The sequence below is a fragment of the Oceaniferula flava genome, from assembly GCF_016811075.1.
GTDB classification, from domain to species: domain Bacteria; phylum Verrucomicrobiota; class Verrucomicrobiia; order Verrucomicrobiales; family Akkermansiaceae; genus Oceaniferula; species Oceaniferula flava.
This window is the reverse complement of record NZ_JAFBGL010000005.1, coordinates 173,014-230,684: the sequence shown is the minus strand read 5'-3', so window position 1 is coordinate 230,684 and position 57,671 is coordinate 173,014. Positions and strand designations below refer to the sequence as shown.

Genomic DNA, 57,671 nt, shown 5'->3' with positions numbered 1-57,671 from the left:
CGATCTGGTCATCCACGTAGAGGTCGTGAGCGACTTTCCCTCCGCCAATCCTACCGGCACCTTTGCCCTCCATCGTTTTGACGTAATTTTTACCACCGGCTTTGATGGGGTCTTTGGCATCCAGTCCGACGACCCGATGGTTCTCAACATAGACAAAGGGTGGCACGCTGTTGGCGCAGGGGATGCCATAGAAGTAATCGAAACCAACCTCCAGCGGACCAGGTTTCAGGTCGCCATTCCAATTGGGAGCTTTCTCCCCGAAGCCTAGGTGCCACTTGCCGAAAAAGGCAGTCTGATAGCCGGCTTTCTTGAGCAGCGACGAGATCGTTTCCCTGTCGGTCTCGATGGTCAACTCCGTGTTGTTCAAACATGGGCCCCAGAAATTCTTCCGATGCGGATAGCGGCCGGTCATCAGGCCGTATCGCGAGGGCGAGCAAACCGCCGAAGCCGAATGGGCATCGGTGAAACGCCTGCCGTCGGCGGCAAGTTGATCGATGTTCGGTGTCTGGATCATCTTCGCGCCATAACAGCCGAGGTCGCCGTAACCCAGGTCGTCGGCGAGAATGAGCACGATGTTAGGGCGTTCTGCAGCGGCGACGAGAGAGCTGGCCGCCGTGCAGAAGCAAGCGAGCAAGTGAACGGTAAGTTTTTTCATGATGAACTATTAGCAGGGGCAATCTAGCGGCGGGAGTTCTCACCGATCACGTCGTGGTAGCCGATGTCTTTTTTGGCGAAGTCCAGCTGCTTGAGCAGTCGCGCAACGATTTCCGGATGGCGCTTGGCGACATTGGTCGTTTCGCCGATGTCTTTCGATAGGTTATACAGCGTGAGCTCTTCGATGTAGCCTCGATCTTCGGGCGGCACATGCGATTGCCAAAGCTCGCCTTCTTTCGTCCGATCCAGTTTCGTGTGTGGCAGGTGCAGTTTCCAGTCGCCCTGGCGCACGGCACGCAGCGACTGGTGCTGGTAGAAAAAGAACGGCCGATCGAGCTTCGTTTGTTTGCCGTGGAAAACGTCCGAGATATCGATGCCATCGATCACCCGATCGTCCGGGACTTTGGCTCCGGCTATGTTGACAATACTGGGTAGAAGATCGATGGTGGAGGTCACTAGGTCCGAAGTCGTGTCCGCCGGAACTTTCCCGGGCGCGCGGATGATGAATGGCACGCGCAGGCCGCCGTCGTAGGTGCTGGTTTTGGCGCTGCGCAGAGGTTCGCAGTGGCCGGCATGTTTCCCCTCCCGCCACCACGGGCCGTTATCGCTGGCGAAAATGATGTAGGTGTTGTCGTCCAAACCCAGCTCTTTGACCTTATCTAACAATCGTCCAGTATGGAAATCGAGTTCCTCGATCACATCGCCATAGAGGCCAGCCTTGGACTTCCCCTTGAATGCTTTGGAAGCACCAATCGGAGTGTGCGGCATGGGATGAGCGAGATAGAAGAAAAAGGGATCGTCTTTGTTCGCCTCGATGAACTCAATCGCCTTGTCGGTGAACAGTTTGGTGAGAGAAGACTTGGCAGGTTTTTTAAGCACCGTTTTTTCCCCTTCGCGGATCAGCTTGCAGGCACTGGTCTCGGCCCAGAAGGTGGAATCGAAGCCCTGATTGGCCGGACCGAGCTCGATCTTGAACGTAGGACGACCTCGGGTTCTCCTGCCGGAAAGGTCCCACTTGCCGGCCATGCCCGTCTTGTATCCCAGCGGATGAAGCAGCTCGGGAATAGTCACTTCACTGAGCGCCATGGCTGGGTGTGGAATCAAGCCGTCGTCATGCTCTGCCCTGGCGGTGCGCATCGGGTATGACCCAGTGAGCAGCGAGGTGCGGGCCGGGCCGCAAACTGTTTGAGCGTAGAAGCTGGTGAACCTCATCCCCTCCTTCGCCATCTGATCGATGCGCGGGGTCTTGATATCCGGCGAACCATAACAGCCAAGGTCCTGGTAGCCCTGGTCATCGGTGAGGATGATGATGAAATTGGGTTTCGCGGCCGATGCCCAGAGCGGCACGAACAAAAATGCCAGCGTGAGAGAGTAAAGTGAGTGCCAAGTGCGTTTCATAATATGCTCCAACTATTTGTTCATGGTCAAAGGCACCGGGTTTTCGACTGTGCCGGCGGGGCGCTCGTTGGCATCCATATCTTTGACGAAGCCTTGCATCGCGGCCTTGAGCTGCTGCACGATTTCCGGGTGGCTCGCGGCCACGTTTTTCTTCTCGCTGATATCTTCTTCCAGATTGTACAGCGCCTCCTTGCCATTGATGATCCGGAGTTTCCAATCTTTCCAGCGCACCGCCTCGAGCACACCCCAGTGCGCGTAGAAGAAATATTCGTGCGGACTTGCGGCACCATTCACGATCGCGGGCATGATGTCTTTGCCATCGATCACAAGGTCCTCCGGCAGCTTTGCACCACTGAGTTTGGCGAAGGTGGGCAACACGTCCATGGCGGTGAGGATCTTGTTATTTTCGATGCCGGCAGGAATCCCCTTCGGCCACCGGATGACGGTGGGCACACGCTGACCTCCTTCCAGGGTGCTGCCTTTCCGACCACTCAGTGGCTTGGCGGAACCACTGGCCGGGCCGTTATCGGTGGTGAACAGCACGATGGTATTGTCATCGATCCCCTGCTCTTTCAGGGTCTTGAGAATCTCACCCACGGACCAATCGATTTCGCAAATCACACTGCCGAAGATGCCTTTTTTCGATCCACGCACTTTATTCCGGTGCTTGGCGAACTCCTTCTTGGCTTGGGGCGATGCGGCCAGCGGTCCGTGCGGCAGCGGGTGCGCGACGTAGAGGAAGAAGTTCTCGTCCTTGTTGCGTTTGATAAAGTCGACAGCGCGCTCGGTGATGCGGCGAGTCAGCAGGTCGGCATTCGGCTCCATTTCGAGCACCTTCTCTCCTTCTAACAATGGTAGCGGAGGAAACTTGAAGAACTTCTGGTTTTTGTGCTTCGGGTGGATGTCGTGGCTGTAGGGAATGCCGAAGTATTCTTCAAAGCCTTGTCGGGTCGGCAAGAACTCGGGCTGATCGCCCAGGTGCCACTTGCCGAACATGCCGGTCTTGTAGCCTGCGGATTGGGCCACCTCCGCGATGGTGAGTTCTTTTGGATTCAGTCCACGACCATCACTGGCCAGACAGACAGGAAACTTTCTCCCCTTTGTGTGTTTCATGTTCACCTCAATGGACGACGGCACATCCATGTCCACCCGTGCCGGATAACAACCGGTCATCAGGGCGGCGCGCGAGGGGGTGCACAGTGGGGCAGCGACATAAAAGCTGGTCAACCGCGCGCCCTCCTTGGCCATCTGGTCAATGTTCGGCGTGTAGACGTGTTTGCCACCGAAACAACTGAGGTCGGCATAACCCTGGTCATCCGTTAGGATCAGGATGAAGTTCGGTTTTGAGCTCTCGGCGGAAAGCCACATCGGGAGACAGAGGAGAGCGAGAAGCAGGCGTTGCATGATGGCCATCGGTGGTTTCATAGGTTTATGGTTGGGGACTTACTTTTTGCGGCGCTTCTTGATGAAATGCGGTTGGTTGAGATTTCCTGGGTAAGCATTGGCGGGTCGGTCGCTGCCGTCCTGATCCCAATCGCCCAATTCCTTACGCGCCTGTGCCGCCATTTTTTGCAGGGCATCGGTCTGCTCGGGATGCTCTTGCGTTACGTCCTTCTTTTCCGCCAAGTCATCGGGCAGATGGTTCAACACCGGGTGGGTCAGGTTCTTGTAGCCACCCTTGCCCAGAGCCCAGTAAACCGCGTTGTCATTCTTGCGCGGCAGGTGAAGTTTCCATGGCCCGCGGCGCACCGCCTCCAGACTCAGTCCGTTGTAGTAGAAAAATTCCTGACGAGGGCTCTGCTTTTTGTTCTGACTGAGCAAGGGCAACAAATCATAACCGTCGTAGCGGCGATCCTCAGGGAGAGAGGAACCTGTTGCGGCTGCAATTGTCGGCATGAGATCCAGTGCCGACACCATCTCATCGCTCACCTGCCCGGCGGGGAAATGGCCGGGCCAGCGGATCATCGCAGGCACGCGGTGGCCACCTTCCATGGTGCTGTATTTTCCCTCTGAAAATGGCTCCGCCGAACCGGCGGGAAGCCACGGTCCGTTGTCCGAAGCAAAGATCACGATGGTATCGTCCTCGATGCCCAAGGACTTGAGTGCAGCCATCACCTGACCGACGTGATGATCCAGTTCACGCACCATGGCAGGAAGCACCTTGGGGTTCATGCGGCCTTTCTTTTTCTGATACGACGCCCACTCGGCATCGGTGCAGAATTGCTTGTTAGGCGACCAAGGACCGTGCACCAGGTAGTGCGCGAGGTAGATGAAAAACGGTTTCTTGGCCTGCTGTTGTTCGTTCATAAAGGAAATCGTCGCATCGGTGAGCTTCTGATGCGCCTGCGAGAACATGATCTTCCCCTGTGGCTCATCGTTGTGCAGCCACACGTTCGGTTTTCCGACTGGGAAGTTATACAGGCTGCCCACGTATCGATCGAATCCCTGCTTGAGAGGACCGTAAAGTTCCGGCTCGCCCAGGTGCCATTTGCCAAATGCGGCTGTGGCGTATCCCTGCGGCTTCAGCACTTCGGCCAAGGTCACCTCACTCAGTGGCAGGCCGACGTGTTCATTCCACAGCGGGTCTTTGCCGTTGGGACAAACCGGCAATCCGACACGCTGCGGGTAGTGACCGGTCAACACCGCCGCCCGGCTCGGAGAACAGACGTTGCTGGCCGAGAGGTAGTTAGTGAAGCAAATGCCCTCGGCAGCAAGCTTGTCGATCTGTGGCGTCTCAGTTTTCGAACCATAACAAGCAAGATCGCCGTAGCCCATGTCATCGACATAGATCAGCAGGATGTTGGGTTGGCCACTGGTTTTCGCATGAACCGGTCCCATGCTCAGCACTGACAGCAGCAGTGTAATCGATAACTTAAATTTCATTTTCATTGGATTAACAGAACGATGAGTATTTCTTCGTATGAGAAAGAAAAAGCACCTATCTGAACGGCTGCAAATTGTCGATTTCCTTAGACCAGAAACGCCTCCAACCATGAGGGGTTGAAGGCGTTCGAGGGATCAAAAAGAATGCTTATTTCCGGCGACGCAGGATAAGAGCGAGTCCACCGAGGCCGAGAAGGGCTGTGGTCGATGGCTCTGGGACCGCTTCTAGTGTGAGACCACCTACAGTAACGTGGTTGGTTCGAGTCACTTGAATGACAAGGTTTCCACTTCCGTCTGTTTGTAGTCCATCGGCAGATTTATAGCCATCGGTGCTGGTAGCCACGAAAGACGAGATACTATCATTCTGATTCGTTGAAATACCTGTGCTACCACTATCAAAAGACCAAGTTGCATTGAAGTTAGCGTTAGGGCCTTCAAAGCCACCGGTCAGATTGTAAGTTAAGCTATCATCGAGACCTGTGAAAGTAAGTAGAAGGTATCCACCAGCATCCAGACCACCTGTGCTACCAGATTGATTTGAGATCAGACCGTCAACGTAGATTGAGGACTCATCAAAAGGAGTGGGGCCTGCACTGCCATTGGAAATAAGTGCGTCGGCAGTGTTATCTCCACTCTGGTTCTCAACCGAGAAACCCACACCAGTAACATTACCACCATCAAGGTTGATGAGAGTTCCTGCAAATGTTGATATTGCACCATCGGCAATATTTGGGTGACCAAAGTCATTAAAGTTTCCTGATCCGGCATAGGGCGTTGACCCAAAGTCGATGCCGATGGTCGTACCCGCAGTGATGGCAGCATTAGCTGCTCCTGTCATGCCCACAGCAAGGGCTAGTCCAGTGAGTATTGTCTGTTTTTTCATGGTGAGTTTTTTTTGTACTGATTGCGCTGTTCGCAATCGTTTGATGTGCACCATGAGCATGCACCATCTCCCCCGTCTGGTAAGCTAGGTATTTCCCTAGTTCTTCGCCAGTTATGACATACAAGCTTTTTGGCTAGCCCATGGACATCTGTCGGACTGCGTGATAATTTTCCACTTACCGATGCCCCTGTTCCCCCTCCTCTTTCTACTGAGCCTTGTCTCAGGTCTTGCTATGGCAGAGACAGATCTCTCCAAGCTCAGTACAGATGAGCTTGAGGACCGGCAGCAGGAAATGGAAGCCGAACTGGATAGCCTCGCGCGACTCACCCTGCGCAGCGGTGTGGGCAATGTCGGGTGGATCTCATCAGCACAAAAAAATCCCGAGCAGCCGGAGTGGGCAGAAGTTCGAATCCCCAAGGAGAGCCGCTTTGATCGCATCGTGCTGGCTCCAGTGCTTTGGCTCGATGCCCAGAAAGGCCCCCAGGCAGATGGCCTCCCCACCGCCTTCCAAATCATCGCTGGCCAAGATGGCGACACCGAGGGACAGGTGATCGCCGAGATGGGTCCGGCCGACCAGTATCTGCCACGCATCGCCCCCTTAGTGATCGATGTGCCCCCGACCCGAGCCTCATGGCTTCGCATCGTCGCCACCGAGCTGCCGCCCCACAGTCGGAACGAGAACCGGGTTTTCAAGCTCTCCGAGATCATGATTTTTTCCGGTGAACACAACATCGCCCTGCACCAGCCAGTCCGTGTCTCATCGACAGTGGCAGGCTGGCGACAAGCGGCCATCTATAAGAAAACCCTCGTCGATGGCCTAACCCCCTTCCTGATCGATGCCGCCACGGAAGAAAAAGGAGACCCTTTCCTCGCGACCACCATTCGCACCACGCCCTTCGTCATGACCATTGACCTGGGCACCAGCCATCGCATCGATGGCATCCGGCTGCACAGCGCGCTCATCGATGAATACGTGCCCCAGATGAATGCCACCGACTTTGGTCTGCCCAAACAATTCACCCTTGTCGGAGCCAATCAGCCGGATTTTTCCGACTCCACGATGCTGGCCCATTACCGACTCCAATCGGTCTATCAGGCGGGCAACATCCAGGAAATCAGGTTTGCAAAAACAGCCTGCCGATATGTCAGACTCACCGTGCCCCAGGACGGCTGGTCGATCGATACCAAACAGATCCGCAGCATCATCAGCCTGGACGAGATCGAAGTGCTCGCGGCTGGAGTGAACGTGGCACAAGGGGCACCGGTGAAGTTTCCCAAGCGACTAACAGCAGTCCATGGCAACAAGGACCGCGTCTTTCACGTGCTCTTCACCAAGGACAGGTTGACCGACGGCAAAAACCACTTTGGAAACCTGCTCACCATGCGCGAGTGGACAGAGCAATTGGCCCGACGTCACGATCTGGAAATCCTCCAGCCCAAGATTGCCGAGGCATTGGATCGGAAATACAGCCAGCAGAGAACGAACCTGAGAAGGATGTATTGGCTGGTCGCCATCCTCATCGCGAGCATCATTATCGGCTTCCTCATTGCCCGAATCCTGCAGATGCGTGCCGTGCTCAAGGTCCGTGAACGCATCGCCGCCAACCTCCACGACGAGCTCTCAGCCAGCCTGCACGCCATGGTGCTCTTGGGCGATATGGCGAAGAAGCATATCCAGTCACCTGACAAGCTGCACGAAGTCGTCGAGCGGATGCAAAAAGTGTCGCGCCGCAGCCGCATTGCCGCCCGCCACTGTGCGAACATGCTGCAGTCTGACACGCTCTGCCAGGATCTGGTGAAGGAGGTGAAATTCTCGGCAGACCGACTGCTGGCCGACATCCCCCACGAAGTAAGCATCGAAGGAGAAGCCTTTCTTCACCAGCTTCCCAGGCGTCAACGCAACGACCTCTTTCTTTTCTACCAAGAGTGCCTGACCAATATTGCACGCCACGCCGAAGCCACCGCCTGCACGGTGGAGCTCCGCGGCTCTGCCACGGGCGTGGAGCTGGTGGTCACCGATAACGGCAATGGTATGAGCGCCACCCCGCCCTCGCTGGTGAAACGTGCTCGCTTGCTGAAAGCCCGGGTCGTGATAGAAACTCCAGATCACGGGGGCAGCCGCATCACCCTCAAATACCATCCCCGGAACGGTCTCACCGCCACGCGCACGGAAGCCTCAAACAGCGATCCATCACTTGCCCCTGAACCTAACACTAAGCCATGAAAAAGATTCGAATCACATTGGTCGAAGACAGTCCAGACTACCAACAGGTCATCGCCTTTGGGCTGGAAGATGAAAGCGACATCGAAGTCATTGGCACCTTCAACACCGCCGATGCCGCCCTGCGTGCGTTGAAAAAATCTACCGAGGCAGACATGCCCGACCTCATCTTGTTAGACCTCAATTTGCCGGGCATCTCCGGTCTTGAAGCCATCGCCCAAATCAAGAAACTCGCGCCCGCCACTGAAATCATCATTCTCACAGAGTCTGAACGCGAGGCCGATGTGCTCACCGCCATATCATCCGGAGCTGTGGGCTACCTTTTGAAAGAGTCCTCTCTGGAACAAATTACGCAGGGTATTCGCACCGTGATGTCAGGTGGGGCCTCGCTCGACCCCGGCATGGCCCGATACCTGTTAGGAAATCAGCAGAGCCATTTGGCAGCCGATGGCTCGTCCGCATTATCCCCACGTGAACTGGAAATCCTACACCTCATCGCCGAAGGCCAGGTGCAGAAAAAAATCGCCGCCGAGCTCAACATCAGCCCCAAGACCGTGGACTTTCATATCGGCCACATTTACAAAAAACTCAACGCGCCCAACGCACCGTCAGCGGTCGCCAAAGCCTATCAAAGTGGTATTTTACGCCGCGAACCATAATCAGCGCCCCCAAGCGATCATCGCAGCCGCTGTGGAAAGCCGGTGATCGCAAGAGTCAGCCCCAGCCCCTGCATATTGACAAACAACACGGAGCCGTCAGGGGAAAAGCAACACCCTGCGAACTCGCTCCGGTCTTTCGCATTGCGAGCCAAGGTGCTGATCTGACCACTCGGGCTAATGATCCGTAAATGCGGGACTTTTTCAGCATGCTCCGCGACCAGATCCTCGCAGATCACCAAGTCACCCCACGGCGCCACACAGAGGTTGTCGCCGTTTGTGAGCAGGTCGCTTTCTGTCGGCTCGAGAAACAACTCCAGCCTGTCCTGCCCGCTCTCCGAGCTCGGCGCGCTGGGGGTGAGTTTGAAAATTTGGCCCTGCTTGTTCGGCCCGCCATCCGTGCAGCAGATCGCCAGCTGGCCATCGGTGAAAATAATCCCCTCGCCCCGCGCCATCCGTGCCGCACCAGCGCGGTGACCACGATGCCGGAGGTCGTCGTCGGGCGTGTCCACATCACGGAGATCGATCCACTCCACCGCCAGTTCCTCGCCGGCACGCAGCTGACGCTTCGCCTCCTCATAATTCCGCAAGTCCGCCGAGGGTTTCCCGACCACTGCCATCGCCTGAAGTTTCCCTCGACTGAAGTCCTTGGATTTCTCCGGGATAAACCGATACAGCAAGCCATCGCTGATATCCTCGGTGAGATAGAGGATACCGCTTCGAGGGTCGAGCGCCACGGCTTCGTGACAGAATCGGCCCAGTGCCTTCAGCGGTGTGGCTTTCTGCAAGCCCACGTTCTCGGTCGCCTTGACCTCAAAGCAATACCCATGCTTGCGCCCGATCTCACTGGTCATATCCTCCGGCTCTTCGCAGGTGATCCAGCTGCCCCAAGGCATCGCCCCGCCGGCACAATTCCGATCGGTCCCGGCCAACGACAGGAATTGTTTTTCCACCTGCTTGGTCTGCGGGTTATAGACGACGTTAGTGGTTCCTCCCAGCTGACCGTCGGTCGTTTCCGTGCCGGGCATGTATGCAAGCCCCTGGTCGATGTCTGCAGGAAACCGGCCACCGTCATAAGCAGCGAGCGGTTTCATCTTAATCGACAGTTCATGGTTCCGCACCAGCACGACCCTGCCATTTTTCCCGGCAAATGCGGCCATGCCATCGGGCATCCCCGGCACCCGCAAGCCATCCGACATGCGATCCCCCGTTTGCGAAAGCACAGTGTAGGAAAAGCCGGCAGGCAGATCAAGAATGCCTGCAGGGTCCGGGAGCAGCTTGCCCAAGGGCTGGGAAACTGGAGCCTCCTCTGCGGCAGCGAGGTAGGTTTTCAGTCCGAGAAAGGAAAGGCCGGTGAGAGAGGTCGTTTTGAGGAAGTTGCGTCGGTGCATAGCGATCACGGTGCGGTGAGCGCCCAGAGTGACCATCGAGATCACGCTTCACGATACCGTCACCGTGACAATTTCTGCAAAGAAGCTTGTGCCTAACGACCCGGAGGAGGTCCATCGGGTCGAGGTCCTCTGGGGTGCCCCTGACCACCACGCGGCGGATGCTGATCGGCCATGACACCTTCCACACTCACGGTGCCTGCAGTGCCACGAAAGGCCTTGATGATCTGATTACTGCCCGGGGCACCCACATGATAATGATAACCGCGTAGCTCATCGCTGTGACCACCGCACTCGTCCAATCCCTCGGGAGCTTTCCCCTCGCCATCGAAATGGGCATAGATGGCAAAACCATCGAGAGCGTAGCCAATCATCGGTGCGTGCTGATCGCTCTGTTGGACCTCCTTGGTTTTCCCTGTTGCCTCGTGATAGTGGTATCCCTCGTGCGGGTTCAAATGCCCGCCGCCATCGTCCAGAGGTGCGATGGTGTAAGACCCGATAATCGCCTCGACCGGTGCCGGAGGATCGTAGCGGACGCCATTGAATGCCAAGCCGAGCGGACCACGACCAAATGAGGATGCGTTTTTGTTATATACCGGTTTGACAGGAATGACGTAGGTGGTTTTCACATCAGGATACCATTCCGGTTTTCCCTCGACCACGTGGTTCTTATATTTGGGGTCCACATACGGCCGGGCTGCAGCCTCGAAGGCCTCCTTGGTATCGGTCGTTTTGATCGTTCCGTCATCGTTGTAAACTTTCCATTCCGGATCCTCGTAAAACTTCGCCAGGTTGGCGAGAAACGGGCCGGTGACATCGTAGACTTTGCCATCCTTGAACCAGATGCCGCCCTTCTCTTTTCCGTCGGTGATGGTTTTCGGGCTCCAAGGTCCCATGCTGTGCTCACTCGGCTGGGTTTTGGTTTTGATGACGTAGCACAGCGCTTTGCTGCCGTCAGAGAGCTCTCGTTCTTCCGTTTTGATTTCTTCGACGAGGTTCTCCTTGATGAAAAGCGACGGGTCGACAGCACGGATGCCGTCTTTCGCCTTCCCTTCCAGCACATGGTGTTCGTGAGCGAGGGTTCCTCCAGTAAGCGCCAAAGAAGCGCCGGTGATAAGATGGAATGGTTTGATTTTCATGATGACGTTGAGTGATGAGGTTTTCGAGAGATACGCATAAAAGCATCGCTCCTCGGTGCCTCGAATCAAGCAATCTGTTGTTAATCTCTGATGAGGAAAGCTCTGGAAATTGTTAAGTTTTGATTAAATCACGCGATGATTTTCGCATGCCACGACAGCCAGAAATGGCTCAACAGGGGGTAAATGAAAATTTTTTTGACGCATTAGGACAGGTCTATTAGATGGACAATGTATATGCATTGTCATACTTTATATGAACCTCGATCATTCGTTTTTTTCACTGTCCGAGATATTCCACACACGACTTCAATCTCTAAAATTTGTTATAAACTGATGAAAACCCTCAGGAAAAAGACATTTTCGACCTCTTATTCAGCCCATGGCTTTGCGCTCATTGCCACCATTTCCGTGATGGTGCTGCTGGCACTGGTCGCTCTCGCCATTGTTTCCCTGTCCAGCATCACACTGCGCTCGGACAATGCGGAATCCGATATGGAAGAGGCCAAGGCCAACGCCCGACTGGGCCTGATGATGGCAATCCGCCAGCTGCAGAGCACCCTCGGTCCTGACCAGCGTGCCACCGCTCCCGCAGACTTGCAGTTTCCCTCGGCAGCCAACCGCAAATGGGTAGGTGTCTATGGCAATTCCCAAGTGGCCAACTACTCCCAGAAACCATCGCAGATCCCAGCCTCCCCCTACGAGCCGGTGCTGCTGAACTGGTTGGTCAGCGGCAATGAGGGCGTCAGCTTCACCGCCTCGACATCCGCCGGCAGCTTCGGACAGATCACCATGCCGCCTTTCGCGATACCTTTCCAACCAACCGATTCAGTCTCCCTAAGCGATAGCCCAAGCATCGGCTCGCAAAAGGCCGCCTTGCTCGTGTCCAGTGGCTCAACCCTCGATACCGACGACTACGTCACCGCACCGATCGTGCCCGTCGCCGACGACAGCGGAACGACCCGTGGTGGCTACGCATACTGGGCTGGCGATGAAAGCCTCAAGGCGCGTGTGGATCTGCGGGAAAACTTCCGCCAGCAAAGCTCCGCCAGCCTGATCGACGAAGGCCAACAGTACAGCTTCATCACCGCCCAGCGCAATGGCATCGAGATGCTCAGCAAGGACGCCACAGGCAGCGAAACCCTCGGGGCCGAATTTGATCCGAACGATGCCAACATCCAGAAAATGCTGACCACTGGGCAGCTGCCGCTTCTTTCCTCGGCGATGAAAAGCAACGACATCTTGAAACAGCACTACCACAATGTCTCGGCATACTCGCAGAGCGTGCTGGCAGACAGCTACGCTGGGGGACTGAAAAAGGAGATGAAAGCCGCTCTCTACGGCGGCCACGGCCCGTCTGATAGCGATCCGATATTCACCCCTGAGTCCAACTCCGAATTTGGCTTACCGACTTGGGGCCACTTGCGCAGCTGGGCAAACTTCACCGAAGGCCATGCCACACCCCCACCCATTGCCTCCTCGGTCCGCCCCCAAACAGCCACTGAAACCCGCTTTGGCCCGGTCATTTCCATGGCCGCAATGGGTCTTGGCCTGCAAGAGGTCCCCGGCAGCCCGAACACCATGCGCGTGCAGCTCTATCCAGTGGTCATTTTGTGGAACCCCTACACCGTGGGTATTCCCGCTGCCGATTATGAGATTGGTTACAAATACACCCCCTCTTCTAACAACGGCGATACGATCAACGTCAATACCTCCGCCTCCTCCAGTGGCCCATGGGCCAACGTCGGGTCATTTAATCTAACTGGAGGTGATGCCACCATGAGCAGCGGCAGCTCTCACTTTCGCTTCACTGTCAAAGGGAGCGAGATTCCTGCAGGAGAAAGTCATGTCTATCTGGCGGACAATGTTGGCTCGGTCTATTCACCCGGCGCCTCCACTTTGATTCGTGCGCCGGACTCCTCCCCGATCGGCTACAACACTCGCTACTTCGCCACGAACAAAACCTTCACCTTCACTGGCGCCGATCCTTACATCACCTTTTCAGGGGCATACCCCAACACCGGCAACATGACCAATGGTGACCGCCAGGAAGTCATGCTAACCACCCCTGGCGGACTAAGCAGCGGACTTTCCAGCGATACCCCAGTCTATCAGGTATTGACGGACATGAACCTCTACAACCGCTATTTCCCAGCCTACTACGGCACAGCCCGACAGCTCTCGGTGATCGGCCTCCAAGCGCACCTCGTGTTGCGCACACAACTGATGATGGAAGCTCGTGGCGGCTTCAGCGCCGATTGGCGAAAGGTGGGCGCCATGTTCCATAGTGGTGGTGCCCGGGGGCAGGAAAGGAACCGCTGGATCGCCAACCAAAACCCCACGGCTCCTTATGTCAAACGCACCCGCCTTGAGCGTGATGCCTGGCGCGGTGGTGCCTTTTCCCACGGCAGCATCGCCGACGGAGATTTGAACAATCAAGACAATATGATGATGGGGGTGAATGGCTTGAGTAATTATCTCGCCGGTGTAGGTGGCGACCAGAGCGGTGGAGCGGATGCCCCACTCTTGGACATCCTTCCTTCCTCATCGATGTTCCTCTCTCTCGGCCAACTGCAGCACGCGCAGATCAACCCCTACGTCTTCGGCACCACTTACCCCTTTGGCAATGCTGGAGCCAATGTAAGCATTCCGCGCGACCAACACTACGTCCCTTCCTACGTTGCCCGTCCGGGCGACAGCCCCACCGATTACCAGGATCCGCTTTACGACATCTCTTGGCATGCCAACCGCGCCCTCTGGGATCGCTACTTTGTTTCCTCCGCCGAAACCTCATTGAGTCAGAGCGATATCGATAACAACCTGCCCCTGCCCAACTCCCGCATGGTTTATTACAAACAAGACGGCGTCGCTCCGGAAGTCTCAACCATCAGTCCGTCCAATGCCGATGCCTACGATGAAGCTGCTGCGAATCTCCTCCTCTCGGGTGGCTTCAATGTGAACTCAACTTCCATCGAGGCTTGGCGCACCGTGCTCACAGGAACTAATCAGCTCAACGTTCCCAGTGAACTGGCTAACCCCATGTATGGCAGCGAGCCACTGAGTGCTATGATGCCACGTTTCTCCCGCGATATTCGTTCATCCAATAGCAATGACTACAATGGCCTAACCAACATGTGGAGTAACAATGCTAACAACCAGCGTTTTAACATGTATCGCGGCAACCGTGAGTTGCTGCTGTTTCGTGAGAATGGTGAAGCCAGTGAATCGGTTTCCGATGCCCAAGAACGCTTGGTCTCGGTAGCCACGGAACTGGCGACGAAAATTGTCGATGAAGTTCGCCTCCGTGGACCCTTCCTGTCACTGGGGGATTTCATCAACAGGAACCTCGATAACAGCGATGAAGGCATCCGCGGCACCCTGCAAGCGGCGATCGACAAGATGGAAAGCAATCAGGTCAATCCCTACAACAGCATGAACCAAATCGGGGCCTTTGTGAATCAGCAGAACAACAACTGCGCTTTCATCAACGTCTGGGATCCCGAGCATTATATGGGCACTCCTACATCCGAGTATCCCAACTCCTCCAACGCCCGCACCGCGATGGCGCCCAAGCACCTGACCCAGGCAGATATTTTGTCCACCATCGGGCCTGCCCTAACCGCTCGCGCTGACACCTTCGTCATCCGTAGCTACGGAGAGTCGGTGAACCCATCCACCCTCAAAGTCACCGCTCGCGCCTGGTGTGAAGCGGTGGTGCAACGCACACCTGAATACGTTGACTCTGCCGAGGATGCCTCCACTGCGCCCCAAGACCTAACCTCGGACGCTAACAAAGAATTCGGTCGCCGTTTTGAAATCGTCTCATTCCGTTGGCTATCCAAAGAAGAACTCTAACACCCCGTCTCAGACCTCTATGAAAAAACCACTCTTCCACCTGCTGTTCGTCAGCTGCACGATCGCCGCCGTAAACTTGGCAACCGCTCAAGACGTTAATACCCAACCCAACGATGAGGCCTACACCGGCAGTTCTCGCAACACCATGCGTGTGATCGCCTTCCGCGAGGGAGAGGTTGCCGATGAGTTAGGTTCGATTTTTTACGAACACAAGGGCAAGAAAGCTCAGCTCGACATCGGTATCGGATCACTCTCCTCCAGCATGCCCATGCCCAAAGGCGAGGCCCTCGCACTCTATCAGCAGATCGAAACTCCTGTCAGCGGCTCCGATCAGAAGAAAACCTCCTACCGCCACGTCGGTTCCATTTCCTTGGTAAAAGGGGCCAAGGCGATCGTCCTTCTCGTCATCCCCGATGATTTGGAAAAGAAAAAAATCCGCGGTCGCTCATTCAAAGATTCCAAGTCGATCCACCCCAGGGAAACCGCTCGGGTATTCAACATGTCGTCTAAAGTCGTTGCCATCCGGGCCGGCAAGGAGGCGCTCAAGTTGCCGGTCGGTGAAACCGGCACCATCAAATGGAAAGCCATGGCCTTCAACTCCGTGGCCTATCAAGTCGCCATGGAAGGGAAAAAAAAAAATACCTGGGAGATCATTCAGAAGGCCGAGTGCGCCGCCCATCCCAAGATGAGGACTTTTGTCTTCATCAGCGGCACCTTATTGGAGAACCGAGAGACGATCACATCATCCACCTTTCTCGACCCCGTTTCCGATGACGACGCTGGAGACACTCCGTAAATCAGCCATGCCATCGGCGATGGGCACGCAACTAACTCCGGTCTCTAGCAGCACCTATAAAAACATCTGCTAGAGAAGCAATCCACCTGACTGCAAGCAGGTTCTCTGTCTCGACCTGGCGCTTTTTACTCAGCCACGTCCTGGGGCTCGACATTCAGCCCCATTGCCTTGGCTCGTTTCGCCCACAGGGCTCTGGCCAGCACCTGCATGTCTTCATTACGATCGGCTTCGTCCATGATTTCCATTCCCAGCAAGGTCTCCACGACATCCTCCATGGTGACCAGACCATCCATGCCACCAAACTCATCCACCACCAGCATGAGGTGCTGTTTCTCCTGAGTCATCATCTTAAATGTATGATAAATGGAATGGTTTCCTGACACTGCTTTAATTTCGCGGATGAAGTTCACCAGTGTCTCGCCCTTACCTTCACCACGTAACTTTGCCGACATCACATCGCTCTTCAGGACGAAGCCCGAAATGTGATCACGGTCTTTTCCAAAAACGGGCACCCGTGAAAACGGCTTGGGCATGGCTTCGGCAAGGAAATCATCCACCGTGGTATTCTCACGCAGGGCATACACCACCGTTCGAGGGGTCATGATATCCCTAACTTGAGTGGATTTGAACATCAGCAAGTTCTGTAAAATGCGGCTTTCTTCATCTTCCAGCTCTCCTGTCTGAGAACCAATCTCAGCCATCGCCACCAGTTCGGCACGACTCACAGCGTGGCCTTCATGATGCCCACCCAGAAGTCTGGTGAGCATTCTCAAGACGGGTAGTGGCCAAGGCGGTAGATAGGTGAGGATCCAAACCATCACCCTCAAAACATAGGTCGTAGGCCCTGCCAGCGCACGCCAGAACTTCGCCCCCAATGTCTTGGGGATAATCTCGGACAAAATCAGCACCAACAAGGTAAGCCCCCCGGCAAAAATCGCCTCCCCGGTATCACCATAGTGGGCTTTCCACTGAGCACCCGCACCCGCGGCACCCATCGTGTGGGCGATCGTGTTCAGCGTTAGAATCGCAGACAATGGCTCATCCACCTCCTGCTTCATCTTCGCCAGATACCCGGCATATTTTTTATTCGAGGATAGCTCGTGCTGCACGAATCCCGGTGTAATCGAGAGCAGAACCGCTTCCAAGATGGAGCACAAAAACGACACACCCAGTGCCAGAAGAACGTAAAATATCAGTAAGCCCATTGCGTATGAAGATGATTCTACTTAAGCGTATAACTCGACTTAAACAAGGAATATCCAGTATGCTTCGCAAAGAGTATGACTAAACCATCCTCTTCGGCCGTTTCCATGCCTCCTAACTGATTCCGAGTGACACAAAAAAGACGGAGCCGAAGCCCCGTCCTCAACGTGTTGAATCACCTCGTCCACCTACTTGCGGCGACGCAGTAATAGAGCCAAACCTCCGAGCCCCAGAAGACCGGTGGTGCTGGGCTCCGGAACGGGAATAAAGGTGCCGTCCAAAGCGAGAGCCAAGTCTTTGGTGCCGCTTGATTTCGGTGTGCCATCTTGATACATGATCCCGCCATCATACGGCCCTGGTTCTCCTGTGCTTCGGTGCCATTCAAAAATGTCGGCTGCGGTATCCGCAGAAACGTCCATGTAAAATGCATAGCTGGTATTGGCTTCCAAAATCAGACTGGTTCCTCCAGAGGGTGCGATACGCATCAGATGGTTGTCTCCTCCCACGAGTTCCCAAGTAAAGGACTCCGTCAAAAGTGTCGAACCAGGCACCACAAGTGTCGCCGCTGCAGGATCCACCACCTCAAACACATGCAGTGTGAGATCCATATCCACGCCCCCAGCATCCAATGTGCTCTCAAACATTAATTCAATCACAGAGACATCAATCCCCTGTGCACCAGTCGTAATCGTCTGAGCAAGAGACCCTGTGGTTTTTTGAGCATAAGAAAAAATGGAATTATCAGCATCTGTGGCAAACAGAGCGTCATCTCCAAAATTACCTTCAACAGTCGTGTCCGAGACGATGACGGTAGCTTGGACCGCCGAGGCAAAGGCAAAAAGCCCCGCTGATACGGTGGCAATAAATAAGGTATTTTTAAAGGATGGGATCATAGCATGTAGAGGTTGGAACGAGCAAATAGGCAGCACTGCTTGAATCTAAAAAGTATAAATAATAGTTAGAATATAGAACAAAATCTCGCACATTCCCGTCAACGAAAAATCGGCTTTATCCCGTCATCCATCACCATGCTTTCAGGATAATTTCACTAAAAAACTAAACAAAAAAGACGGAGCCTAAGCCCCGTCCTGAAAGTTTTGAATCGAAGCGTCCACCTACTTGCGACGACGCATCAGAAGAGCCAAACCTCCGAGCCCCAGAAGAGCTGTAGTGCTAGGTTCTGGAATAGGCTGCACATCGAACGTCAGAGTATCGACAGAGAAACCGTTCCCCGCTGTTCCCGCAGTAAAGGCGATCGTAAGCGTCTCACCTACCAGATTGGTGTGTGCTGGTATCAATGTACTCGATCCTGAAGCTATCGCTGTAGTGTTTCCGCCAATATCTAAAGTTCCAGCATCAGATCCACCAAAACTGCTGATATCTATTTGCGTCAATGTCGCTATTACAGGTCCAGAAAACTGGATGGTAAAACTCTCAGCTCCTTGATCAGCATCTAATTGCCCCGTATTATCACTAGGGTTATCTGGTATAAAGCCATTCTCCGCATTGACCCCAAATGAAGTGCTTTGTGCATTAAGATTCCCTGTGCTTCCTGCCACGATGGCTGTAAAGTCCCCCGTGAATCCGGAGGTCACATGCGTGTACGATCCTGTGGGGGCGTTAAAATCGAAATTATCACCTTCATTGTTAGTCAAATCAAACGTGACAACTGCGGCACCAATTGTAGACGACGCAGCAATCATTGCTGTAATCACACTAGTTCCTATTAATTTCATTGTATTGGGGGGTATTCAACTTAATGCCATAATTTCACTTGAATGAAAAATAATCTCTCAGTTAACGGCCATTAAGATAGCTTAACATGCTGCAAATATCGTCTTTACGTCAATGAAATAAACGCCTCTTCCTAAATATATAGTCTCCTTTTTTTATTTGGTTCCATGTCAATGGACTGACTGCAGATACTACGGCCGGACCTTTACTCTTTGCTTCCTGAGTTGCCTCACATTTCCTGACTAGAAGATTTGTAGATGCCGGCGCCCCCTCTATCGAGCACAGGATACCAAGCTTCCATCAAAGCCCCACAAATTCCCATGTAAGAGCTTGCGTGATGGGGTGACAGTATAAGCCGACTTTTTCCTGTCGATTCATGTTCAATTAGCTCAGCTTTTTGATTGCTCACTCTGAATCCCCTATGCGCTGCCCCTTCTTATTTCCTCTCAAACCGGCTCTAGCCGCCCTCTGTGTCTTACTCACCGTCGGCCAGGCGGTGGCTCACTCGCCGGGCGACCTGATGATTGTCGGTTATAAATCCTCACAATCGCCGAGCGATTCGATTAGCTTTGTCACCTGGGTCGAGCTCGCCGCGGGAGAATCGTTGATCCTTATTGATGCCGACTACAGCGGAGGAGGAGATGGAACGGGCCAAGGTCTTGCTGGCGGTTCCTACGAAAGTTTACGTTCGATCACCTGGACCAATGGCTCCAGCGCGCTGCCCCCCGGCACAGTGATCACCATTCCGGACGTCACCGCCTCGACTCCCAGTCCGAATATCGGCAGCTGCACGCGATCCGGTAATTTTGCACTGACCAATCAGGGAGAGCAAATTTTTCTCGCCCAAGGGACCATCGTGGACAGCGGTGGCAACGATTACCTGAACGGTCAGCTCATTTTCGGCCTCGATTACGAAGGTTCCGGCGGCTGGGGCGAGAGTGGAGAGTCGGCCTTACCCAGCGTGCTCAATGTGGTGTTGGGAAACATCAATATGGGAGAAATCGACGACGCGGAATTCCCCGATATCAACCGCAACGGCAAGGCAATCAGCGACTACTCCCTCGACGTGGTAAACCCGTCCAAATGGCAATCCGTAGGCAGCGAAAGCCTCTCGTCCACAATTTTCAACGATGACAGCGTGGCAGAAATGCTCGGAGCTGTTAGTCCGGGCCTGCTGTTTCATACCCGGAGGATGAACAACAAGCTGCCTATTCTCGACGAGTCCTGGAGTATCTCCCAAGGAGCCACGGGAGATAACATCGAAAACCTCAACGGAGCCTCCTGCATCCGCATCCCTAACTGGATCCCTGCCAACGAACGTGCTGACCCCACTGCTGTCTATTATCTCTACTTTGCCGATCACTCTGGAAACTACATCCGCATGGCTTGGGCGGCCAACATTGAGGGACCATGGACAGGTTTCAGAATGAATGAAAACACCTACCCAGACATTGGAGATCGAGGCGTGCTTAGCCTCGGCGATGATGATGAGATCGATGCCGGCGATGGATTGATGATCGATGGCCATATTGCTTCACCTGACGTTCTCATCGACGACACCAACCAGCGAATCATCATGTATTTCCATGGTCAGGTCTGGTTCACGTCTGAGGGCCGTAGTAACAGCAGGTCTCAACGAACTATCTCCGCCACATCGTCTGACGGCCTCAATTTTAACATGCCTAGCGGTGGTGACAGCCGTGCCGGGCAATCCGGACACGGCGTGCTCTCCGTGAATTACGGCGAAAGCTACTTCCGCATTTTCGAAGAAGGAGGCCGCCAGTATGCCCTGACTAATACCGGTGACCTCTACGGAGCACCCGTCGATAGCTCCAATGTCCCTCTGGATCCACTTGTGCCCAATGCCAGCTACAATCACACCAGCCGATACTGGGATCAGGGCCCAAAACCCTTTACCGATGAAACCGAGAGCCGTGGCTGGCTAGATTGGGGCAATGACTTAGGGGCCCTGCGTCCTCGACACTTCGGCGTGCTCAAGCGCGATGGACTGCTTTACGCATTCTACACCAACAAGGGTGAGATCGGCGAACGTGTGAAGATTTCCACCTTCGATTTTGCCAATCTACCATCAGGAAGCGAGCTGTCTTTCGAAGACTGGCACGGCGTATTCCCAAGCCAAGAGTTATTGCGACCTGAGGAAAATTGGGAAGGTGCCAATCTTCCATTGAGCATCTCAGGGGCTGGCGGGGCTGATGACCCCATGCACGAACTTCGAGACCCCAGCGTCCTGGAGGATAATGATGGCCGGACTTACTTATTCTACTCAGGTAGTGGTGAAAAAGCCATCGGCGTGGCCCAGCTGGTCAGTCTGCCCGTGCTGGGAGGCCCCACCGAAGTCACCACCGGTGCCGCCCACACATTCACCGTGGCCACGGATGTGGACGTCGCCCCGGAGTGGTTGAAAATTTCCAAGACGAGCACCACGGCCGTCGGCTTCGATGCCGAAGAAGCGAGTTCCTACCTGATCCACGATGGCAATGGTTATGCTCCACTACAGTCTGCCACCGTGAGTCAGGGCAACCAGTCCTACCAACTGGCACACAGTGCAACGCAGCAGAGCGTCACCCTAACACTTCCTAACAAATATTACGCAACACAAGGGGCGACGCTGCACTTTTCCAGTCGACTCCGCAGTAGCACCACCGGTCAGTTTGCCGAGCTGCAGGTTTCCTTTGACGGCGTCACCTGGCAGTCGCTTTGGGTGCAACGAGGTGGCAGCGCGGAAGCTGATTTTACCACTCGCGTGGTCGATATCTCAGGCTTGGCTGGACGCTGCTTCGAACTGCGTTTCCGCTACCAGCACGAACCCCTGCGGAACAGCAGTATCGTGTCCGGAAATTCATCCAGCCAAGGCTGGTTCATTGATGACATTGTGACCAGCGGATTAGAGACCGTCGCCACAGTCACCGAAGCCAACTTCAGCAGCTCAAGCTTCACCTTGGACGACATCACTGCCATGGTGGAACCTGAAGTGACTTTGGGCGATGACGTCGACGATCGCTTTTTAATCTCCGTTTCAGGACTGCATGCGGGTAGCGGCTTCAGCGAATCCATCGGCTACGGCAAACCCTACGCCGTCCGCATTCGCTCAAGCTACGAGCAGTTCATGTATGATTACTTCAGCGATATCGAGCGCGCCGATCCTTTGGTGTATGAAAAAACAGCCGACCCGGACGGCGATGGCATCGTCAACTTGTTAGAACACGCCTTTGGTAGTTCCCCGCAGGAGCCGGGGTCAAATCCGGTTCATTTCACGGGAGACACGATTCACCCCTCTCTCACATTCCCTTGGAACTCGGCAGCTGGCCACAGCTACTTCCTGCAAATGGGCGACCTCCAAACCTCTTTTGTGGACGTTGAGTTCACGGAAAGCAGCGAGATCGTCGAGGGACAATTAATGATCACTCTGAGCCCCGCCCCATCGGTAATCGTGCCGAGTGAGAAAGCCTTTTTCCGTATCAAGGTGGAATAGGTTTCAGTCGTTGTCCTTTGATTATCAAAAAGATGACTTCTTTTTTTATATACACCACCTTCATGAGCTATCATCATACTCAATGCTAGCTCAATTCATAAAGGCTAGATTAAAACCCAAATACACACACAATGAGTATAACTAGAACGATTATTAAGACTACAGCTCTTGGCTGTATCTTCGCAGCCACCAACGCTCACGCAGCCAACTACATCTGGACCGGAGCATTTGATGCGAACGACTTCACCAATGTCAACAACTGGCTCGATAAAGACACCGGACTCGTCCCCACAATGTCCCCCGATAACACCATCCCTACTGAGTTCAACGGCGGAGCCACCAATGTTGCCAACTACAACGCTGCAGGAACACAGCAGGTCAACGCTATTTACGTTTCTTCCCAAACCGGCACCGGCTCAGGCACTGGCGGGGTGCTGAATGTTTCCGCCGGAACACTCCAAGGAACAGGACAGAATACCCGATACACCTATGGAGGCAAAGGCCAGACCGGAACGGTCAATATCTCTGGCACCGGAACAATCGACGTGGGTGGTGGCACACGCGTTGGCATCGATAGTAACTCCGTAGGAACACTCAATATCTCTGACAGCGGCACCTACAAAGGTTCACGAGGCCTAACAGCCAACTCGATCAGTGTCAGCACCATCGCGGGGCAAGGCAATGCGACAGGTAATATCAATGTTTCCGGATCAGGAACCTACCAGGATCGCTTTGGCCTCATGCTTGGTGGTTTCAACTCTACGAATACCGGCACCGGCAACTTCAACATCATCGGAGGCAACGCCACTGTTCAGTTGGGCTTCCTAAACTCTGGTTCCGATGGCAAGTGGCTCCAAAGTGGTGATGGCAGCACACTCGGAGCGACCATTGACAGCTCCGATGGCTTCTCCCTGAGCACGATTGAAATTTACGATCATGGCACACCAACGGATGGCCGGGTATCCTTCGAAGCTGGAGCCTTGCTCAACCTTGGCTTTAGCGGTGCTGCTCAGGCAGGCTCATGGACGCTGATGAGCTGGGGTGAAGACTTCCTGTTTGAAGATGGTGGGCTGGCTTTGGATCCTGGTGTCGATAGCAACTGGAGCTTCGAGTTCGTTGATACCGGCGGCACAACGCAGGCAGATTCACTGGTGGTGACTTACGTCCCAGAACCCTCCTCCGCCGCCCTTCTCGGTCTTGGTGGACTTGCTCTGATCTTGCGCCGCAGAAAGTAGGCCCTCAGTTCATCCTCACATTCAAGCCGCTCTGCTCTGCAGTGCGGCTTTTTTTTGATGCTCTGGTTTTGAACAGCCAACACCACCTGACTATCTGTGTCATAATTTGTTAGCTAACTTCCCTTGGCATAGTCATTGCTGAATTTAATCAACCTTGATCTCAGCCTATCATCACTGACTCAGTGAGTGCTAGCAGCTCTGATTCAAGCATCCTAACAGCACGCAACTACCACACACATATGATTAAGAAATCCCCAAACTTTAAAATAGCAGCCATCGGCTGTATCTTTGCCATCACGCATGCCCAAGGAGCCATCTGGGATGGCGGCGGCGGGACTCCTTTTTGGAGCACCGATACCAACTGGGACGACGACGCAGCAGCCAATGGCACAGCGGTGATCGACAATGGCGATACCACCATTCGATTCTCTGGTGTTACGGTGAATAAAACCGATGTCAACGGCGGGTCGACGCTCGAATTGAATGGCAATAGCCACTCGGACAGCCTATCAGGTTCCAATGTCCGAAATTATATCGGCAATGGCAGTGCAGGAACCGTCAAGCACCAGGGGAATGCCCAATGGGACATCGGTCACATGCTTTCCATCGGTAACGGCACAGGAGGCAATGGCTCATACAGTTTATTGTCCGGAACCTTGACCGTCTTCCGTGACGGCAATGCGATGGCTGGCTCTCCAGTAAAAAGCTCACTGGCGATTGGAACCAATGGCGGCACCGGCATACTCGACATCAGCCGCGGCACCCTGAATACCCGGGCCGGCGTAGAAATTGGCGCAGGCGGAACGTTCCAGATTATGGGAACCGGCGACTCCCAACAAGGGATCGATATCAACATCGGCTCCAATGGCAGCCTCGACGGCTTCTGGTGGCAGACCGCCGGAGGCACCCTAAGCATGGGAATAGGTGCCGATGGCGTGGAGCAGATCTTTGTCGATAACGTCGACGATGATGGCGGCCAATTTGCCACCTTCGCCGATGGCTCTATCTTGGACATGAGCTTCTACGATACCGTCGCCACCCCTGGCACCTGGACGCTCATGGAGCTGGAAGGAGCAGCCATTACGGATGAAGGCTTGGAACTGGCTGCCGGTGATGAAGCAGCGGGCTGGAGCTTCACCGTTGATAACAGCGGCCCCAACGGACTGCTCACCGTCACTTACGTGCCTGAGCCATCATCCACGGCCTTACTGGGACTCGGAGGACTGGCACTGCTGATGCGCCGTCGGAAATAGGTAACTTCCGGAAACTCTCTTTCAGCCACCCTACTCGTTAGGGTGGTTTTTTTGCGTCTCGAGCTTGAGCTTGGAAATGATCACCTCGCCGTAATCGTCTGCACGGTCTCCTTTTTCAGGATTGGATTGGGTGTAACAGCCAGCCTTGAAATAACAGCCCCGCTTCGCAACCTCCCAGTCCATCTTCAGTTCGCCATTATACCAGACTTTGACCCGCCCCTTTCCGGCCTCGATTTTGACGGAAAATGAATCTCCCAAACGGTAGCCATCTTGGAGTAGAACATCACCGATTTTGTTGCGCTCAATAAACAACTTGTCGCCCTCCAGCCGAACCATCATCAGGTCGTCATCGGCATCGTGAATCTGGGCACAGACGACGTGACGTTTCACCTTCGGCGTCTTCGTGATACTCGCCTGTAGCGTCATCGAGCGCACTAGACTGGCTCTGGTGTCCCAGGCGGCGCGCGACGTTCCATCGGCAGACATTTCGCGCAGCTCGCAGCGTGGGTATTTTGAGTTTTTGGTAGTGGCTCCACCACAGGGGGCTCGGAATATCACCGCGCCGTTCTCGACGAAAAAATACCGTTGGTGCGCAAAATTCTTGAGCTCCGGTGACTTGATCTCGTCCGGAGAGCCAAGCGGCTTCGCCACGTCCACTGGCAGAGTGAGCTTCCACGACGACAGGTCAAGCAGCTGGCCGGGGGGAGCCGCGGCGCAGGCACTCAGTGGAAATACCGCCATCATCCATGGCAGGACCTTGACGATAGTCCTCTTCATGATCCGGTGCGGCTTTCCTTAGGCAACTTCTTCTGGGCCGCCTTCATGCTGCTGTCTTCGTGAGCGAAGACAAAGCGATCGATATTAAAATTCTGTGACCGACCGGAAACGACCAAGGTGTAGGTCTCACCTGCCTTGAGCTGATAGACGGGTGTGTGTTTCTGATGCTTGTCATCCAGCTTCGCGGTATAGCCCCAGCCCTCTGACTTGCCGCCGAACATTTTGGTGTCCTTTTTTAGCAGTTTGAGAGGTGTCTTGTTGCCCGATTCAAAGTCGCCCTCGAGGCGGACATAACAATCGTTGCAAATATCCTGCCGATCACTGATCAGGCGTTTATGGGCACGGATGGAAAAGGAATACTTGCCGCCCTTGCTAACCTTGAAGGTGTATTTCAATGGCGACTTAGGCGGGCCGGTCTCCGGTTTGTTGCCGGTGAACTCAAGATGCGCGTCGCCAGTGAACCCCTTGACGCTGGACTTTTTCACCCACTTGCCGAGACGCGACGTGGTTGACTCGGCCTCGATGACAACGAGGCCTTTTTTCTCGAGAAATACAGTCGGTGCGGCGTGCAGGCAGCCGCTTAACAAGGTGATCGCTAACAGAGTAATACGCATGGTTTTTCAATGAGATGGACGATCAGAATACTGCATCGCCCTTCTCTGACCAGCTGAAATCACGGCATCCGCGCGGCTATTCTTTCGGCTTATCCGCTTCTTCATTCGCCTTGCGGATAGCGGCCTTTGCCTTCTGCAAGCGCTCCGGCCACGCAAAAGTGGGAGCCTTGCTGGGATCGTAACCTTTCATGTGCCCGGTCAGTCGGGTGGCAGGCTTGGTGTAAGTGATCTCCGTGTCACCAAAGACCTCTTCGCAGAATTTAGCCAACACCGGATCGTATTCTACCAGTTCCTTGCGGGTATTGACGTGGTTGTGATCGTGATCGTTCTCGCGGTTGTTCCCAAACCACGACTGCACACCCTCGGCGAAGTATTCGAAGCGATTGGTCGCGGCATACTTATTTTCCCAAAGCCCGGCCGCCATGGCTTTCTGATAGGCGGCCTCCAGACGCACGTCGAAGGTGGGATCGATATTGAGCATACCACGCAGGTGGATGTTATGGGCGAACTCGTGAATCAGAATGTTCTCATCCTTGTAGGGGTCACCCGGGTAACCTAGCAGATTTTCCTCGCCACAGGTGCAGTAGGGGTCCGAGTCACTACCACCCGTGCCGCGTGCGCGGGCGTCCCAGAAGTTCTTGGAGGTGACCTCAGGATAGGGGCTCTTGAACTCGGCGAAGTGGGTAAACTCCGGTAAATCGGTGGTGTATTCGTTATACGCAATGATGCACAACCGGGCTCCACTCTTCACCATCGCCGTGCGGACGTCGGCTCTCTTTTTCAACATGAGATCCACCAGATAAGCGGCCTCCTTGAGCGCGTAGGGATTGACTGTGGCCGATGCGACAATGGGAAAACCGCCGACCTTAACCACCTGACTGTAAAAGGCCGGAATGCCGTTCTTTTCTTGCGGAGCGAAGCGGAAACCTTGCACCGGAACGATGCTTTCCACCTCCAGGCGAATTTCCGTTTTCTCCCCGACCACGGCAAAGCGATGCCCCAAGGTGGTGGTGATCATGCGGTCTTCACCGGGATCAAGCGTGCCATTGGGCTCTTCCTTGCCATCCTGACTGAGCCAAAAGATCGCCGCCTTTTCCTCGCTGGCATTGATGATTTGCAACTTGGCCTTCAGATCAGCGGGCTCAGGCGATGCGATCAGGGTGCCCGTGAGACAGAATAAAAAAGCGAGACAGCTGCGTGTGATGGAAGTCATGGTTGATGATGGTGAAGTTTACCGCGATCGATGATCGATAACTTGCACCCTCATCCCTCGCCTAGCCAATCTAATCGCTGCGACCGTCTGGGTCAGAAATTGACGACCACGACCGAGTCGCCGGCCGAAGTGACCTCGGCGGCCGCTATCGGCTCCGCCGCGCGATGTAAATGCAGTGCCTAGCACGCTTCGATTTCTCATGCGGCTTCGCGGCAAAGGCCTCCACCTGAAAGCCCGCTTTGGTCAGGCATTTCTTAAACTTCGGCGCCGGCTCGGATAGCCAGTAAGCGATGCAGCCCTGCGGCGTGATCACCTCGCGTAGTTTGTCTAAAAAGCCGGCCGAGTAGAGTCGGGCATTGCCCGCCGTGATCAGATCGTCCGGTGTGTTGTCGATATCCAATAACAGCACATCGTAACTCGCCTTCGCCTTACTCGAGATAATGTCGAACAAATCACCTTGGGTGATCTTGGTTCGGGTGTCGTCCAAAAGAGGGCCATTGTGTTCAACGAGAAACGTGCGGTTCCACTCGATCAAAGGAGGCATTAACTCCGCCACCTCCACGGTCGCCGGCCTGCCCACGAGCTCCAAGGTGCGCTTGAGGGTAAACCCGAGCCCCAACCCACCAATCAAAACCTTTGGATGGCGTGGTCTTGAAGGTTTGCCTTCCAAAATATCCTGACACCCAATCTCTGCCAGCATTTCCTCCGAACAGGTCAAAGCGGTGCTCATCAAGTCGAACCCATTGTATTTCAGGTAAAATTTACCGTCATGTTTATGTAGGGAAAACACAGTCCCGTCTGACATTTTTGATTCACCAAGCTTCACGTAGGGCTTCATAGCCGCCACTCTGACCGCTATTTTCCAATCAACAAGTCCTGTAATCAATTATCGTCACTCTCGAAAGAGAGTCCGATAAGCGGGTCAACTCCACCAGTAGATCAGTCCGCAAAGTCTCGACGAGTGTAGAAATCTCAAGCATCCATCACAATGCCATCGCTCCATCGGCTCTGGCGATCACCAAAGGCACGATAACGAGAAAGATGATCAACAAAATGATAATCAATACGCGGATAGATAGCTTTTCTAACATGGGAAACTAACGACTAGCAGACAGTTAGAAATAATCTCACATGCTTAATTTTTTATCGCAACATAACAATTATACGTAATCTCTTGAACACGTATCCGGTTTTATCATGCGCAACATGAAATGAGAGCATTTCTCCCGCGAACATTAAATTTCCGATACACTGAATTGATGTATTGGCTCGCCGTGCTGTTGCTCACCCCAAGCTCGACCGCAATTTCTTTTTGACTCAGTTCCGTGAACAAGAGAGTGAATGTTTCCTTCTCACGCGGAGACAAGGCACTGGTCGCAGGTGCCACCAAGCCTCGCTCTAACAACAACCTGTGATGAAGGCCATACGAGCCAGAAATAGCGAGGTATGTTAGCAAGCGATCATGCTCGTCAAAAGGACCTTGGTCCGGCGCGCGATCAATGAGGAAATACGACTCCGCACGGTCCGTCACCGTATAGGCCGAGTGGATACGCTCTTTGATACCCAATAGGGGCACGTTGAACTCCCTGGTCTTCCAGAAATCATCGATCTCATCATCAGGGATCACATCCTGACGGAGCTGCACCCGGGTCTTGCCCGCGTTTTGGGTCATGGTGACGGTATCGATGCCCGGGCCGTGCACCTTAGCGAGTTCAAAGAAGACGGCCTGAACTTCTTTGATGTTGTCAGGAAGATTGAAATCAATGAGATCAGGACACCACCAGCCATCGAAAATCTTGGTAAAATAAACATCACTGGGAGTCTGCCCTGAGGTCGCCGCCAGCCAGGTGACGTTCTTGGCCTTCAGCAGGGTCATCATCTTTTCGATGTATTCTTTCAAACTCGATAGCGTATCAGTCAGCTTCGTCTCAGCTGCTATTCGCCATAGGTTATGTAGTTGGTCGATTTCGGTTGGATTAAGGAAACCGGTTTGGGGAGGAGTATGGTCGCTCATAGAGTGATGTATTATCGTCGCTTAGGGTAATTAGTGCGTTGGGTGGGGGCCTAAGGGAAAGACATCGAGCTTAGATTCAGCATCCGATAGCAGAATATTTCTGCGCATGTCAGATGCTGAATCTAAGCTACATCATAGATAGCAGCGCTGCTAAGCCTCACAAGAAAAAAGAAAGTCACCAAGCCACCCCTCTACCTAACAAAATTAATGAGATGAACTTTAACCCAAGCCCAATCGGCATAAACACTGGCCAAGCTGTCTTCGAATCATAGTGTTGGACTCATCCTAACTGTCATGTTTTTTACTCGTCGACACCTCTCAGCTCTCTCTCTCGCCTCACTCGGGGCTCTCTCAAGTCTAACGATCGCTGCCGAGCCAGAGAGCACAGCGAAGAAGCCGAACATCGTCATCATCATGGCCGATGACCTCGGGGGCAAGGACCTCCACTGCTACGGCAACAAGTTGGTAGACACTCCATCACTGGATCAACTGGCAGCCGAGGGCATGCGCTTCACAGATGCTTATGCCGCCGCTCCCGTTTGTTCGCCAACGCGGGCCGCGATGATGACCGGGCAGGCACCCAGTCGACTGCACCTCACTAACCACGCCCCCGGACACAAGGACGGATTCGCACTCAAGGGCAGCAACCTTCAGGAGCCGAAAACTCTGCGGAACCTGCCACTTTCTTATGTGACGATTGCTGAACGGCTTTCGGAGGCTGGCTACAAGACGGCGCACATTGGAAAATGGCACCTGTCCTATGTCGGTAGAAACAATACCACGGGGCCTACCGAGTTAGAGTTGCGCCCAGAGCATCAAGGTTTTGATATTAACATTGGAGGCCACTTCCGTGGTGGCCCACCGAGCTACTTTGCGCCGTATAAGATCCCCAACCTGCCCGATAAGGAAGAAGGCGAATACCTGCCTAAACGTCTCGCCGACGAAGCCATCGCCTTTATCAAAGATCATCAAGATGAGCCATTCTTCCTCAACTGGTGGCCTTACTCCGTGCACTACCCCATTCAAGCACGTAAGGACCTGATCAAGAAATACAGCCAGCGCAAAGGCCCAGGAATCAAAGACCCGATTTACGCCGCAATGATTGAGGGAATGGACACCGAGATTGGTCGATTCTTAAAGGCCCTCGACGAAACCGGGCTGAGCAAGAACACCATCGTGATTTTCAAATCAGACAACGGCGGCTACGACGGAGACAACCGACCTTTCCGCGGATTCAAGGGCCAGCTCTACGAAGGTGGCGTTCGCATTCCGTGGATCGTGCGCTGGCCAGGCAAGGTTCCAGCCGGATCGGTGAACCACACCCCGGTGATCAGCATGGACTGCTACCCCACCCTCCTTGACGTCGCTCAACTTCCCCTAACACCGAATCAGCCCGTGGATGGAGAAAGCCTGCTCCCTCTTTTCCAACAGAAGAAAATCAAACGCGATGCCATCTACCTGCACTACCCCAACTACGCATTCCACCAGCGGAACCGCCTCGGAGGTGTCATCAGAGAAGGCGACTACAAGCTGATTCAACGTTACGACAACGGAGAACTGGAACTCTACAACCTCGCCGTGGATATCAGCGAGACGAAGAACCTCGCGAAGCAATCACCCGAGCTGGCTCAGCGCTTGGCTGAGAAGCTGCAAGTGTGGTTGAAAAAAACCAACGCCCAGATGCCTGTGCGCGTTCAGGGTGGCCAGGGTGCTCCCGGCAAGTAGGACCGACTTCATTTCCAGCGACCAGCGGTCTTAAGCTTTCTTCCACGAGCCGTCTGCCATCTGCACCCAGGTGCCAGACGGAGCCGAGCTGCGGATCCTCTTAGCGCGGGCTTTTCCCACCGCTGAAGCAGTAGATTTTGTCTTCGCCGCAATGAGCTGATAGACAGCGCGACGGTCAGCATTTTCGGCTTTAACCAGGGCAGACTCGCCACCGCTGAGTGAGCCACGCGGCGAAAGGTAACCGAGATTATTTTCGCCCACCGTGCCTTTTTGTTTCAGGGCGACGATTTTTCCGAGTCGCTGGGCCATGCGGCTTTTCAGCTCGGCAGAGCTGGCGGCCTGTGTGCTGACGGGAGCCATGCCCACCACGAGAATGAATAATGACAGGAGAGCTGCTAGAGAACGTTTCATGATCGTATTTTGAGGTTGGTGTGTTAGTTGGCTATTTGTTGCTCCTTGGCATCGAGGTCACCGAAGAAGTTATCCAGTTCCTTCTCCACCGTCACGCGCACGTTGACGTTGATCTCAATCGGCTTCACCTCGATGGGCTCAACCTTCACTTTGGCGCAGCTGCTGAGTCCGGCAACGGCGACTCCGGCAGCCAGTAGGGATGGGAAGAAATGCTTCATGGTTCTATGTAGATAGACGCATGCTACCGCGAAAAATTCACTCTCACAGTCCAAAGTTCAGTTTATCCCGGTGCTTCAGCAGCAAATCGAAGAAATCCACCGTGTCGTCATCGGGCTGAAATCCATTGATGTTCAGGATAATCGGAGGAGACCCCTCCACTGTAGGTGCGCGGCCCTCAAGCCGTAGCACCACCGCCTTATCAACATCACGCGGATCAAAGAGGCGGATGCTCAGCACCCGCAGTTCCAAGTTCTGCAGCGAGTCTTCCACCATTTTCATCTGCTGATACTCCCTGCCCTTCGGATCGAGGCCAGCGCTAAACTTGTTTCCAGCATCGTAGCGCAGAGTCGCATTGCTTCCGGGGGTGAGATACATGCCACCTCGCTGCGGCATGAACTCTCCATCGATACATTGCATCGGCAGCAAGCCATCGATCCGGCCGCTGATCTTGCCATTGAACTCGGGGAACAGCTTGACCATCTGGGCGATGTCGATTTTTTTCATCCGCACTTTGAACTGATAATTAGCATCGCCGTCAGGAAGCACGAAGGGGTCCAGCCAGACGTTTCCTCCCAGTGCTTGGGTCGCCACATTGCGCAGCTGGATATCCCCGTTAGGAAGCAAATGATAGTCAGCCCGAAGATTGGTCATGGTCATGTCAAAGGCGGTCATCTTAGTGGCAGTCACCCGGTGAAAGCCTGCAGTCTGCTTGGTTTTCATCGAGGTCAAACGAACGCCTCCCTTGATCCCCTCGATCACTGGTCCATCTTCCGTGGTGAATTTCAGGGTGCCATCCTCGATGTCCGCAGTGAGCACGCCATCAAAGTCTTCATCGCTGCCTTTAGTGAAATCCAACTTCATCGCGACGCGTCCTGTTAGCGATTTATCCTTCATCGCATCGATCAAGATCGCAGCGTTATCGATCGGGTTTTTCAGCTCCGCCGCCTTGATTTGCAGCACACCTGCCAGTTTCCACGCATCGCCCTCATTGGACTTCTCGTGTCGATAGGAAAACGGCACCCGGTTGTCCTTCAGCATGGTCGCTCCGGTTGCTGTGAGGGTATCGCCCTCCATCCGCAGTTGGACATCGGTATCGGTCAGATCCATTTCCTCTCCGTCGCTCTCCGCATGCAGGTTGAGCCCGCTCAGCACGGCATCGAGAACCGCCGGCTCACCGCTAAACTTACCCTTACCACGAACCTTCCACGGCTCATCGCCAATGTGATCGAGGTTGAATCCCAGCGATTCTTCAGAGTTGAGGTGGAAATGATCTGCGCTGAAATCGAGGGTGTAATAGCTGGGGTCGGATTGGCTTGGATCCGTATCTGACAAAGGGACGAGATGAAGATCCCATACCCCACGCAGACCTTCAACCTTGATCAGGTCGTCACGATCCAGCACGCTAACATCCTCGAGCGTGGTGCATAACACACCTTCGAAGGGAAGAAAGGCACCCATCTTGAACTTGAAGGTGCTGAGACTGCTACCGGTCAGTGTGCAGTCGTCGAAAAGATCGGTGATTGCGCTCAGTAGAGGCATCGGCTTGGCATGTGCCACAGGACCTAACACCATTTCTCCATCCAACACCCAGCGTTCCTCGTCGGTCATCCGATGGTGGTAATGCACAGGCAGCTTGGTGCCATTGTTGACCATCGATCCCGCCACGGTCAGAGACTCCCCTTTTTTCTCCAGACGCAGGGTGATTGCATCGAGCTCCACCAGCCTCTCGTTATACCGGCCTCTGAGTTGCAAGTTCTCGATCTCGCACGAGAGCACTGGCTGCTCCACACCCCACTCAATCCGCGCCTGCCACTTCGCATCCGTTGGCTTCGCTTGACCTAGAACAAAGCCAGCTGACGGGTCGAGGGGCATGGCCACGGCATCTAGACCACCTGCTAACAGCACGTGACCGGATCCGTCCGACTGCTGGGTGAGCTGAATCTGAGCTTTTTCTATTTCCAGCAATACAGGCTGATCGCCACCGTCATAATCGATTTGGCTCAGTGTTCCGGCCAAGTGGAGAGGCTCCATACGGTCGCCATCAAAGCGCAGCCCCCCACTCAATGCCGCCCCGCCGACAGCCATCCCCTGCGGTAACAGGCCGTCGTCGAGATCCAGCAAGGTTTCCAAACTCTGCAAAAAACGCTGCGGAGCCACTTCCGTGAGTTCCAATACCAGATCTGTAATTTCTTGATCGGTCTCGAGGTGGACCTTGAGTTGGAAATCGTCCGATGCCAGAGCTACGGCTGTTTCCCGGTCGCTGACAGCTTTCACCGAGAGATCCCATTGCATCTGGTCACTGCGCTCAGCTTGCTGGATCGTGAGATGCACCTGCTTGGCCTGAATTTCCCCCAAGCGCTCCACCATGGCCGGAAGCTGATGGATGATCGGTGTCGATGCTGTTTCTTGCTGTTGTGGCTCGGACGATGGCTCATCGGAAATCACCTCGGCAGAGCTTTCCCCCGGCGTGAAATCGATCACACAGCGAGCCCCCTCCAAGGAGATCTGATCCACCCGCCCCTTGAGCAAATCGAGTGCATCGTAGTCCACGGTCACTCGCTCTGCGCTCAGGCTCCAGACGCCGTCCGCGAAATCCACCTCCTCGATCACCGCGGATTTCCACCCGATCTCGCGCACTTGAAACGTGTTCTTTTCCAGCCCTGCCTCTTCGATCATCGAGATCAGGACCTTCTCAGCGATGCGGGGCAAGAAGCACCAAAGCACAACCACAAGCAGCACAAAAATACCCAGCACGACCAGAAGGCCGCGCCTGAAACGACTCCAGCCACTCCGCCGCTTATGCACCGTGGCAGAATCGGGGGCTTTGTGCTCTTGGCTTGTTCCAGACATGCTGGAAGCAATCTAACCTGATAGCGGGGAAAATCGATGGCATTTTTACTTCCTTCGGCGAAGACCACACGCCAGCGCTCCCAGAATCAAAGACAACGCAGCCGACGGCTCCGGCACAGCCACGGGAGCAAATTCCGTGGTGACCACATAACCGGTGCGATCGTCATCATCCTGTGGGTCCGGGCCGGCATTGTTCACGGTAAACTGAAGCTGGGTGAAAGTGCCAGTGAACTGAATCGAGCCCGCTGCCTCCTCACCAAAGATGGCCTCATCCGCGATACTGCTGCCGGAGCCGCTATTGCTAAGGATGTTACCGGATTGCATGAGATTCCCTGTGCCTGTGAGTATGGAAAAGCTATTAGTAAACACCAAATCGCTCTGTATATCGACGTCCGAAAAACTCAGCACTGGATTCGTGATTTGCGCACCGAAATTGAAGGTCACAATCGAAGAAGCCATGCCATCGGTTTCGATATTGGCAAAGTCACCATTCACCTGGGGATAAAATGGCAGGCTCACAGGCGCTATAACGGGGAGCCCGTTATACGTGTCCCCAGGATCCAGATCTCTCCAAGGAAACCCTTCATTGATCTCCGAAGGGTGAGTGGCATCCGCTACGGATTTCACTTCGCCGGAGGTGGTCAATGACACCACGAAACCGGTGTCGAAGCCCGCGCCCGTGTTGTCCACCATCACTTCGCGCCATACACCGCTCGCTGAGCCACCCATACCTGGACTGAGTGAGGTGTAATTCGTGATCCACACAGCAGATGCGGAATGAATTGGAAGTAGAGCAAGAGTTGATGTCAGCACCAGGCTGCGAATAAGGAATATGTTAGATGCTGGATCAAAGCGATCCGCTGCGTTGTGGGGTGGATAATTCATCGGATTGGATGTTATTCATCTCTGCATCATACACATACGCAGACGGGACACAACCTAAATTCATACAGTCGTTTAACTCCTCCTAATCATCCTCGCAACCTAACCTAACATAGTCGAAGTGCAGAGCACTCGATCGGCACTTATCCGGAGAAGTTTTCCGTCTCGATCGCTTCCAGTTGACTGACTAACAGCCTAAACACATCGGGTTCCAAGCCACGATCAGGATCACCCTTGCCACAGCTGACCAGCCACTTGTTCAGCACTCGGCGATCCTCTCCGCTCATGTGGCGGACAAAGCCTTGGCTCTCGTCGCCACTGATGAGAGAATCAACGTCGCGCTTGCCGTGGGCTCGGCTAATCACCTCGTGGTAAGTCACCAGCAATCTATCTAACAAGATCCATGGAAAGTTCTCATTCTTCGGCGGCCCGAGTTCCAGTTTTCGTCCTTCGCCACCTTTCAGTTTCATGCCTCCAGAGAGGTCCACCTTGAGATCGGGCAATTCATCGCCCTTGAAAAAAGCCGCCGCCGCGCCGAATAATGTGCCAAAGAGGGTGCCAGCGCCATGGGTGAGACCTCCGCTGCCTACGTCCACCGCCACGCCCGCTGCCGCTCCCGCCGCACCGCCAGCCATGGCAAGCTGACTTCTGGAGAGCCCCCATTTCGACCAAGTCTCCTCCGCTTCGAGATCGATATCTTCAAAGCCGAATTCGTCCCAATCGATTTTAATTAAATGGTGACGGTAGATTTTCAACAGCTCGTCGACCGACTTTTTCACCAGCTTGGTCACCGATTTGTAATACGCTTCCACCATCTCCGCCTGCACCCGCTCGCGCCGGTGATCGACCTCCACCACCCGCTCTTCGAGCACGCGACTCTCACGCAGCATCATCGCTGATTCCAGCGCGCCGACCAATACCTCGGCCGTCTCTTCGCGGCGCTGACGCCACTCGTCATCGAGACTGCGGATCGTGGATTCGATGACCTTGGCGTGTTCTTCGTCGATTTCGAGAAGCGACTTGAGCAGGCGGCGGCGTTCGTCGAACCGTGCTTCGTGGGCGTTGAAGGTGCGGACTAGGTTGAAATAGCTACCCAGTCGGTCGCGCCAGGTTTTCAAGTGTTCTTCGCTGGCGTCCTTGGCATTGAGCAGTGCCATCCGGCGTCTGCCCGTCCAGCGCAGGATCTCCATTTCCGCGATGAATTCGTCACGTAAGGGTTTGCTGGGATCGATCACATATAGTAGACCTGCACCTTTCAACAAAGGATCCAACAAGCGGCGCTCATCTTCGAAGTCACCCGTGGCTGAACTTTGCTCGACAAATTCACGAACGCTTTCAAGGTCTGGCGTCCCTGGCCCATGAATCCGCTTGATTTCATTCATAGCTCCTATGGCCTTTTGAAATCCGGGAGTATCAATGAATCGGATGCATTCTCTATCATCCAACACGAGCGGTAAAGCTTGGCACTGGGTGGTTGCTCCCGCTGTGGGAAGAATTCGGATAATGCGATCGTCGTCCACCTCTAACAATGTCGCTAACACCGATGACTTACCGGCATTCACTTTCCCCACCACGGCAAAAACAGGCACGTTAGCAGGTGCATCGGTAACATCGGTGGTGGGCTCGTTCATCGGGTAGTTAAATTACGGGTCAAATCTCTGCAGGTCAACCGACCACATCATAGCGAACCACGGAGGTCTCACTGTCTCTCAAGGAATCAACAAACTGTGCCCACTGCGCGAGCTCCTCCTCGCTGCCGATCACGACGTAGCGGATCATGTGATCGGCCCCAATCGCGCTGCGAATCTGATCGTGATAGACCTCCATCTGTTTCGGACTCAGGTTCCAGCCTTCGACCAAGAACACAACGCCCATCGCTACCGACTTGGCTTTTTCCATGGCTTCCGCCTCCTCCTCGGTATCCAGTGTGCCGAGTGAAAATCTTGCTTCCGGGTTCACGCGCAGAGTTTGCAGTAGGAAAGGACGAACGCTGTCCGTGTCCATTTCCAAGCCACCGATATCGAGCAGCACCACACCATCGGCTGGGCCTACCTGCACTTCACCCCGCTGCACCTTGGTGAGGTCACGCCAGAGCGAACGGTGTCGTGATTCTTGAAAATCCATTCCCGCCAGAGCACGACGCTCCATCGACCACGCCAGCACCCACAAAATCACCCGAGGGAGCAAGCCCCAGACAGCGATGGCAAAGAGAAAAAAGAAGCCCCAGGAGAGATCCACCGCCATGCGCTCAGGCATGGAATTCTGTGCGGGCGGAATCAGAACACTGCCGCGTTTTGCCTGATCGACCACCTCCGCGCCGGGTGCAATGCTATCGCTGAAAAAGGCCAAGGCCTCGGTGACCTGAATCAAACTGTCACGACCGAACTGCGGTAGGGTCGACTCCCAATAAAACCCAATCTGGAAAAACCACAGACAACCGAAAAGGCCTAACAAAAGCCCACAATTATACCCGACACCCCCAGCCTGAAGAATACGCGCCAATCGCCATGAGATCACACTCTGTCCTCCGCTGACACGAGTTTGCAATCGTTTCCAGACATCGCCCACCATCTTCTCGCCGCCCCATTTTCTAATCAGCTTCTGCAGCAGGACTTGGAAAATACTGAGACTGCCGGACCAGCGACGCCATAGCCAGTAGGCCAGCACCGAGCCCAACATCAGCAACCATTGAAAGCCAATCGTCACGCCTAACAAAATCCAAATATTATAGCCCCGCATCCGCGTGACTTCTCCGCCGGAATAGGAAAACTCGAACTCCATCAGCAGCCCACGCAGCACCCCGATGCCGGTGAGCAACATCACCAGCCAGAGCAAGAAGGCGAGCAAACGTGCGCCGGAATCCAGACGGTGCCCCGATTCCTCATGCTCCGCCTCGCGGACCTCCTCCAGCATCCAGCGGAACCCCAGCCTACGACGATTCAGCTCGGAACTGACGCCTTCATTTTCCAGCTCCTCGCCGACACCATTCCGCCACGCCGACTTCCAGCGCGCTGCCTTTTCCAGCTGCACTTCAAAATCCACTAAATCGCGCAGAGTCCAGCTGCGTTTTTTCTGTTGTCGGGTCACTGCGCAAACACTGTTCTATTTCCTTCAGCACGACAAACAAATCAACATATCAGGATACATAGATTTGTTCTTGTTTCTTGTCATTTCATGCATACTTTCCCTCCCGCCACGCTATGCCTAGACCCGACGCCACCCAAGAACTGACCCAAGCCCTGAAAGACCGTATCCTTGTGCTCGATGGAGCGATGGGCACCACCATCCGTGGATACGGACTGGAGGAATCCGATGCCCGCGGGGATCGTTTCAAAACCAACGACAAGGATCTGCTCAATAATGGCGATATCCTCACGCTGACCCAGCCTGATACCATCGGAGACATTCACAAGCGCTTCCTCGAGGCCGGCTCCGACATCATCGAGACCAATACCTTTTCCGGCACCGCGATTTCGCAATCGGAGTTCTTTGTCGAAGATCCACGCGAAACAGGCAAAGGTCGCAAGGATCCGGAGTTCTATCAGAAAGTCATCGAGAACCCGTTCTTGCAGGACCTCTCGTGGGAAATGAACGTCAAATCCGCCCAGCTGTGTCGCGAGTGGTGCGACCGCATTGGCACAGAAACTGGCAGGAAACGTTACGTCGCCGGAGCCATCGGGCCGCTCACGGTATCGCTCTCGGTTTCACCCGATGCCGAGGACGCCGGATTCCGTGTGGCCACCTTCGACCAGTTGGTTGCCGACTACTCCCACCAGATCCGCGCCCTCATCGAAGGCGGCACCGACATTCTGATGGTGGAGACGATTTTCGACGCACTGAATGCCAAGGCAGCGCTGGTCGCCACCCAAAACGTTTTTGAAGAGGACGGGCTGAAATTGCCAATCATGATCTCCGCCGCCGTCGGTATGGGAGGCGAGACAATGATCTCGGCTCAAAAAGTCGAGGCAATGTGGAACGCGGTGAAACACGTGAACCCTCTCTCGGTCGGTCTGAACTGCTCGTTGGGGCCGGACAAAATGCGCCCCTTCCTCTCCGAGCTGAGTGGAATCGCAGAGGCCTTTGTTTCCTGCTACCCGAACGCCGGCATGCCCAACCCACTGGCACCGACGGGTTTCGATCTCGGTCCCAAGGACATGAACAACCAGCTGGCCGACTTCGCCAGCGCCGGCTTCCTCAACTTTGCAGGCGGCTGCTGTGGTAATACTCCGGAACACGTTGCCGCCATCGCTGAGGCGGTGAAGCAGCATGCGCCACGCGAAATCCCCACCCAGGAGCCGCTGCTCAGACTCTCCGGCACAGAGGCCTACAATCACACCGACGATAAAAATTTCCTGATGATCGGCGAGCGCACCAACGTCGCCGGCTCACCACGATTCAGGAAATTAGTGCAGCAGGGAAAACTGGAAGACGCCCTCGCAGTCGCCCGTCAACAGGTGGACAACGGCGCTCCGGTGATCGATATTTGTTTCGACGACGGCTTGATCGACGGCGTCGATATGATGACTCGCTTCCTCCAGCTGGTGCAGTCCGAGCCGGACATCACCAAGGTGCCGATCACGGTGGATTCCTCGAAGTGGGAAATCATCGAGGCGGGGCTGAAATGTCTGCAAGGAAAAGGCATCGTCAACTCGATCTCGCTGAAGGAAGGTGAAGAGGCCTTCAGGAAAAACGCCCGCACCATCATGAAATTTGGTGCCGCCGCCGTGGTCATGGCCTTCGATGAAAATGGCCAGGCCGCCACCTATGAGGAAAAAATCCGCATCTGCGAACGCGCCTACCGCATCCTCGTCGATGAAGTCGGCTTCAACCCGCAGGATATTATTTTCGACCCCAACATCCTGACCGTCGCCACCGGCATCGACGAACACAACAACTACGCGGTCGACTTTTTCAATGCCACCAAGTGGATCAAGGACAACCTGCCGGGAGCCAAAGTCTCCGGCGGAGTTTCCAACGTCTCCTTCTCATTCCGCGGCAACAACCCAGTGCGTGAAGCCATGCACTCTGCCTTCCTTTACCACGCAGGCAAGGCCGGCATGGACATGGGGATCGTCAATGCGGGTATGTTGGAAGTCTACGATGACATCGAACCCAAGCTGTTAGTCGCCGTGGAAGACGTGCTGCTGAATCGCGATCCAGGAGCCACCGAGCGCCTGCTCGATCTCGCTGAGGAATACAAAGGCATCAAGAAAGTGGTGCAAACGGAAGACCTCGCCTGGCGCAAGGAGAGCGTGGAAAAACGTCTCGAATACGCGCTGCTCAAGGGCATCGACAACTTCATCACCGAGGACACGGAGGAAGCACGGCTGAAATACGACAAACCGCTGCACGTCATCGAGGGCCCGCTGATGGACGGCATGTCGGTGGTCGGTGATCTCTTTGGTGCAGGTAAAATGTTCCTGCCGCAGGTGGTGAAATCCGCCCGTGTGATGAAAAAATCGGTCGCCCACCTCGAGCCGTTCATGGCTGAGGAAAAAGAGATCAAGATTCTCGCCGACATGAAAGTCCTCCAGGCCGAAGACCCGTCGATCTCCGATGCCGATGCCCGCATCCACGTGGAGAAATCCATGACCGCCGGTCGTGTCATCATGGCCACGGTGAAGGGTGACGTGCACGACATTGGCAAGAACATCGTTGGCGTGGTGCTCGCCTGCAACGGCTTTGAAGTGATCGATATGGGCGTGATGGTGCCCTGCGACAAAATCCTCGACACCGCCATCGAGAAGAAAGCTGATGTCATTGGCCTCTCCGGCTTGATCACGCCATCGCTCGATGAAATGGTCGCCGTGGCCAAGGAAATGGAGCGCCGCGAGATGACACTGCCCCTACTCATCGGCGGTGCCACCACCAGCCCTGCGCACACCGCAGTGAAAATTGCCGAGCACTACAGCGGCCCCATCGTGCACGTGCTCGATGCCTCCCGCTCGGTGCCTGTGACCACCACCCTGCTCAGCGAGGACAAGCGCGAAGCCTTCATTGCCGAGAACAATGCGAAACACGAAAAGCTGCGCGCGAATTTCAACAAGAAGGACAAGGCCACCATCTCGCACGAAAAGGCGGTGTCAAATCGCTTCGTGCCCAAGGGAGGTTGGGAAAACTACAACCCACCGAAACCCGAGTTTACCGGCACACGGGTGATCGACAACCAATCGCTACGCGAGCTGGCGGACTATATCGACTGGACCCCGTTCTTCCACGCCTGGGAGCTACGCGGCGTCTGGGATCGGGAAAACAAGGTGCTTAAGACCCGCAATGCCGAAGCTGCCGAAGTCGCCCAAAAACTCTATCAGGACGCGCAGGAACTTCTGGAGGAAATCATCAGCGAGAAAAAATTCACCGCCCGTGGCATCTACGGATTTTTCCCCGCTCATGCCGACGGCGACGACATCGTGCTGCCTGAAAACAAGCTCACCTTCCACACCCTGCGTCAGCAGATTGAGAAATCGACTGAGAAACCGCACTACGCGCTCAGCGATTACGTCGCACCATCGGACGACCACATCGGCGGCTTTGTCGTTGGCATCCACGGTGCCGATGAGTGGGCGGCCCAGCTGCGCGAGAAACATGAAGTCGACTCCGCTATCATGGTTCAAGCGATTGCGGATCGCCTCGCCGAGGCCTTTGCCGAACTCCTCCACCACCGCGCACGGGTGGCGTGGGGATACGAGCGCCCGAATGAGTTCAACCACAACGAGCTGATCAAGGAAGTTTATCAAGGAATCCGTCCGGCACCCGGCTACCCGGCGCAACCGGATCACACCGAGAAAAAAGCTCTGTTCGAGCTGCTCGACGCCACTCCTGCCACCGGCGTGGAACTGACCGAAAGCTGCGCCATGCATCCAGGCTCCGCCGTTTCCGGACTGCTCTTCTCACACCCTGAAAGTAAGTATTTCGCCATCAGCGATCTGCAAAAAGACCAAGTGGAAGACTATGCCAAGCGCAAGGGCTGGGACATGGACACCGCTGAAAAATGGCTGGGGCCATGGCTTGGCTACTAAGCCACGCCGTCTAACAAAGGCCTCAACAGCAAGCCGATCGCATAGGCAATCCCTGCGGCGAGTGTCCCCACTCCCAGGGTGCCCAGGCCTTCGGTGAGCCAATTTTTGCCCACAAATCGACTTTTTAGTGCACCCACACTAAAGAAAGCCACACCCGTTAATATCGTGGCAGCATAAAAAGGCTCTTCAACTAACAGCCCAGGGTGAATGTAGCCCATCACGTAGCTAAGCAGAGGGATCATCCCGATCAAGATAAACGCAAGGTAAGTCACTCCGGCTGCCTTCCACGGCGATGGCGTGTGCAGCGATAAGCCAAACTCCTCGGTGATCATCGTATCGACCCAGCGTTTGTCATCAGAAGTGATCACCTCCACAATATCGTCTAGCATCTTACCCTCAAAACCCTTGAGGGCAAAAATCTGCCTTATCTCGTCGCGTTCCCACTCTGGGTGGGACTGGATTTGATCCTCCTCGTCACGGCGGCGTTTCTCCCGGGTTTCCACTTCCGCGCGGGTGCCGAGGTAATTTCCAGCCGCCATGGAAAAGCCATCGGCCAAGAGGTTCGCCAGGCCCATGACAATAACGATGCCATTCGACAAACCTGCAGCAGCCACCGATGCCACCACGGCGAAGGTAGTAACCGCACCATCGATGGCTCCATAGACAAAGTCGCGCAGATAACTATGATCAGGGTCAGAGCTAATCCGCCGACGGATTGCATCCGGTGAGTGATCGGCACGCACTTTATCACTAGGCATAGCCAAGCTATAACCCAGATTGCGTTAGGATGCCACGGCAAAGCGCCAGTTAAACGTAAGGCAGGGCCTCGGCACGAGCCTCGATGGCCTCGGCATTGCCCAGCAACTCACCAATCGGATCCCAGCGGGCCGAAAGCAGGGCTTCACGAGCCGACTCGGGCATGGTCACGGCAAAAGTTTCATCAGCATAACTGACCTCCATCTTTTCCAAATCAAGCTTCACCTCAGTCGAAGGATCGGCCTCCACCGCCTTGGTCAGCGCTGCGATTTGTTCGGCCGTGGAACAGACACAGGGCATGCCGATACCAGTCGAGTTGCCAAAGAAAATTTCCGCAAAGCTCTCCGCAATCATGGCTCGGAAACCGGATCGATAGATCGACTGTGGTGCGTGCTCGCGCGAGGAGCCACAGCCGAAGTTCGGTCCGGCCAGCATGATCGATGCTCCTGCAAACTTGGGATCGTCCAGTGGATGGCCCACCGAGTTTCCTTCGGAGTCAAACCTGACATCATAAAACAGACCTTCGGCAAGATCATCAAAGGTCACGCATTTCAAGAAGCGTGCCGGGATGATGCGATCGGTATCAATATCTGCACCCGGAACAAAAACGGCAGTTCCGGCAACTTGTTTGATAGCTTGAATGGACATGATGTTAGGAAATTAAAAAGTGATTTACTGCTCCGCCTACTCTCCGGCAGGCTGGTATTTTTGCATGATGCGCTGCAGCTCAACCTTGAAGTTCTCTGCATACTTCTGGGCATACTTTTCGCCCAACTTGGCCCCAGACGACATCAGAGCGGGCATGACCTCGAGGGATTTTTTCCCCAGATCGCTGTTGTAGAAATCCACCAGTTGGGAGAGTTCCTCCTGGGTGAATTCTTTTTCATAGAGCTTCACCATCTCGGCTTTCAAATCCGGATCACGAGCGACTTGTTGGAAATACACATCGGCAGCCTCACCGACCTCCTTGACACCAGCCTCAGGAAACCCTTGCGTTTTCAGCTGATTGAGGAAGGGAGTGAACGCCACCTTGGAGGTGTCTAACATCGTTTCTTCAATGTTGATCAACGCCATGAGCTGCAAGGCGGGCGATTGAGCTTCAGCCTTATCCTGCGCCATGGCAGAGGTCAGGGGCAGCAGGCTGGCGAGGACGAGTAGCAGTGTTTTCATAATGGATTGCGGGGGTATGTGGATTAAAAATATTAGTTCACCGTGAATACCTCACGGGCGTCGGCCACTCGGCCTTCAATGGCAGCGGCAGCCACCATCAGGGGACTCATCAAAACGGTCCGCCCAGTCGAGCTTCCCTGCCGCCCTTTGAAGTTACGGTTCGATGAAGAGGCGCAGAGTTGATCACCCTTCAATTTATCCGGGTTCATCGCGAGACACATCGAGCAACCAGCGGCGCGCCACTCAAACCCGGCATCGATGAAGATTTGGTCGATGCCTTCTTTCTGACAAATGGCAGCGGTAATTTGTGAACCAGGCACCGCGAGAGCCGTGATGCCATCGGCCACCTTTCTGCCTTTCAAATACTGCGCGACCTCACGGAAATCGGAGATCCGCCCGTTGGTGCACGAGCCGATGAAAGCGACATCAATTGGCGTCCCCTTGATCGGAGCTCCGGCCGGAAGTTTCATGTATTCCAAGGCCTCGTCAATGGTAGCTTTTTCGCCTTCGGTCTTCGCCTCGGCGGGATCTGGAATGGTCTCCGAAATCGCGATACCATGGTCAGGAGAAATCCCCCAGGTGACCGTCGGCTCAATGTCTTCCGCCTTGATATTGACCACATCTTCGTAGTCGGCATCCGGGTCAGAGGCATAGGCACTCCAGCGTTTCACCGTTTCAGGCCATTGGCTGTCGTTAGGAGAATAGGGACGATTGGCGAGGTAATCAAAGGTCGTCTGATCCGGGTTCACATAGCCGCAACGTGCGCCCCCCTCGATGGACATGTTGCACACCGTCATGCGCTCTTCCATGGTGAATTGATCAAAGACAGAACCACCGTATTCATAGGCATAGCCGATGCCGCCGTTAGCTCCTAACAGGCGAATGATATGCAGTGCCACGTCCTTGGCATAGACACCGGGAAGTAGTTCGCCCTCAACATTGATCCGGCGAACCTTGAGCTTCTCCATGGCAATCGTCTGGGTAGCTAGAACATCGCGGACCTGAGTCGTGCCGATGCCAAATGCAATCGCACCAAAGGCACCATGCGTGGCCGTGTGAGAGTCGCCACAAACAATGGTCGTTCCCGGCTGGGTAATCCCCTGCTCAGGGCCAACGATGTGAACGATGCCCTGCATGCCGGATGCGAGGTCAAAGTAGGTGATATCAAACTCCTCCACATTTTTCCGCAGTTCGGAAATCATGGCATCGGCCAGAGGATCGGAAAAGGGCCGCTGTTGGTTATCGGTGGGAACGATGTGATCAACCGTGGCAAAGGTGCGGTGCGGATATTTCACAGTGAGTCCGAGGTCGCGCAGCATGCCAAATGCCTGTGGGCTGGTGACCTCGTGGATCAGGTGTGAGCCGATAAAAAGCTGCGTTCTGCCGTCTGCCAAGCTGCCCACAGAGTGTTCATCCCAGACCTTTTGATATAAATTTTTCCCCATGGTGAAATCGATTCGCTCTGGGCGTGTATAACGCATTCTGGATCACTTGGCAAATCGCGAATCCCAGAGGCAGGGGCCCAACAAAAAAGCCGACCTCGCAATGCGCGAGATCGGCTTGGTGATTCAGATGCTATCCGGGCTCTTAGAATTCATAAGTCGCTCCAACGCGAATCTCACGCCCAGGGCTGGCAAGACCTGATGGAATGAAGATCGTGTGTGCTTGGTAATCTTCATCAAAAACATTATCGATATTGAGTGACAGACTCAGTCCCTCGATGCTTTGCACATCCCAGCTCACAAACGCATTGTGCACCATGTAGGAATCTTTCTTGGCAACGTAAGGTGTAGCCTCTTCGTCCACTGCCTGACGGTATTCCACATTCCAACCGAACGTTAGACCGCTTTCCTCATGGGCGTAGCTCACTTCACCGATCCAGCGACGGCCAGCCACCACCATGCCGTAGTTATCCAACCACGGTGAGTTCTTCACGTCAGGCTCAGCGTGGGCCACTCCCACAGAAGCTTGAAAACCACCTTCGCGATAGCCAACGGTTAGGTCATAGCCCTCAACTTCGAGATCGTCCACATCGTCATAAGCAGGAATCGGAGAGAGATAGTTATCGATTTTCTGTTTATAAATCGATCCAGTCGCGAAGAAGCGATCTGCGCTATAGTTGAATGACAACTTCACGGTCTCAGCTTCTTCACCTTCCACTCCTTCTGGATAAGGTGCGGTGAGGAAAGACTCACGAATACCGGCACCTCGATAGGCTTCGGCATAGCCACCAGTGAAGGAGAGGCAATCAGTCGCCTGCCACGTCAACGCTGCGTTCGGGCTGAATTTTCCAGAGTCGTAGTTCTGACCTTCCACATCGGTGAAATCGTAGTAGTCGTATCGACCACCAAAGCTGAGCACAAATTGCTCGCTCAGTTGCCACTCGTTCTGAATGTAGAAACCGACAACGTCTTCCTCTTCACCACCCTTAACGGAATCGTATGGAGGAAGAATGAGGTAAGGCACATTGATGTCGCTCTCAACATGACGATACTGCACCCCATATGTCGTCTTGAAGGATCCGAATTGAGATGTGTTCCGCAGATCCAGATCCAGCGTCTCAAGATGGGCGTAATAGTTTTCCTCCGTGCGGTTGAACTCTTGGCGTGAGAAACTAGCACGTGCTTGCAGGTCGATGAGGTCCTGATTTTCAGGATTGTAACCATACTTGAAAGTCAGAGCTTCACGCAGAACCTCGACGTTCTGAAGCAGACCTGTAGGACGACCACTTCCTGTCAGGAAATCTTCACTGACATTGAGGCGATCGTAGGAAAGGGTATCGCTGAACACGCGCTCCAGACCGATGTCCAAACTGTGGCCACCATCGAATCGACCCGAGAATTTCAGCAGGACACTTTCAGACTCATAAGCAGTCAGATCAACGGTATCACCATTGCCATCCTTATAGTCATCGCGATCGGTGTAACCGGCTGAAAGCAAATAAGCCCAGTTACTTCCCAAACGACCGTAAAAGGATTGGGAAAGCTTGAAACCTTCACCATTCGAGTAGTAAACCGCTTTACTCATGCCTCCGAAGTCTTGGCCCTCGTCCAGAAGGTCGTAGGCATTCTTCGTCTCAAACTGAATCGCACCGCCCAGAGCGCCAAAACCATTCAAGGCAGAGCCCGCACCGGCGAAAACGTCCACACTCTTGAGCAGTTCAGGCTCTACGACGACACTCCCTGCGTGGTGGTAAATATTCCCCTGCCCTGCACCATCGATGGTTACATTCAAGGAAGTTGACTCCCAGCCATTGACAAAAATCTGCTGAGCTTGAGCTCGGCCACCATTGACGGTGACACCAGGTGATTTCTGAAAGATATCATCCAGATCGGCTGGCTTGATAAGTTCCAAATCCTTTGCCGTTACCGAAGTGTCCGGTTTTCCGACGAGAGACTGTTCTTCCTCGGCCTTCACCACGGTGGGATCCAGTCGGGCATCAGGCTCTTCAGCATAGGCCGTGGCGGCGATGGCTGAGAGCGCAAGCGTGTTGATGTATTTTTTCATACGGACGCTGTGTATAATCAACTAACAACATCCACGCTAATGGCCACTTGCCATCTATTAGCGGTCCATTACCTAACAAACTCATTAAGAAAATCACCGCTAGTCGAATCAAGTGCCGCAGAATGTCTCGCGCACTTTCTCCTCAGGACTGGGCGGCTGCTCCAAGTCGGCAAACTCCTGCTGATCGCTAAAGGGGTTTTGCAGAGCACGGTGCAGTCGCTCAAAGGGGGCGAAGTCACCCCGGTAACCGGCTTGGATCGCTTCTTCCACCCGATGGTTGCGAGCAATCAGCACCGGATTGGCTGCGCGCATGGAATCTAACTGAGACACATCGAAGGTCTCTTTCCAGCGATCGAACCAGCGGACAAACTGCACCTGATCGGAGAATAGACCCGCCAAAGGTTCCACCTCAGCTCCGGCGGCCACCTGAGTCAGGCGACGGAAGAACAGTGTGAAATCCACCTGCTGGTTGGCTAGCAGGCCGAGAGCGCTTTTGATCAAAGCGTCATCCGCATCGGACGGTAGGGCGAATTTGGCCCGGAACCTGGCGGTGTATTGTTCGGCAAAATACTCAGGGAACTCGGCGAGTGCGGACTCGACTTTTTCAATCGCCCGCTCCTGGTCCCGATCGATCAACGGCACCAAGGTTTCGGCGAAACGACTCAGGTTCCACAGCCCGATATTCGGCTGATTTCCCCAGGCGTAGCGACCGCCGGAATCGATGGAACTGAACACGCACTGCGGATGGAATTCATCCATGAAGGCGCAGGGGCCGTAGTCAATGGTTTCGCCAGAGATCGCCGTGTTATCGGTGTTCATCACGCCATGGATGAAACCTAACGACATCCACTGAGCGATCAGTTCGGCCTGCGAACGCAGCACCCGCTTGAATAGGCTGAGATACGGTTCCAGATCGTCGGAGGTTTCTGGAAAATGGCGCGACAAGGAGTAGTCGGCCAGCTCTCTAACGGCATCGATTTCCTGCTGGGCATAAAAATACTGAAACGTTCCCACGCGAATGTGGCTGGCGGCCACGCGGGTGAAGATACCGCCTGTTAGCGGACCGTCTTGGCGCAGCACGGTTTCGCCTGTGGTCACGGCTGCCAGCGCTCGAGTGGTCGGCACGCCAAGCGCATGCATCGCCTCACTCAGCAGATACTCTCTGAGCACCGGGCCAAGCGCGGCCTTACCGTCGCCGCCACGTGAAAATGCGGTCCGTCCAGAACCCTTGAGTTGGATGTCGCGACGAGTCCCAGAGGCATCGACCACCTCACCTAACAAAATCGCCCGACCATCGCCTAGCTGGGGTGAGTAGCCACCGAATTGGTGCCCGGCATAGACCTGGGCAAGAGGTTCGGCACCCTCCGGCACCTGATTTCCCGACAGCATCCCCAAGCCATCAGCCGACTCCAGCCAGCTCGGGTCGATCCCCAGCTCGGTGGCCAGACTGTGGTTCACTTTGACCAGGGCCGGTTCCGGCACCTGCGCGGGATTCTGCCGCACGTAGAACCGGTCGGAGAGCCGGGCGTAGCTATTGTCGAAGGGAATGGTCGAGTCGCTCATCGCGGAGAGTATGAACGACTCCTTAGTTTTTTGAGACAGAATTCACAGAATTTCTCAACATTAAGCTGAATATGCTAAGTCAAAAAATTCTGTTCATTCTCTCCAGTGCCACAGGCACAGCACCAGACAGGAAATCTATTCCCCTGCCTTTTTCAGCTTGGCTAGCTCTTTGAGAATCATCTCTGGAGTGGCACGATTACGGTATTCTGCATCGAGGAAGGCGTAGGCGATTTTACGATCGGGAGTGATGATGTAAGTGGCGCTAAGTGGCAGGGTCGCAGAATCGTATTCCTCGCCGTTGTATTTATTCAGTCCGGCGAAGGACTCCATGGCATCTTTCACCCACGGGGTCATTTTGAAGACGATGTTGAATTTCTCAGCCACCTGGTTGTTGAGATCGGTCAGCACCTCGAACTCGAGGGAGAATTTCTTTTTCGTAGGCAGTGAGTTGTCCGGAAGCTCGGGAGTGAGCGCGATGAACTGGGCACCGGCTTCTGCAAACTTCGGCAGGTTTTTCTGATAGGATTGCAGCGCGATGTTGCAATACGGGCACCATGACCCACGATACCAGGTCATCACCACCGGGCCGTCTTTCAGCAGATTGGAAAGTGTCACCTCCTTACCCACGGCATTTTTCAGGGTGAAATCCGGTGCGGTGTCGCCTTTTTTCAAAGCCTTCTCCATCAGGCCAGAATCCTGAACAGCCTTGATCCCCTTGTTGTATTCGGTGATCTTTTCTTCGGAGGCCTTCTTTTCAAAGTTGCTTTTGCGGGCATCCAGCTGGTCCTGCAGCTCGTCGGCGAAGAGGGAGGTGCCGGTGGCGAGCAGGGCGAGTGTCGTGTGTACGAGTTTCATGCCCTTAGGATACACGACTCTCAGATCTATTCCCCAAAATGTTGAAAAATATTCGGAACCCCGCCTCGGATGGTCTCAAGAGCATCACCAGCATGATTCCATACGGACTCCACTAGCTTCTGCGACGCCGACAAAGGAACGCCCCAGCCGCGACACAGAAAAGGCTGACGGGGGGTTCAGGCACCGCCACAAAGTAGATTTGCTCCCCTGTATCATCCGACCAGACAAGGGTGGCATCGTATGGAGCAGCACCAGCAAACAACTCCTCCAAGGTGGTGGAGATCCAGATCCACTGAGAGGAGACAGGGCTAAGAGTATCACCACTATCCCATGCTTCCTTGTAAAAAAGCACTCCGCTGGAATCGAAGCCAAAGGTATCGCCACTGAAGTAATTAGCCTGGGGCAGTGCCACAGGCATACCACTCTCCACCTCACCAAACACGCCTCTAGCAATATGGTCTTGCACGCCGTAAAACTCATCAGCACTGGTCTGTAAGGTCGTGCCTATGTAGCCGGAAGATGAAACGCTCTCCGTTTCTGCTACGAGCGAGCCACTGGTTGTTGCCACGACATGGCCATTCAATTCACTGAAGGTAATCGTGACCGCTGCGTTCACAGACGGCATCATTAGGTAGGAGAGCACGGCAAATGGGATGATGTGGATTTTCATGTCTTGTTAGCTTGGTTCGATACAGATCATCACTGGTCGAACTGTGCACAACGAGCTGTGCCTGACCGACCAAGGTCATGATAGAGTCGTGATGAATGTGAACGTCCATGGATGGTAGCGACAAGTTCTCAGGTTGGGGTAATCTTTCGAACAAGATCGCCTAGAACACAGTGCACTCCTTCACTGAATACTAAGAAAAACACTTCCACTTAGATGAAAAAAGCGGCAATGATGACTCGACCACTTTGCAGCCACATCCATGCCTGAAACCATCTACTATCTGGAAATGCTCACCCCTCCCCCCGCTCCAGCCGGACCATTACCGGAGGGTTTTTCCGTGCGTGCCGTTGATCCTCCGCAGCCGGAGGTCAATCGCCAGTTTTACATTGAGGTGGGTGGCCCGTGGCAGTGGACCGATCGTTTGGTGTGGTCGGAGAGCGACTGGAAAAGCCACGTCTACAAGCCAGTGGTCAAAACCTTCGTGGGGCGAGTCGGGACACAGGATGCCGGGTTCTTCGAGTTCGAGCAGCAGGACGGGGGCAATGTGGAAATTGTTTACTTTGGCCTGCTGCCTGACTTCATCGGCAAGGGGCTGGGCGGAGCGTTGTTAGACTCTGCCATCGAGGCTGCCTGGGATCTTCCCGGCACGAAGCGTGTCTGGTTACACACCTGCAGTGACGACCACCAACGTGCCCTCGCCAACTACCGATCTCGGGGCTTCACCCTTTTTGACCCCGAACGATCGTCATCTTCCTAACCTTACTGACCAAAGACCTGGCCGAGGAAGGTCATCAGCTGTTGCCAGCTCCGTTGATCGGCCCGTGCATCATAGGCAGCCCCTTTACTGGGATCATTGCCTGCCATTTTCTGAGTGAAGGCGTGCACCGCACCACCGTATTTCACCAGCTCCCAATCGACCTCATGCTTCCGCATTTCCTCCTCAAAGGCAGCGAGGTCGGCGGCTTTGACATGGGGGTCGTCCGCGCCATGCAGGGCTAACACCCGGGCTTTAATCTTGGCTCCATCGGCAGGCGTCGGAGAATCGAGCCCGCCATGGAAACTAACCACACCACCAATTTCAGCACCGCTGCGCGCCAGTTCAATCACGCCGGTGCCGCCAAAGCAGTAACCAATGGCTACCACCTTGTCAGGGTCTGCCTGGGGTTGTTTCAGCGCCTCAGCGAGGCCTGCGTTCAGACGTTTCCGGTAGAGCGCACGGTCCGATTTGTATTTCCCTGCTTGGGCCCCAGCTTCGGACATGCTGGATGGCCGCACGCCCTGACCGTAGATGTCCACGGCGAAGGCGAGATACCCCAGCTTGGCAAGCTGCTGACAGCGCATCTTTTCATAGTCGGTCAGCCCCATCCACTGGTGCACCACCACGATCACCGGCAGCTTTCCCTCCGCCTCTTTCGGCAGCGCAGCGTAACCTTCCAGCTGCGTCTCCCCTTCTTGGTAGACGATGGTTTTTTCCGTGATCTCAGCGGCTTTAGCCGAAACGACGAAGAGTCCTAACAATGCGATACTTTTCAAAAATGCTTTCATGAAAGCATCCTAGCACAAAGCATCACGATTGCCATGGAAGATCCACTATTGGCCCATCTGCCACTCGCGAAAGATCGCAGTGGCTCGCTGGTCGGTGCTTCCGGAGAAAGTGGCGACCCCACCTAAAAGCTCACGAGGCATCGACAGCTGGAGCGGTTTCAGATCAGTCCACGTCATGCCATCGGCGGAATACGAGGGGGTGAAAACATTCCCCTGACGCTTGAGTTTCAGGAAAACCGGTAACTTCAATCCTTTGGCTAGCGTGTCCGAGCTGAGCGATGCCTTGGATCGAGTGCGCACCGATTGCACAAGCTCCCCAGTCGGAGTGACCCCCAACATGACCATTGCGCTCCCCGTGTCAGCGGTCGCACGCAGCATGATCCCGGCCTGCCCTTTGGCGGCCATCTTGCTCATGGTTTCCACTTGAGCGATCAGTTTGCCATCTCCGACCATCGCCTTATGCGCTAGGGTGACACTGTCGGATGATCCGGCCAAACCTGCGGCGGATGTCTGCGTCAGGTAGAACTCCCAGTGATCATTCATGCTCGCCGCAGCGCCTGGGCCGATGTTGCTCAGGGTGATGTCGACACTTGGGTTCTGATACAAACCACCCTTGAGCACCTTGGCGTAGCGTAGCTCTTGGTTCAGTTGTTTGCGGGTATCTCGGTTCGCGTAGGTCCGCTTGGAATTGCCGAAGGTGTCCTTCCCCCATTGATCATAAAGAGCGGCCAGCTCGGTGACTTTCTCCGGGTGCTCCCAGCGGAGGTTGTTCGTTTCGGTGCGATCATCTTTGAGGTTATACAAACGCCACGGACTGCTGCTGAAAGCGACCAGTTTCCAGTCGCCCTGAATCACGGCAAACTCGCTGTTGCCAAACTCGAAGCCCCAGAAGTCGGGTTTTGGCCGGGATTTCCCTTCGAAAATAGGCAGTAGGCTCTTGCCGTCCATCGGAGGCACCGCGGTGCCATCATTTTTCTTCAGTGCCGCATAATCAACATCGGCAATGTCCACCAAGGTCGCCATGATATCCACCACGTGCCCCGGCTGATCGGTGAGGGTGCCCGCCGCAATCTTCGCGGGCCAGCGAGCGACGAAGGGAGCGCAAATGCCACCCTGGTGCTGCGATTGTTTGTAGTAGCGGAAGGGAGCGTTGCTGTAGGCCGCCCAAGCAGGCCCCATGCTCCAGCGTGAATTTTCTGCCGAGGGCTCCACCTTGCGGTTCGGTGTGTTGTCAAATGCTTGGGCCCCGTTGTCGCTGGTGAAAACCACCAGGGTGTTCTCATCGATGCCACTGTCCGCCAGCTGCTTGAGCACTTTACCGACGTTCTGATCCACCGAATCAATCATCGCGGCATACACGGCGCGGCGGTGCTGCTCCAGGTCTTGCTGCACCTTCGTCAAACTCTCCCACTGCGGGATATCATCGCGCAGGGCCGGAAGTTTCCAGGCCGGATCGATCAAGCCCAGCTCCTTCTGCCGCTGCCATTTTTTCTCCCGCATCTTATCCCAGCCGGCGGAATACTTGTTGCGGTATTTGTTGATCAACTTCTTCGGTGCCTGCAGCGGCGTGTGGGGCGCATTGAAGGCGAGATACATGAAAAACGGTTGATCCGCATGTTGCTTGACCGAGTGCTTGATGAAAGCGACCGCATTATCCCCCAAGGCATCGGTGAGATAGTAGTCTTTGGGAAAGGTTTTCTGACTGCTGACATGCTCCGAGGTGATGGCAAAATGCTTGTCTGGATAGGCCGAGACAAAATCATTCGCCGCAGCAGCATCCCGCTTGATCGATTTCTTACCGATCCCCTTCGGGAAAAAGTTAGAGTAACCGGCGTAGAATCCGTAAAAGTGGTCGAAACCTTGCTTGACCGGAATCAGGTCGCCGGTGCCAAGGTGCCATTTACCCACACCGTAGGTGCGATAGCCAGCCGACTTCACAGCCTCGGCCAAGGTCGCACCGCCGGTGGCATTGTAGCCCCGCCCGTGATAGAGGCCGGACATCAATGCCGTGCGCGAGGTTTCACATTTCGACGCATTGTAAAAATGCCGAAACTTCACCCCCGCCTTGGCCAAGCTGTCGATGTTCGGAGTCTCGATTTCGCCGCCGTAGCAGCCGAGATCGGAGTAGCCCATGTCATCGACCAAAATATAAATCACATTCGGTGCCTTGCCTGCCTTCGCCGGAGCGGCCAGGGCGGAGTGAATGAGGCAGACGGAGAGAAGCAAAAAGATGCCGGATCTGAGATAATGAACCATAGAATACCCTGAGCTATCTCTCCCAGTGCGCATCCGTCAAGGTGGAAAAAACCACCGCCGCCCGATACCCAGCACTAGCTCGCTTTGATGCCTATGCTTGGAAAAATTCCTCCGCCGTAGCTGCCAACATCGGTCGCTACCCAGCAGCATCTGGGCACAAAAAAGCCCGGCAACGCATTGCGCTACCGGGCTTGAGAATATTGACGTCAGCGATTAAGCGCTGGCTTCCTCGGAAGGACCGTCAGTGACTGGTGCCACTTCGCCATCAACAGCGCCTTCGGCACCTTCTTCTGGCTCAGCCTTCACAGGCTCTGGTTCTTCAACGGTGAACTCGATCTTGGTGTCACGGTGCTGATGGAAGCCGGTTCCGGCTGGGATCAGGTGACCCATGATGACGTTCTCCTTGAAGCCGCGGAGGTGATCGACACGTCCAACGGTGGAGGCATCGGTCAGCACCCGTGTGGTGTCCTGGAAGGAAGCCGCAGAGATGAACGACTCGGTCTCGAGAGAGGCTTTGGTGATACCCAGAAGCACTGGCTCGGACTCAGCCGCTTTACCACCTTGGGCAACCACGGATTCGTTTTCCTTCTTGAAGGTGGTGCGGTCGATTTGATCGCCCCAGAGGAATTCGGTATCGCCTGGCTCGGTGATCTTCACCTTGCGCAGCATCTGGCGGATGACGATTTCAATGTGCTTGTCATTGATCTCCACACCCTGCAGACGGTAAACGCGCTGCACCTCGTTGGTAAGGTGCTCTTGCAGTGCTTGCGCACCACAGGCTTCGAGCAGGTCGTCAGGTGAAACTGGGCCCTCAGTGATCTGGTCACCACGGCGGACGGTTTCGCCTTCTCCGACGATGATGTGTTTGCCCATGGGCACCAGGTGATCGGCATGTTCGCCGGTCTCCATGTCGGTGACGATGACCTTCTTCTTACCACGCACGTTTGGTCCGTAGGAAACTTCACCGTCGATCTTGGCGATGGTGCAAGCCTCTTTCGGGCGACGGGCTTCGAAGAGCTCGGCAATACGTGGCAGACCCCCGGTAATATCACCAGTCTTGGCGATCTTACGAGGTGTTCTGGCAAGTTGAGCACCACCTTTGACGGCTTGACCTTCCTTGACGGAAAGGTGAGCGCCGACAGGGATGGATGCGCTGGCAACCACTTCACCGGAATCTTTGTCCACGATGACAACCTGCGGGTGCAAGTCCTCTTTGTGCTCAGTGACCACCATACCCTTCTTGCCGGTTTCCTTATCGGTTTCCGACTGAACGGTGATGCCTTTGATCATGTCGCGGAATTCAACCTTACCGGCTTTTTCCGTGAGAATTGGCACGTTGTATGGATCCCAAGTGACGAAGGTCTGACCCTTTTTCACTTTCTCACCATCTGGGATGGAGATCGCGGAACCCATCACCAAGCTGTAGGATTCAAGCACGAGGCCATCCTTGTTCTTGATGGTGATTTCACCTTTTTTGCTGAGGGAAACGAAGTTGCCATCGGCATCCTTAACGGCGCGCACATCCTTGTAAGCAACGATACCGGAGTTCTTTGCTTTGATGATAGGCTGTTTGAAGGAGGACGATGCCACACCACCCACGTGGAAGGTTCGCATGGTCAGCTGCGTTCCGGGCTCACCGATGGACTGGGCGGCGACGATGCCGACCGCTTCACCGATCTTGGCGAGTTTACCGGACGCGAGGTTCAGGCCGTAGCACTTTTGACAGCAACCACGATCAGCCTCACAGGTCAGAGTGGAACGGATCTTCAGACGCTCGAAGCCGAGTTCCTCAATCTTGTTCGCTTCCTTCTCGCCGATCATCTGACCGACTTTCAGGACGACGTCACCGCTAACGGGATCGACCACTTTTTCACCGGAAACACGACCGTAGATACGTGATGCCAGGGAAGCGGCTTCCTCATCGTTCTCGATGATTGGGATGGCGGTGATACCGTTGACGGTGCCACAGTCTTCCTCATAGATGATCACATCCTGGGAAACATCCACCAGCTTACGGGTCATGTAACCGGAGTCAGCTGTCTTCAGAGCGGTATCGGCAAGACCTTTACGCGCACCGTGGGTGGAAATGAAGTATTCCAGCACCGACAGACCTTCACGGAAGTTGGACGTAATTGGGCGTTCGATAATGTCACCGGACGGTTTGGCCATCAGACCGCGCATACCGGAGAGCTGCTTAATCTGCTGCTTGTTACCACGAGCACCGGAGTCAACCATCAGGAACAGTGGGTTGACGAGCTTGTCGCCTTCGTTGTGTTCCAGTTTACGGTAGAGGGCATCCGCGATGTTGTCGGAAGCGTGGGTCCAAATATCGATCACCTGCTGATAGCGCTCGTTGTCAGTGATGACACCGTTACGGTATTGCTTGGTGACTTTTTCCACTTCCGCGTAAGCTTTCTCAAGCTCGCCGACTTTCTCCTCAGGCACCACCATGTCGATGATACCAATGGAAATTCCGGAACGGGTAGCTTCTTTGAAACCGAGGCTCTTGAGATCGTCCAGAACCAGCACGGTGCCGGCCTGACCTGCCACTTGGTAGCAGCGCCAGATGATGTCACCGATTTGTTTCTTACCAACGTTGAAGTTGATGAAACCAAGACCGGATGGCCAGATTTCATTGAAACGAACACGACCAGGTGTGGTGCGGATGATTTTAGGCTCCGACTCACCGTAAGGTTTTTCACCACCTTGGTAATCCGGGTTACGCAGACGAATCCAGTCGTGGTAGCCCACCTTGCGTGAAGCAATGGCGTATTCCACCTCGGTGGTGTTTTCGAACAGCGGCAGGTGCACTTCCTTCTGCGCCTCAAGTTCCTTCG

At 54.6% G+C, this 57,671-nt stretch carries 42 protein-coding genes (2 of these 42 only partly in view); 10 read left to right on the top strand and 32 right to left on the bottom strand.

Going from position 1 to position 57,671, the window contains the following annotated elements; all coding sequences use genetic code 11:
• The 5 genes from JO972_RS09465 to JO972_RS09445 all read right to left on the bottom strand — a co-directional run.
• Nucleotides 1–655, bottom strand: partial view of a sulfatase family protein gene (locus JO972_RS09465; RefSeq protein ID WP_309489794.1) — the 5' portion only. It extends 911 nt beyond the left edge of the window; only the first 655 of its 1,566 coding nucleotides appear in the window; its start codon is at nucleotides 653–655; the stop codon falls past the left edge of the window.
• A gap of 23 nt (nucleotides 656–678) precedes the next feature.
• The gene (locus JO972_RS09460; protein WP_309489793.1) at nucleotides 679–2,052 is read right to left on the bottom strand and encodes a sulfatase family protein; all 1,374 of its coding nucleotides are present in this window, start codon (nucleotides 2,050–2,052) and stop codon (nucleotides 679–681) included.
• A 12-nt stretch (nucleotides 2,053–2,064) separates the two neighbouring features.
• Nucleotides 2,065–3,456: a sulfatase family protein gene (locus JO972_RS09455; protein ID WP_309489792.1), complete on the bottom strand. Its 1,392-nt coding sequence runs from the start codon at nucleotides 3,454–3,456 to the stop codon at nucleotides 2,065–2,067.
• A gap of 39 nt (nucleotides 3,457–3,495) precedes the next feature.
• A complete protein-coding gene (locus JO972_RS09450) occupies nucleotides 3,496–4,935 on the bottom strand; it encodes a sulfatase-like hydrolase/transferase (RefSeq protein WP_309489791.1) in 1,440 nt (479 codons plus the stop codon).
• Between the two features lie 148 nt (nucleotides 4,936–5,083).
• Complete coding sequence (locus JO972_RS09445) at nucleotides 5,084–5,872, bottom strand: PEP-CTERM sorting domain-containing protein (RefSeq protein ID WP_309489790.1); 789 nt, start codon at nucleotides 5,870–5,872, stop codon at nucleotides 5,084–5,086.
• A 178-nt stretch (nucleotides 5,873–6,050) separates the two neighbouring features.
• Between JO972_RS09445 and JO972_RS09440 the strand changes: the two genes are divergently transcribed.
• A complete protein-coding gene (locus JO972_RS09440; RefSeq protein WP_309489789.1) occupies nucleotides 6,051–8,042 on the top strand; it encodes a sensor histidine kinase in 1,992 nt (663 codons plus the stop codon).
• Nucleotides 8,039–8,698, top strand: a complete 660-nt coding sequence (locus tag JO972_RS09435; protein WP_309489788.1) for a response regulator — start codon at nucleotides 8,039–8,041, stop codon at nucleotides 8,696–8,698. The genes JO972_RS09440 and JO972_RS09435 overlap by 4 nt, the downstream gene beginning before the upstream one ends.
• Nucleotides 8,699–8,715: 17 nt before the next feature.
• Here JO972_RS09435 and JO972_RS09430 read toward each other — a convergent pair whose 3' ends face one another.
• Complete coding sequence (locus JO972_RS09430; protein ID WP_309489787.1) at nucleotides 8,716–10,086, bottom strand: alkaline phosphatase PhoX; 1,371 nt, start codon at nucleotides 10,084–10,086, stop codon at nucleotides 8,716–8,718.
• 92 nt (nucleotides 10,087–10,178) lie between these two features.
• Nucleotides 10,179–11,222: a YHYH protein gene (locus tag JO972_RS09425; protein ID WP_309489786.1), complete on the bottom strand. Its 1,044-nt coding sequence runs from the start codon at nucleotides 11,220–11,222 to the stop codon at nucleotides 10,179–10,181.
• 333 nt (nucleotides 11,223–11,555) lie between these two features.
• Between JO972_RS09425 and JO972_RS09420 the strand changes: the two genes are divergently transcribed.
• Entirely contained in the window at nucleotides 11,556–15,074 is a 3,519-nt protein-coding gene (locus JO972_RS09420) for a hypothetical protein (protein WP_309489785.1), read from the top strand.
• 19 nt (nucleotides 15,075–15,093) lie between these two features.
• The gene (locus tag JO972_RS09415) at nucleotides 15,094–15,870 is read left to right on the top strand and encodes a hypothetical protein (protein ID WP_309489784.1); all 777 of its coding nucleotides are present in this window, start codon (nucleotides 15,094–15,096) and stop codon (nucleotides 15,868–15,870) included.
• A 125-nt stretch (nucleotides 15,871–15,995) separates the two neighbouring features.
• On the opposite strand, the gene JO972_RS09410 is transcribed toward JO972_RS09415, so the two are convergent.
• The 3 genes from JO972_RS09410 to JO972_RS09400 form a co-directional block, all read right to left on the bottom strand.
• The gene (locus JO972_RS09410) at nucleotides 15,996–17,075 is read right to left on the bottom strand and encodes a hemolysin family protein (RefSeq protein WP_309489783.1); all 1,080 of its coding nucleotides are present in this window, start codon (nucleotides 17,073–17,075) and stop codon (nucleotides 15,996–15,998) included.
• 186 nt (nucleotides 17,076–17,261) lie between these two features.
• A complete protein-coding gene (locus tag JO972_RS09405) occupies nucleotides 17,262–17,966 on the bottom strand; it encodes a PEP-CTERM sorting domain-containing protein (protein ID WP_309489782.1) in 705 nt (234 codons plus the stop codon).
• A 222-nt stretch (nucleotides 17,967–18,188) separates the two neighbouring features.
• On the bottom strand, nucleotides 18,189–18,809 hold the full coding sequence (locus tag JO972_RS09400) for a PEP-CTERM sorting domain-containing protein (protein WP_309489781.1): 621 nt from the start codon (nucleotides 18,807–18,809) through the stop codon (nucleotides 18,189–18,191).
• Between the two features lie 419 nt (nucleotides 18,810–19,228).
• On the opposite strand from JO972_RS09400, the gene JO972_RS09395 reads away from it, so the two are divergent.
• The 3 genes from JO972_RS09395 (at nucleotide 19,229) to JO972_RS09385 (ending at nucleotide 24,788) form a co-directional block, all read left to right on the top strand.
• Nucleotides 19,229–22,300 carry a hypothetical protein gene (locus JO972_RS09395; protein ID WP_309489780.1) on the top strand — a complete coding sequence of 1,024 codons (3,072 nt, stop codon included), beginning with the start codon at nucleotides 19,229–19,231 and terminating at the stop codon, nucleotides 22,298–22,300.
• 131 nt (nucleotides 22,301–22,431) lie between these two features.
• Nucleotides 22,432–23,535, top strand: a complete 1,104-nt coding sequence (locus tag JO972_RS09390) for a PEP-CTERM sorting domain-containing protein (RefSeq protein WP_309489779.1) — start codon at nucleotides 22,432–22,434, stop codon at nucleotides 23,533–23,535.
• A 239-nt stretch (nucleotides 23,536–23,774) separates the two neighbouring features.
• On the top strand, nucleotides 23,775–24,788 hold the full coding sequence (locus JO972_RS09385) for a PEP-CTERM sorting domain-containing protein (protein ID WP_309489778.1): 1,014 nt from the start codon (nucleotides 23,775–23,777) through the stop codon (nucleotides 24,786–24,788).
• A 30-nt stretch (nucleotides 24,789–24,818) separates the two neighbouring features.
• Here the strand turns inward: JO972_RS09385 and JO972_RS09380 are convergent, their stop codons facing one another.
• From JO972_RS09380 to JO972_RS09360, 5 genes are all read right to left on the bottom strand, one after another.
• On the bottom strand, nucleotides 24,819–25,565 hold the full coding sequence (locus JO972_RS09380) for a polysaccharide lyase family 7 protein (RefSeq protein ID WP_309489777.1): 747 nt from the start codon (nucleotides 25,563–25,565) through the stop codon (nucleotides 24,819–24,821).
• Complete coding sequence (locus tag JO972_RS09375; protein WP_309489776.1) at nucleotides 25,562–26,179, bottom strand: hypothetical protein; 618 nt, start codon at nucleotides 26,177–26,179, stop codon at nucleotides 25,562–25,564. Before JO972_RS09375 ends, JO972_RS09380 begins: the two co-directional genes overlap by 4 nt.
• Before the next feature lie 76 nt (nucleotides 26,180–26,255).
• Nucleotides 26,256–27,392: a hypothetical protein gene (locus tag JO972_RS09370; RefSeq protein WP_309489775.1), complete on the bottom strand. Its 1,137-nt coding sequence runs from the start codon at nucleotides 27,390–27,392 to the stop codon at nucleotides 26,256–26,258.
• 145 nt (nucleotides 27,393–27,537) lie between these two features.
• Entirely contained in the window at nucleotides 27,538–28,278 is a 741-nt protein-coding gene (locus JO972_RS09365; protein ID WP_309489774.1) for a spermidine synthase family protein, read from the bottom strand.
• A 309-nt stretch (nucleotides 28,279–28,587) separates the two neighbouring features.
• Nucleotides 28,588–29,292: a helix-turn-helix transcriptional regulator gene (locus JO972_RS09360; RefSeq protein ID WP_309489773.1), complete on the bottom strand. Its 705-nt coding sequence runs from the start codon at nucleotides 29,290–29,292 to the stop codon at nucleotides 28,588–28,590.
• Nucleotides 29,293–29,700: 408 nt separating this feature from the next.
• Between JO972_RS09360 and JO972_RS09355 the strand changes: the two genes are divergently transcribed.
• Nucleotides 29,701–31,131 carry a sulfatase gene (locus JO972_RS09355; RefSeq protein ID WP_309489772.1) on the top strand — a complete coding sequence of 477 codons (1,431 nt, stop codon included), beginning with the start codon at nucleotides 29,701–29,703 and terminating at the stop codon, nucleotides 31,129–31,131.
• 30 nt (nucleotides 31,132–31,161) lie between these two features.
• Here the strand turns inward: JO972_RS09355 and JO972_RS09350 are convergent, their stop codons facing one another.
• From JO972_RS09350 to JO972_RS09325, 6 genes are all read right to left on the bottom strand, one after another.
• A complete protein-coding gene (locus JO972_RS09350; protein WP_309489771.1) occupies nucleotides 31,162–31,542 on the bottom strand; it encodes a YdbL family probable chaperone protein in 381 nt (126 codons plus the stop codon).
• Nucleotides 31,543–31,565: 23 nt separating this feature from the next.
• A complete protein-coding gene (locus tag JO972_RS09345) occupies nucleotides 31,566–31,760 on the bottom strand; it encodes a hypothetical protein (RefSeq protein ID WP_309489770.1) in 195 nt (64 codons plus the stop codon).
• 43 nt (nucleotides 31,761–31,803) lie between these two features.
• Nucleotides 31,804–34,611 carry an intermembrane phospholipid transport protein YdbH family protein gene (locus JO972_RS09340; RefSeq protein WP_309489769.1) on the bottom strand — a complete coding sequence of 936 codons (2,808 nt, stop codon included), beginning with the start codon at nucleotides 34,609–34,611 and terminating at the stop codon, nucleotides 31,804–31,806.
• A gap of 45 nt (nucleotides 34,612–34,656) precedes the next feature.
• Nucleotides 34,657–35,496, bottom strand: coding sequence for a PEP-CTERM sorting domain-containing protein (locus JO972_RS09335; RefSeq protein WP_309489768.1), 840 nt, complete (start codon nucleotides 35,494–35,496; stop codon nucleotides 34,657–34,659).
• A gap of 140 nt (nucleotides 35,497–35,636) precedes the next feature.
• Nucleotides 35,637–37,124 carry a GTPase/DUF3482 domain-containing protein gene (locus JO972_RS09330; RefSeq protein ID WP_309489767.1) on the bottom strand — a complete coding sequence of 496 codons (1,488 nt, stop codon included), beginning with the start codon at nucleotides 37,122–37,124 and terminating at the stop codon, nucleotides 35,637–35,639.
• A 34-nt stretch (nucleotides 37,125–37,158) separates the two neighbouring features.
• Nucleotides 37,159–38,580: a DUF2868 domain-containing protein gene (locus tag JO972_RS09325; protein WP_309489766.1), complete on the bottom strand. Its 1,422-nt coding sequence runs from the start codon at nucleotides 38,578–38,580 to the stop codon at nucleotides 37,159–37,161.
• A gap of 113 nt (nucleotides 38,581–38,693) precedes the next feature.
• Between JO972_RS09325 and metH the strand changes: the two genes are divergently transcribed.
• On the top strand, nucleotides 38,694–42,512 hold the full coding sequence (metH, locus tag JO972_RS09320; RefSeq protein ID WP_309489765.1) for a methionine synthase: 3,819 nt from the start codon (nucleotides 38,694–38,696) through the stop codon (nucleotides 42,510–42,512).
• Here the strand turns inward: metH and JO972_RS09315 are convergent.
• The 8 genes from JO972_RS09315 to JO972_RS09280 form a co-directional block, all read right to left on the bottom strand.
• Nucleotides 42,509–43,270 carry a VIT1/CCC1 transporter family protein gene (locus tag JO972_RS09315; protein ID WP_309489764.1) on the bottom strand — a complete coding sequence of 254 codons (762 nt, stop codon included), beginning with the start codon at nucleotides 43,268–43,270 and terminating at the stop codon, nucleotides 42,509–42,511. The two genes, metH and JO972_RS09315, sit on opposite strands and share 4 nt — an antisense overlap.
• Before the next feature lie 49 nt (nucleotides 43,271–43,319).
• On the bottom strand, nucleotides 43,320–43,916 hold the full coding sequence (gene leuD, locus JO972_RS09310) for a 3-isopropylmalate dehydratase small subunit (RefSeq protein WP_309489763.1): 597 nt from the start codon (nucleotides 43,914–43,916) through the stop codon (nucleotides 43,320–43,322).
• A 36-nt stretch (nucleotides 43,917–43,952) separates the two neighbouring features.
• The gene (locus JO972_RS09305; RefSeq protein ID WP_309489762.1) at nucleotides 43,953–44,438 is read right to left on the bottom strand and encodes a DUF2059 domain-containing protein; all 486 of its coding nucleotides are present in this window, start codon (nucleotides 44,436–44,438) and stop codon (nucleotides 43,953–43,955) included.
• A 32-nt stretch (nucleotides 44,439–44,470) separates the two neighbouring features.
• On the bottom strand, nucleotides 44,471–45,883 hold the full coding sequence (gene leuC, locus JO972_RS09300) for a 3-isopropylmalate dehydratase large subunit (RefSeq protein WP_309489761.1): 1,413 nt from the start codon (nucleotides 45,881–45,883) through the stop codon (nucleotides 44,471–44,473).
• A 142-nt stretch (nucleotides 45,884–46,025) separates the two neighbouring features.
• Nucleotides 46,026–47,945 carry a TonB-dependent receptor domain-containing protein gene (locus tag JO972_RS09295; RefSeq protein ID WP_309489760.1) on the bottom strand — a complete coding sequence of 640 codons (1,920 nt, stop codon included), beginning with the start codon at nucleotides 47,943–47,945 and terminating at the stop codon, nucleotides 46,026–46,028.
• A gap of 108 nt (nucleotides 47,946–48,053) precedes the next feature.
• Nucleotides 48,054–49,547: a protein adenylyltransferase SelO gene (locus JO972_RS09290; protein ID WP_343221570.1), complete on the bottom strand. Its 1,494-nt coding sequence runs from the start codon at nucleotides 49,545–49,547 to the stop codon at nucleotides 48,054–48,056.
• A 96-nt stretch (nucleotides 49,548–49,643) separates the two neighbouring features.
• Nucleotides 49,644–50,363: a peroxiredoxin-like family protein gene (locus tag JO972_RS09285; protein ID WP_309489758.1), complete on the bottom strand. Its 720-nt coding sequence runs from the start codon at nucleotides 50,361–50,363 to the stop codon at nucleotides 49,644–49,646.
• Between the two features lie 112 nt (nucleotides 50,364–50,475).
• Entirely contained in the window at nucleotides 50,476–51,033 is a 558-nt protein-coding gene (locus JO972_RS09280; RefSeq protein WP_309489757.1) for a hypothetical protein, read from the bottom strand.
• A 259-nt stretch (nucleotides 51,034–51,292) separates the two neighbouring features.
• Between JO972_RS09280 and JO972_RS09275 the strand changes: the two genes are divergently transcribed.
• Nucleotides 51,293–51,790 carry a GNAT family N-acetyltransferase gene (locus tag JO972_RS09275; protein WP_309489756.1) on the top strand — a complete coding sequence of 166 codons (498 nt, stop codon included), beginning with the start codon at nucleotides 51,293–51,295 and terminating at the stop codon, nucleotides 51,788–51,790.
• Between the two features lie 2 nt (nucleotides 51,791–51,792).
• Here JO972_RS09275 and JO972_RS09270 read toward each other — a convergent pair whose 3' ends face one another.
• From JO972_RS09270 to rpoC, 3 genes are all read right to left on the bottom strand, one after another.
• A complete protein-coding gene (locus JO972_RS09270) occupies nucleotides 51,793–52,578 on the bottom strand; it encodes a dienelactone hydrolase family protein (protein ID WP_309489755.1) in 786 nt (261 codons plus the stop codon).
• Nucleotides 52,579–52,623: 45 nt separating this feature from the next.
• Nucleotides 52,624–54,834, bottom strand: coding sequence for a sulfatase-like hydrolase/transferase (locus JO972_RS09265; protein ID WP_309489754.1), 2,211 nt, complete (start codon nucleotides 54,832–54,834; stop codon nucleotides 52,624–52,626).
• Between the two features lie 213 nt (nucleotides 54,835–55,047).
• Nucleotides 55,048–57,671, bottom strand: partial view of a DNA-directed RNA polymerase subunit beta' gene (gene rpoC / locus JO972_RS09260; protein ID WP_309489753.1) — the 3' portion only. 1,573 nt of this gene lie beyond the right edge of the window; only the last 2,624 of its 4,197 coding nucleotides appear in the window; its start codon lies off the right edge, out of view; its stop codon occupies nucleotides 55,048–55,050.

Bases quoted from the DNA above. Each gene is read 5' to 3' on its own strand.
- JO972_RS09345 (WP_309489770.1), bottom strand. From the start codon at position 31,760: ATGAAGCATTTCTTCCCATCCCTACTGGCTGCCGGAGTCGCCGTTGCC.
- JO972_RS09265 (WP_309489754.1), bottom strand. From the start codon at position 54,834: ATGGTTCATTATCTCAGATCCGGCATCTTTTTGCTTCTCTCCGTCTGC.
- metH (WP_309489765.1), top strand. From the start codon at position 38,694: ATGCCTAGACCCGACGCCACCCAAGAACTGACCCAAGCCCTGAAAGAC.
- JO972_RS09355 (WP_309489772.1), top strand. From the start codon at position 29,701: ATGTTTTTTACTCGTCGACACCTCTCAGCTCTCTCTCTCGCCTCACTC.
- JO972_RS09285 (WP_309489758.1), bottom strand. From the start codon at position 50,363: ATGAAACTCGTACACACGACACTCGCCCTGCTCGCCACCGGCACCTCC.
- JO972_RS09430 (WP_309489787.1), bottom strand. From the start codon at position 10,086: ATGCACCGACGCAACTTCCTCAAAACGACCTCTCTCACCGGCCTTTCC.
- JO972_RS09400 (WP_309489781.1), bottom strand. From the start codon at position 18,809: ATGAAATTAATAGGAACTAGTGTGATTACAGCAATGATTGCTGCGTCG.
- JO972_RS09450 (WP_309489791.1), bottom strand. From the start codon at position 4,935: ATGAAATTTAAGTTATCGATTACACTGCTGCTGTCAGTGCTGAGCATG.
- JO972_RS09420 (WP_309489785.1), top strand. From the start codon at position 11,556: ATGAAAACCCTCAGGAAAAAGACATTTTCGACCTCTTATTCAGCCCAT.
- JO972_RS09295 (WP_309489760.1), bottom strand. From the start codon at position 47,945: ATGAAAAAATACATCAACACGCTTGCGCTCTCAGCCATCGCCGCCACG.
- leuD (WP_309489763.1), bottom strand. From the start codon at position 43,916: ATGTCCATTCAAGCTATCAAACAAGTTGCCGGAACTGCCGTTTTTGTT.
- JO972_RS09395 (WP_309489780.1), top strand. From the start codon at position 19,229: ATGCGCTGCCCCTTCTTATTTCCTCTCAAACCGGCTCTAGCCGCCCTC.
- JO972_RS09280 (WP_309489757.1), bottom strand. From the start codon at position 51,033: ATGAAAATCCACATCATCCCATTTGCCGTGCTCTCCTACCTAATGATG.
- JO972_RS09460 (WP_309489793.1), bottom strand. From the start codon at position 2,052: ATGAAACGCACTTGGCACTCACTTTACTCTCTCACGCTGGCATTTTTG.
- JO972_RS09405 (WP_309489782.1), bottom strand. From the start codon at position 17,966: ATGATCCCATCCTTTAAAAATACCTTATTTATTGCCACCGTATCAGCG.
- JO972_RS09340 (WP_309489769.1), bottom strand. From the start codon at position 34,611: ATGTCTGGAACAAGCCAAGAGCACAAAGCCCCCGATTCTGCCACGGTG.
- JO972_RS09350 (WP_309489771.1), bottom strand. From the start codon at position 31,542: ATGAAACGTTCTCTAGCAGCTCTCCTGTCATTATTCATTCTCGTGGTG.
- JO972_RS09440 (WP_309489789.1), top strand. From the start codon at position 6,051: ATGGCAGAGACAGATCTCTCCAAGCTCAGTACAGATGAGCTTGAGGAC.
- JO972_RS09375 (WP_309489776.1), bottom strand. From the start codon at position 26,179: ATGCGTATTACTCTGTTAGCGATCACCTTGTTAAGCGGCTGCCTGCAC.
- JO972_RS09425 (WP_309489786.1), bottom strand. From the start codon at position 11,222: ATGAAAATCAAACCATTCCATCTTATCACCGGCGCTTCTTTGGCGCTT.
- JO972_RS09270 (WP_309489755.1), bottom strand. From the start codon at position 52,578: ATGAAAGCATTTTTGAAAAGTATCGCATTGTTAGGACTCTTCGTCGTT.
- JO972_RS09445 (WP_309489790.1), bottom strand. From the start codon at position 5,872: ATGGTGCACATCAAACGATTGCGAACAGCGCAATCAGTACAAAAAAAA.
- JO972_RS09415 (WP_309489784.1), top strand. From the start codon at position 15,094: ATGAAAAAACCACTCTTCCACCTGCTGTTCGTCAGCTGCACGATCGCC.
- JO972_RS09370 (WP_309489775.1), bottom strand. From the start codon at position 27,392: ATGACTTCCATCACACGCAGCTGTCTCGCTTTTTTATTCTGTCTCACG.
- JO972_RS09390 (WP_309489779.1), top strand. From the start codon at position 22,432: ATGAGTATAACTAGAACGATTATTAAGACTACAGCTCTTGGCTGTATC.
- JO972_RS09330 (WP_309489767.1), bottom strand. From the start codon at position 37,124: ATGAACGAGCCCACCACCGATGTTACCGATGCACCTGCTAACGTGCCT.
- leuC (WP_309489761.1), bottom strand. From the start codon at position 45,883: ATGGGGAAAAATTTATATCAAAAGGTCTGGGATGAACACTCTGTGGGC.
- JO972_RS09315 (WP_309489764.1), bottom strand. From the start codon at position 43,270: ATGCCTAGTGATAAAGTGCGTGCCGATCACTCACCGGATGCAATCCGT.
- JO972_RS09455 (WP_309489792.1), bottom strand. From the start codon at position 3,456: ATGCAACGCCTGCTTCTCGCTCTCCTCTGTCTCCCGATGTGGCTTTCC.
- JO972_RS09410 (WP_309489783.1), bottom strand. From the start codon at position 17,075: ATGGGCTTACTGATATTTTACGTTCTTCTGGCACTGGGTGTGTCGTTT.
- JO972_RS09275 (WP_309489756.1), top strand. From the start codon at position 51,293: ATGCCTGAAACCATCTACTATCTGGAAATGCTCACCCCTCCCCCCGCT.
- JO972_RS09305 (WP_309489762.1), bottom strand. From the start codon at position 44,438: ATGAAAACACTGCTACTCGTCCTCGCCAGCCTGCTGCCCCTGACCTCT.
- JO972_RS09385 (WP_309489778.1), top strand. From the start codon at position 23,775: ATGATTAAGAAATCCCCAAACTTTAAAATAGCAGCCATCGGCTGTATC.
- JO972_RS09435 (WP_309489788.1), top strand. From the start codon at position 8,039: ATGAAAAAGATTCGAATCACATTGGTCGAAGACAGTCCAGACTACCAA.
- JO972_RS09380 (WP_309489777.1), bottom strand. From the start codon at position 25,565: ATGAAGAGGACTATCGTCAAGGTCCTGCCATGGATGATGGCGGTATTT.
- JO972_RS09335 (WP_309489768.1), bottom strand. From the start codon at position 35,496: ATGAATTATCCACCCCACAACGCAGCGGATCGCTTTGATCCAGCATCT.